The organism is Klebsiella sp. C239 (assembly GCF_048822715.1).
In the GTDB taxonomy this organism is placed as follows: Bacteria; Pseudomonadota; Gammaproteobacteria; order Enterobacterales; family Enterobacteriaceae; genus Klebsiella; species Klebsiella quasipneumoniae.
This window is the reverse complement of the sequence record NZ_JBMEZK010000001.1, coordinates 1-55,695: the sequence shown is the minus strand read 5'-3', so window position 1 is coordinate 55,695 and position 55,695 is coordinate 1. Positions and strand designations below refer to the sequence as shown.

Below are 55,695 nucleotides of genomic sequence, written 5' to 3'. Positions count from 1 at the left end.
CGATGGCGGCATCCAGCAGCTCACGCTGCAGGCGGTTGTCGCTACGGTCGCTGAAGCCCGCCTGCTCGCGCAGGTAGTCCGCCAGCAGATGATCGAAATCATCGCCGCCGAGGGCCGAGTCGCCGCCGGTGGCCAGCACTTCAAACACCCCGCGGCTTAAGCGCAGAATAGAAATATCAAAGGTGCCGCCGCCGAGATCGTAGACCGCAATCACCCCTTCCTGGCCGGAATCAAGGCCATAGGCGATAGCCGCCGCGGTCGGTTCATTAAGCAGTCGCAGCACGTGCAGACCCGCCAGACGCGCCGCGTCTTTGGTCCCCTGACGCTGGGCGTCATCAAAGTAAGCGGGGACGGTGATGACCACGCCGTCGAGCTCGCCGGCCAGCGCTTCAGTGGCCCGGGCGGCCAGCGCTTTCAGGATATCGGCGGAGACGCGAATCGGGTTCAGCAGGCCGCCGGCGGTCTGGATCATCGGCAGGCCGTTTTCACTGGCCTGCAGCTGATACGGCAGATGCGGATAGCGGTGTTGGATATCGGCGAGGGAGCGCCCCATCATCCGTTTCACGGAGCTGATGGTATTGGCGGGATCCTGGGCGGCGTTCACCCGGGCGTCATAGCCGACGGTCAGCCCCGATGCGTGGTAATTCACCACCGACGGCAGCAGATAGCGGCCTTGATGATCGGGCAGAGTCTCGGCCTGGCCGCTACGCACGGTAGCCACCAGAGAATTGGTGGTGCCCAGGTCGATACCGGCCGCCAGACGACGCTGGTGCGGCGCGGCGCTCAGGCCGGGCTCACTAATTTGTAATAAGGCCATAATTGCTTCCGAAAATTAAAAATCGAGCAGTTTTTCTTCGAGTTCTTCAGCACTGCTGCGCAGTTTATCGAGGAAACGGAGCTTACGAACCGTGTCCGCCGCCGCTTCCCAGCTCTCATTATGCAATTGGTCAACCATCAGCTGATGGCGGGTATCAAACAGCGCTTTCACTCGTTTGATAAAGCCTTCCAGCCGCGCTTCGTCTTTCGCCTGGCCGATCTCATCCAGCTCTTCGCGCAGTTCCAGCTGTTCCATCAGGAACGCGGTATCGCGAACGGTATGCTGCTCGCTGGCCAGATCGAAGCCATGCAGCGAGAGGAGGTATTCTGCGCGGGTCAGGGGATGGCGCAGCGTCTGCCAGGCCTGGTTAATGGTGGCGGAATACTGAACCGCCGCAAGCTGTTCCGCAGCGGGCGCGCTGGCAAATTTATCCGGATGGTACTGGCGCTGCAGATCCTGATACCGGACAGCCAGTTGTTCAAGCGAGAGGGTATAGCTGGCTGGTAACCCGAAGAGGGTGAAATAGTCCATAGTAACCTCAGGGTCATGCATCTAAACGAAAACCCCACGCGCGGCGTGACCGCGGTGGGGTTGGGGAGTACCGATTATACGTTAAAGCTTTCGCCGCAGCCGCACTCATCTTTGACGTTAGGGTTAGTGAACTTGAACCCTTCGTTAAGGCCTTCTTTGACGAAGTCCAGCTGCGTGCCGTCGAGGAATTGCAGACTTTTGCCGTCGATCACGACCTTCACGCCTTTGTCTTCAAACACGGTGTCTTCAGCCGCCGGCTCGTCAACAAACTCCAGTACATAGGCCATACCTGAGCAGCCGGAGGTTCTCACGCCCAGGCGCAGGCCAAACCCTTTTCCGCGGTTTGCCAGGAAGGCATTGACTCGCGCTGCTGCACTGTCGCTAAGAGTAATCGACATAACAAAACCTCAACTAATTATTTTGCTTCACGTTTGCTTTTGTAATCCGCAATCGCGGCTTTAATCGCGTCTTCCGCCAGAATAGAGCAGTGAATTTTCACCGGCGGCAGCTCCAGTTCATCGGCGATATCGGTGTTCTTGATCGCCTGCGCTTCGTCCAGGGATTTACCCTTCACCCACTCGGTGACCAGAGAGCTGGAAGCGATAGCGGAACCGCAGCCGTAGGTCTTGAAGCGCGCGTCTTCAATGATACCTTCATTGTTGACTTTAATCTGCAACTTCATCACGTCGCCGCAGGCCGGCGCGCCGACCATGCCGCTGCCGACGTTCTCGTCGCTGTTGTCAAAAGAGCCGACGTTGCGCGGGTTCTCGTAATGATCGATAACTTTTTCGCTGTAAGCCATGATGAATTCTCCTTATTGGTGCCGAATTAGTGATGTGACCATTCAATACTGTTCAGATCCACGCCCTGTTTGAACATTTCCCACAGTGGAGAAAGCTCGCGCAGACGGCCAATGGATTTACGAATCAGGTTGATGGCGTAGTCAATCTCTTCTTCGGTAGTGAAACGACCTAAAGAGAAACGAATAGAACTGTGCGCCAGTTCATCAGTCATGCCTAACGCGCGCAGCACGTAGGATGGCTCAAGGCTCGCGGAAGTACAGGCTGAACCGGAGGAAACCGCCAGGTCTTTCAGCGCCATAATCAGCGACTCGCCTTCAACATAGTTGAAGCTGACGTTTAGAATGTTCGGCGCGCCCTGCTCGAGGTCGCCGTTGAGGTACACTTCTTCCATATCCTTCACGCCGTTCCACAGACGGTTGCGCAGCGTGCGCAGACGCGCCATCTCGCTTTCCATCTCTTCTTTGGCGATACGGTAAGCTTCACCCATGCCGACGATCTGGTGAACAGGCAGAGTACCGGAACGCATACCGCGCTCGTGGCCGCCGCCGTGGATTTGCGCTTCGATACGAATACGCGGCTTACGACGCACGTACAGCGCGCCGATGCCTTTCGGACCGTAGATTTTGTGACCGGAGAAGGACATCAGGTCAACTTTCAGCTGGCTCAGATCGATAGGCAGCTTGCCCACGCTCTGGGTGGCGTCTACGTGGTAAATGATACCGCGGGCGCGACACATCTCGCCGATGGTAGCGATATCCTGCACCACGCCGATTTCGTTATTCACATGCATGATGGATACCAGGATGGTGTCGTCACGCATCGCCGCTTCCAGCTCTTTCAGATCGATAATCCCGTTGCTCTGCGGCGCCAGGTAGGTCACTTCGAAGCCTTCGCGCTCCAGCTGACGGCAGGTATCCAGAACCGCTTTATGCTCGGTTTTGCTGGTGATGATGTGCTTGCCTTTTTTCTGATAAAAGTTGGCTGCACCCTTGATCGCCAGGTTGTCGGATTCAGTCGCACCAGAGGTAAAGACGATTTCGCGCGGGTCGGCACCGACCAACTCGGCAATCTGATTGCGGGCGATATCAACCGCCTCTTCAGCCTGCCAGCCAAAACGGTGGGAACGGGAGGCCGGGTTACCAAAGGTCCCGTCCATGGTCAGGAACTGCATCATTTTCTCGGCAACACGCGGGTCCACCGGCGTGGTTGCGGAGTAATCGAGGTAAATCGGTAATTTCATTGCTCTTAAACTCCGTACATCACTCAATGCAAGGAATCAGGCAACCGGCTTGATGTACGACCGAGTACACGGAATGTCGGAGCATCCCGGCCTGATTCTGAAAGCTCTTTATAATCGTTGTCCCGCCGTTTCGCGCTGCCTCGCCCTGTCAGCCGCAGCCCGAAACGGGACGGGTCACTCAGGCGCGCAGTTTAACGTCGATCGCGTCCTGGGTGCGCGCATTGCGCTGGGTTTCGTGCTGATGCTGACGACCGGAAACATCGAGGATCTCCTGGTTATTCACCAGTTCCCCGAGGGTAATATTGTTCAGGAAGCCAGTCAGGCGTTCGCTCAGATCGCGCCACAGCGCGTGAGTCAGGCATTTATCGCCGCCCTGACAGCCGCCCTTGCCCTGGCAACGGGTGGCGTCAACGGATTCGTCCACGGCGCTAATGACTTCGCCGACGGCGATACTGCCGGCATCTTTACCTAACAGATAACCGCCGCCTGGGCCACGAACGCTGGAAACCAGGCCATTTTTACGCAGGCGAGAGAACAGCTGTTCCAGATAGGAAAGCGAAATTCCCTGACGCTCTGAAATATCTGCCAACGGCACCGGGCCCGTTTCAGAGTTGAGCGCAACGTCAAGCATCGCGGTCACGGCATAACGCCCTTTAGATGTCAGTCTCATGTCTTACTTAACCTCAAACTCGCCCCTGGCCGGGCTTTTTATTAATATGGGTATTGCATAGCAGGGCCAAGTCTGACATTCCCGAGTAATTTGGTCAACTATTTACTTGACTGTTTTAGTCAGGTATTTGGCTTTCCGTGCCGTTTTCCTTCCGCGTTGCCGGGCGCCCTCACCCCGCCCTCTCCCACCAGGAGATAGCAAGGCCCGCGTGATTTGCATGCCGGATAAGCGCAGCGCCATCCGGCATCAACGCGGTTACTTGCCTTTATTCTGCTGGTCAATCGAGGCCAGCATGCCGCGCAGGATGTTCAGCTCCTGGCTTTCCGGGCGCGCACGAGTGAACAGACGACGCAGTTTGTTCATCACCTGCCCCGGATGATTCGGGCGAATAAAGCCCGTCGCCAGCAGCGTCTGCTCAAGATGACCGTAGAAACGCTCCAGGTCATCCACCAGCGGGTACGGCGCTTCTTCGTGCTCAACCGCCGACTGCGCTTGCTCCTGCGCTGCCAGCCAGGCCATCCGCACTTCGTAGGCGATAACCTGCACCGCCATCGCCAGGTTCAGCGAGCTGTACTCCGGGTTGGCGGCGATGGCCACATGGTAGTGACACTTCTGCAGTTCGTCGTTGGTCAGGCCAACTCGCTCGCGGCCAAACACCAGCGCCACCGGCGCATGCTGGCCTTCGGCGATGCTTTTCAGGCCGCATTCGCGGGGATCGAGCATCGGCCACGGCAGCGTGCGGGAGCGCGCGCTGGTGCCAACCACCAGACTACAGCCCGCCAGCGCTTCATCAAGGGTATCGACGATCTGCGCGTTGCCAATGACGTCGCTGGCGCCCGCGGCCAGCGCAATGGCCTGGGAATCAGGTTTCACCAGCGGATTGACCAGCCACAGGTTGGTTAAGCCCATGGTTTTCATCGCGCGGGCAACGGAGCCCATATTGCCGGTGTGGGAGGTTTCTACCAGTACGATTCGAATATTTTGCAGCATTATGGTTCTTCGGCTAAAGATTATTCGGGCATGCTACCATAAAACGGAGACATAAGCAGAATTCGCTGTTATTATATGCGCCGTTTTTTCCCGTTCTTTAACATCCAGTGAGAGAGACCGATGCATCCGATGCTGAACATCGCCGTGCGCGCCGCGCGCAAGGCGGGTAATTTAATTGCCAAACACTACGAAACGCCAGACACCGTAGAAACCAGCCAGAAAGGCAGCAATGATTTTGTGACCAACGTCGATAAAGCCGCCGAAGCGATTATTATCGAAACCATTCGCAAATCTTACCCGCAGCACACCATTATCACCGAAGAAAGCGGTGAACACGCTGGTGAAGAGCAGGATGTTCAATGGGTTATCGATCCACTGGATGGCACCACCAACTTCGTTAAACGTCTGCCGCACTTTTCTGTTTCCATCGCCGTACGCATCAAAGGCCGTACTGAAGTCGCGGTGGTTTACGATCCGATGCGTAACGAACTGTTCACCGCGACCCGCGGCCAGGGCGCGCAGCTGAACGGCTACCGTCTGCGCGGCAGCAACGCTCGCGACCTCGACGGCACCATCATCGCGACCGGTTTCCCGTTCAAGGCGAAGCAGCACGCCACCACTTACATGAATATTCTCGGCAACATGTTCACCGAATGCGCCGATTTCCGCCGCACCGGTTCCGCCGCGCTGGATCTGGCCTACGTTGCCGCCGGCCGCGTTGACGGTTACTTTGAAATTGCCCTGAAACCATGGGATTTCGCCGCAGGCGAGCTGATCGCCCGTGAAGCAGGCGCTATCGTTTGCGACTTCACCGGCGGTCATAACTATATGCTGACGGGCAACATCGTTGCCGGTAACCCGCGTGTGGTGAAAGCGATGCTGGCGAATATGCGCGAGCAGCTGAGCGACGCGCTGAAGCGTTAATCTCTTGCAGATGTAAAAAGGAAGCCGCGGCTTCCTTTTTTTATGTTCTAAAACGGCCGCAAACCGCCGCCTGGCGCGATCGCGCTACTCCACATCACGACAGCGGCCACCAGCAGCGCCACGCCGCCGGCCAGCGCCAGCGTCAGCCAGCCCACCTGGCGCCACAGCGGCGGCGCCTGATGCCGACCCAGCTTCACCGCCAGCTGGCGAAAACTGTGCACCAGCAGCGCCAGCGCCGTGATAGTCAATGAGGTCCCTGCCGCCATCGCCAGCGCCGCCGCCATCCCCCAGTTGAACACCCCGATCACCTTGCTGAACAGCAGGACCATGATCGCCCCCGAGCAGGGACGCATGCCCATCGACAGGACAATCACGGTGCGAGCCCGCCAGTCGTCGCCGGCCTGCAGCTGCTCCGGGGCCGGGAGATGCTGATGCCCGCAGCCGCAATGTTCGTTATGAACATGATGCGGGGTAAACGCGGTAAACGTTGGCCGGCTCAGCAGCAGACGCAGCTTTTTCAGCGCCCGCCAGCAGAGCAGCAGACCTAACGCGCCCACCAGCAAATAGCTCCCCTTCTCCAGCCAGAAACTACTGAGATGCAGCTGGCGCGCCGGCAGCTGCAGCAGCGCCAGCACCACGACCACCAGCGCGATAGCCACCAGCCCCTGCAATAAAGAGGCGGCCAGCGTCAGGTTAATACTCGATTTCAACTTCGAAGGATGGGTGGCAAGCCAGGTGGTAATGACAATTTTGCCGTGGCCGGGCCCTAAGGCATGGAGCACCCCGTAAACGAAGCTGAACCCAAGCAGCGACAGCCCCGCCGCCGCCGGGTTCTCCGCCACCGCCTGCAGCAGGCGGCTGAGTTCCAGATTGAGCGCGCGCTGCCAGACCGCGCTCTGCATCAGCACCTGCGGCCAGGCCTGCCACAGCCAGAAGCCGCCCGTGACGCTCACGGCCAGCAGTAGCGCCAACGGCCACAGCGCTTTCCAGCGCGACGCGCGCGTGCGCGGGGTAAAAATTACTGACATGTCAGGGTCACCTTCTGGGCAAAATAGCTGCCCAGCGCCATATCCTCCGGCGGCGCATCCGCTTTATCCAGCGACTGGGCGTATGAGAGCATTTTGTCATTCGGTTTTGGCGTCATTACCGTTGCCTTACAGTCGGCCTGCAGCGCTGCGGGCAGGGAAAAATCGCTATCTTTGTCATAAAACATGTCGACATAGTAGGTCGGGTCGAAAGTGGAAAAGGTAAATGACTGTCCGGCAACGGGCTGCGGCGTCGCCAGCGGCAGGGTGAAGGTCAGTACCGCCTGCAGGCCGTCGCGCTCAAGACCGTAGCTGTCGGGGCGATTTTCAAATTTCACCCGCTGGCCGTTGTGCCACAGCTCGCTGAAATAGTGCTGGCCGAGCACGTTGGCCATCACCTCCGCCGCCAGTTTTTTCCATACTTCGCTGCCTGGTTTAGCGTTTCCGGCGTCGTAGAGCAGATCCGATGAGGTAATTTCATCCATCGTCCAGCGCATTTTAAACCCGCTAAGCAGGCCGTCTTTGACCACCGGCTCGCTCTGCAAACTGATGAAGCTATGCGGATGCGCGGCGGCTGTCCATGATAAAACCATGAAAAACGCCGCGCTGGTGCATTGTTTCACTCTGTTCATCTGTTCCTCACGTGAAAAATTCTGTGAACTTCGCCAGCAATCCTGAGCTAAAGCGGGCGCACTTCCCTGCCCCCGCCGCTGTCATTGTCTATTCTTAGCGGAAACCCTAACTGGAACTTACCAGATGATGACCGTCATTGAACCACCATCTGCGCTTTCCAGTCCACAGCGCCGTAGCCAGGTGCTCCTGATGTTTTATCTGCCCGGACAGTCGGTAACGACTGAACGGCTTGGCAGAATCAACCTCGTTGATGAGACCACGGCCCGGCAGGATATTGAGGAGACCGGACGCGAAATTCAGCGTTACCACCGCCTGACCCTTCGGTCACAGGTGGACGGCAGCTATCGGATTGAAGGCGCCGCGCTCGACCAACGTTTATGCCTGCTGCATGCGCTGCGGCGGGGCCTGCGCCTGTGCCCGCAATTCGTTAACCATCATTTTACCCCGGCGCTGAAAACGCAGCTTAAACAGGAAGGCATCGCCCGTACCCTGTACGACGATACTAACCTGCAGGCGCTGGTGAACCGCTGCGCGCGAGCGCTCAATCGCCAGTTCGACTGCCGGGACGTTCAGTTTCTGCGCCTGTACCTGCAGTACTGTCTGCTTGAGCATCACCGGGGATATTCACCCGACTTCAATGATGAACAGCAACGCTGGGCGCAGACCGCCGCCGAGTTCACCCTGGCGCAGGAGATTGTCCGCCACTGGCAGCGTCGGGTCGGCGCGACGCCGCATGTCGGAGAGCCTTTTTTCCTCTCGCTGCTGTTTATGATGCTCAAAACCCCCGATCCGCTTCGCGATGGTCACCCGCAGGATCGACGCCTGCGGCTGGCTATTTCCGGCCTGATCCACCGCTTCCAGATGCTCGCCGGCAGGTCGTTCAGTGACGAGCAGGGGCTGAGCGATCAGCTTTATATTCACTTGTCGCAGGCGTTGATCCGCAGCGTGTTTGCTATCGGCATCGATAACACGCTCACAGAGGAAGTGAGCCGGCTCTATCCTCGCTTACTGCGCACCACCCAGGCGGCATTGAGCGAATTCGAGGAGGCCTGGCATGTCCGTTTTAATGAGGAAGAGACCGGCTTAATCGCAGTGATCTTTGGCGCCTGGCTGATGCAGAAAAGCGACCTGCATGAGAAGCAGGTTCTGCTGCTGACCGATGATAATCCGGATATGGAGGCGGCCCTGGAGCAGCAGTTGCGCGAACTGACGCTGCTGCCGCTGAACATTAAATACCAGAGCGTAGAGCGCTTTCAGAAAGAGGGGGCGCCCAAAGGGGTGACGCTTATCGTCACCCCCTATGCGACGGCGCTGCCGCTGTTTTCACCGCCGCTGATCCACGCGGAGAACTGCTTCACTGAACGCCAGCAGCAGCATATCTGCGCGATGCTCGAAGACTAGGCCGCCACCGTTTTTGGCCGGATAGCCAGCGCCGGGATGGTCAGCAGCGCCATCACCCAGAACACGCCCTGGTGCAGGTGCTGGTAGAGGAAGCCGGCGAAGACGGTCATGATGGCAATACTGCCGCCCATCGCCACCGCGGAGTAGACGGCCTGCAGGCGGATCACTTCGCTGCCCTGGCGGGCGGCGATATAGCGCATCGCCGCCAGATGACACACCGTAAAGGTACCGCAGTGAAGGATCTGCGCGAGGATAAGCCCCGGCAGCGCCGTGGTCCAGCCCATCAGCGTCCAGCGGACCAGCCCGCACAGGGCAGAGAGCAGCAGCAGATCCCGCGCGCTGAAGCGGCGGAACACCTTTTTACTCAGCGCGAAGATCACCACTTCCGCCACCACGCCTAGCGACCACAAATAGCCCACCGCCGAGGCCGAATAGCCTGCCTGCTGCCAGTAAATGGCGCTAAAGCCGTAGTAGGCGGCGTGCGCCCCCTGCAGCAGGCAAACGCAGGCGAGAAAGCGCCAGCTCTGGCGCACCAGCGTCAGCCAGGCCGTCAGCCCGGCCCCCTGCTGCTGGCGCGACGCCCCCTCGGGCATCACCGACGGTTTCAGCAGCATGCCGAGCAGCATCGAGGCGACGCCCAGGCTGAGCATCAGCAGGATCGCCCGGTAATCAAACAGGCTCACCAGCTTGCCGGTCAGCGCCGAACCAATCACAAAGGCGATGGAGCCCCATAGCCGCACCCGGCCATAGTCCATGGTGATTTGCTTTTGCCAGGTATTGGCCAGGGCATCCGTCAGCGGCACCAGCGGCGAAAAGAACAGGTTGAAGCCCACAATGATCGCCAGCAGCCATGCGACGTGGCTGCCGGCCCAGAAGGCCAGCGCGAAGAGCAAGGTTAACAGCGCCAGCACGCGCAGCGCGGCGATCAGCCGGGAGGGGTCGCTCACCCGCGGGGCGATCAGCAGGCTGCCGAGAAAACGGGCTACCAGACCGGCGCCGAGCAAGATGCCGATGGTTTCCGGGGTCAGTCCGTTACCGGCCAGCCAGACGCTCCAGAAGGGCAGAAAAATACCGTAGCTAAAAAAGTAGGTGAAGTAACTGAGCGCCAGCCAGCGCGTGGAGTGCAAGACCATGATTCCCTCCCGAATGGAGGCGACAGTCTGGCGATAAACCCCGGCGGACGCAAGTCAGGCAGAAAGCGGAAAAAGGCGGTTTATTCACCCTGGTGCCTCGTTCTCCGGGCGACGCCCCTGGCGGAAAAAATGGCATTCCGGCGGATACCGCGGCTGAAACGCAGTGCCCGAGGCATTGGAGGTAGCCATGGCGTAGGATGACAGACCAGACAGTCTGACAGACATAACCCTGAAAGTTTGCGTTAAAATCGTGAAGTTCATCACAGCTCACGACCGACGTTCAGGCGCCGCCGCCCGTCAGCGGTCCGCTACAGGCAGGAGATTATCCCGCAGCCGCATGCTCTCTGGCCGTGGCGATAAAATCGGCCAGCGCCGGCTTGATGGTGCCTTTTTTCCATGCCATCAGCAGCGCAATGGTCGGGGCATTGCCGGCGATAGGACGAAAAACCACCCGGCCAGTATTAAAATGATTCATATAACCGGGTATCAAAGTCACCCCGAGCCCCATCCCCACCAGATTCATGGTCACCAGAATATTGGTCGCCACCTGGACAATACGCGGCTGGCTTTTTTGCTGTTCGAACCACGCCTGGACGATCGGCGCCAGCGCCCCAGAGTACGCCGGGTCAGTGCTGACAAAATCAACGCCGTCCAGCTGGCTGGCGCTCACCTTCTCTGCTTTCGCCAGCGGATGATCTACCGGCAGCACCACCACCAGCGGTTCATGGAGCAACTCAAGATAGTCAATTTCCGGACTGTAGATCGGGTGGCGCATCAGTCCGATATCCAGTTCACCGCTGCGAATTTTATCTTCCTGCTCGGTGGTGATAAGACTGACCAGCTCAACCCGGGTATTCGGTTGTTTGCGGCGAAACAAGGGCAGAACGCCGGGCAGCAAATTGACTTCGGCCGACGGCACAAAACCAATCGCCAGGTGGTTATCGTGCTGGACGATTTTTCGCGCGCGCATTTTGGCACTCTCTGCCTGGTCGAGTATCGCCTTCGCATCCTGCAGAAAACACTCCCCCGCCGCCGTCAGCGTCACCTTGCGTTTGTCGCGCTCAAGCAACGACACGCCGACGCACTGTTCCAGATCGCGAATTTGACTGCTCAGCGAAGGCTGCGAGGTATGCAGTTTTTCTGCCGCGCGGGTGAAGTTTAGTTCCTGCGCCACCGCGACGAAATAGCGCAGGTGCCTCAATTCCATCAACCCCTCCTTGTTATCGATAAAACATCTCAGCTGGTAGAAATTAACTATTTCACACATTGATAACCCACAAGCAACATAAGGATGACACAAAAAAGAGAAGGTCAATACCTCTTACCCCACAGGATGAAAAAAATGACCATCAAAATGAAAACCGATGTCTACCAACTGGTCGACCCGCAAAACGGTCGCGTCACCCCACGGATCTATACCGACCCTGAGATCTATCAGCTTGAGCTGGAGCGGATCTTTGGCCGCTGCTGGCTGTTTCTGGCCCATGAAAGCCAGATCCCGCGGGCAGGGGATTTCTTTAACACGTACATGGGTGAAGATGCCGTGGTGGTGGTCCGCCAAAAGGACGGCAGCATTAAAGCTTTTTTAAATCAATGTCGTCACCGCGCGATGCGCGTGAGCTACGCCGACTGCGGCAATACCCGGGCCTTCACCTGCCCCTATCACGGCTGGTCTTATGGCATCGACGGCGAGCTGATCGACGTCCCGCTCGAGCCGCGCGCCTACCCGCAGGGGCTGTGCAAGTCCCACTGGGGGCTTAATGAAGTCCCGTGTGTGGAAAGTTACAAAGGCCTTATTTTCGCCAACTGGGATCCTACAGCCCCCACGCTGCGTGACTATCTGGGCGATATGGCCTGGTATCTTGACGGCGTCCTCGACCGTCGTGAAGGCGGGACCGAGATCGTTGGCGGCGTACAGAAGTGGACCATCGACTGCAACTGGAAATTCCCCGCCGAGCAGTTCGCCAGCGACCAGTATCACGCGCTGTTCAGCCACGCCTCGGCGGTGCAGGTGCTGGGCGCGAAAGATGATGGCAGTGAAAAGCGCCTGGGCGAAGGACAGACCGCCCGCCCGGTGTGGGAGACTGCCAAAGACGCGCTGCAGTTTGGTCAGGAGGGGCACGGCAGCGGCTTTTTCTTCACCGAACAGCCGGACGCTAACGTCTGGGTCGACGGCGAGGTCTCCCGCTATTACCGCGATACCTTTGCCGAAGCCGAGCAGCGGCTGGGCACCGTCCGCGCCCTGCGCCTCGCAGGTCACAATAACATCTTCCCGACCCTCTCGTGGCTAAACGGTACCGCCACGCTGCGCGTCTGGCACCCGCGAGGACCGGATCGGGTCGAGGTCTGGGCATTCTGTCTCACCGATAAAGCCGCCTCCGATGAGGTCAAAGCGGCGTTCGAAAACAGCGCCACGCGCGCCTTTGGTCCGGCTGGTTTCCTCGAGCAGGATGACTCGGAAAACTGGTGTGAAATTCAAAAACTGCTGAAAGGACACCGGGCGCGTCACACCAGCCTGTGCCTGGAGATGGGATTAGGCGAGGAAAAACGCCGCACAGACGGCATTCCGGGGATAACCAACTATATCTTTTCCGAAACTGCCGCCCGCGGTATGTACCAGCGCTGGGCCGATCTGTTAAGCAGCGAAACGTGGCAGGAAGTGCAGGAAAAAACCGCCGCTTACCAGCAGGAGGTGATGAAATGAGCGCCTTAGTCTCTGCTGAACTGCACTACCGCATCAGCCAGTTCCTCTACGAAGAGGCGCGTCTGCTGGACGACTGGCAGTTTCGCGACTGGCTGACGCAGCTGGACGACGAGATCCGCTACACCATGCGCACGACCGTCAACGCCCAGACCCGCGACCGTCGCAAAGGGGTCCAGCCGCCGACCACCTGGATCTTTAATGACAACAAAGACCAGCTTGAGCGCCGGATTGCTCGCCTGGAGACCGGCATGGCATGGGCAGAGGAGCCGCCATCCCGCACCCGCCATCTGATTAACAACCTGCAGATCAGCGAAACCGGACAACCGGATCGCTTCGCCGTGCGCCTTAACTATCTGCTATATCGCGCGCAAAAGGAGCGTGACGAGACCTGCTACGTCGGCACGCGGAGGGACACCGTCCGCCGTCTGCCTGGCGGCGAGTGGCGCCTGACGGCTCGAGAGATCGTGCTCGATCAGGCAGTGATCGCGTCCCACAACCTGAGCGTACTCTTCTGATGAATCGAATATTCGCCTGCTCCACCGTGGAGCTGCCGGAGGGGGAAGCCCTCCGCCTGGAGACCTCTCCCGTTATTGCCCTGTTCCATATTGGCGGAGCGTTTTATGCCGTTAACGATCGCTGCAGCCATGGCAACGCGTCGATGTCCGAAGGCTACCTGGAAGACGACGCGACGGTGGAATGTCCACTACACGCCGCCAGTTTCTGCCTGAAAACCGGCAAAGCGCTGTGTCTGCCCGCCACCGAGCCGCTGACCACCTATACCGTGCACGTGGAAGGCGGTGAGGTGTTTATTGATATTCCTGAGGAGGCCTGATGAGCGATTTACGCGATAACGTGGTGTTGATTACCGGCGGCGGTTCCGGCCTGGGTCTGGCGCTGATTGAGCGCTTTATTGACGAGGGGGCGAAGGTCGCGACCCTCGAACTGTCCGGCGCGAAAGTCGCCAGCCTGCGCCAGCGCTTTGGCGATCGGGTGCTGGCGGTGGAAGGCAGCGTAACCCGCTACGGTGATTATCAGCGCGCAGTGGATCAGATCCTCACCACCTATGGCCGTCTGGACTGTTTTATCGGCAACGCCGGCATCTGGGATCATAACGCCTCCCTGATGGACACCCCGGCGGAGGCGCTGGAGAATGGCTTCCATGAACTGTTCAACGTCAACGTGCTGGGCTATCTGCTCGGCGCTAAGGCCTGCGCCCCGGCATTAATCGCCAGCGAAGGCAGCATTATTCTGACCCTCTCCAACGCGGCCTGGTATCCGGGCGGCGGCGGCCCGCTCTACACCGCCACCAAACATGCGGCGACCGGCTTAATTCGCCAGCTGGCCTACGAGCTGGCGCCAAAGGTGCGGGTCAACGGCGTTGGTCCCTGCGGGATGGCGACCGATCTGCGCGGCCCGCAGGCGCTGGGGCAAAGCGACACCACGATAATGCACTCCCTGACGGCGGAGAAGATCGCCGCCATCCTGCCACTGCAGTTTTTCCCCGAACCGGTCGATTTCACCGGCCCGTACGTCATGCTGGCTTCCCGACGTAATAATCGGACGCTGAGCGGGGTGATGATCAATGCCGATGGCGGGCTGGGGATCCGCGGGATCCGCCATGTCGCCGCCGGACTAAACCTTTAAGGAGTGATGATGAGCGAACCGATGATTGCCATTATCGGCGGTGGACAGGCCGGGGCGATGGCCGCCGCGGCCCTCCGCCAGCAGGGTTACCAGGGTCCCCTGCACCTGTTTTCTGATGAACCCCATTTACCGTATGAGCGCCCGCCGCTGTCGAAAGCGATGCTGCTGGATGCAGATCCGCAGCGACAGCCGGTGCTCCCCGCCAGCTGGTGGCAGGACAACAACGTCCAGCTGCATCTCGGTGTGACGCTGCGCGATATCGATCGTCAGGCGCAGAGCCTGACGCTGGCAGACAATCGCGTCTTTCATTGGCGACAACTGCTGCTGGCGACCGGAGCCGCCGCCAGGCCGCTGCCGCTGCTCGACGCGCTGGGGGAACGTTGCCTGACCCTGCGACACGCCGGCGATGCTGCGCGTCTGCGCGCGGCGCTGCAGCCAGGGAGCGAGGTGGTTATCGTCGGCGCAGGCACCATCGGCCTAGAGTTGGCCGCCAGCGCTATTCAGCGCGGCTGTCGCGTCACGGTGGTGGAGCAGGCGTCGACGGTGATGGGTCGCAACGCCCCGCCGCCGGTCCGCGATTACCTGCTGGCCCGCCATCGCCAGGCCGGGGTACGGGTGCTGTTGAACCGCGCCATCGAACAGGCGGAACAGGGAACCCACCTCACCCTCACTTTACAGAGTGGCGAAACCCTGCGCGCCGGGACGGTCGTATATGGCATTGGCATCGTGGCTAACGATGCTCTCGCGCGCCGCGCCGGGCTGGAGACCGACAATGGCATCGTCGTGGATGCCGACGGCAGGACCTCGGACCCGGCTATTTTTGCCGCCGGCGACGTCACGCTGACGCGGCAATCAGATGGTTCGCTGTCGCGCGTCGAGAGCTGGGAAAATGCCAATATCCAGGCGCAGATTGCCGCTGCGGCCATGCTTGGCAAACCACGCCCCGCCAGGGCGCCAGGCTGGTTCTGGACCGATCAGTACGAAGATAACCTGCAGTTTATTGGCGATATGCAGGGCGAAAAGTGGTGGTGTCGGGGAGCGCCCGCCGATCGCAAAGCGATCTGGTTCCAGCTGCGTGACGGCGTGTTAACCGGCGCGGTCACCCTCAATCACGGTCGCGAGATCCGCACGCTGCGCAAGCTCATCCAGAGTGGTCAAGCGTTGAACGCCGAAACGCTATGCGATGAAAGCGTCCCGTTAAAAACGCGGTAATTTCGTTGTTCTGCGGACCGGGGATGTTGCCAGAACTAACGTGGCGGGAAGCAAAAACGTGTATTACGTTTAAAGGACACTTCTCTCATAACGAGCTGATTATGAACACACTCCGCTATTTTGATTTTGGCGCGTCCCGCTCTCTGCTACTGCTTATCGCCCGCATCGCCGTGGTAGTTCTGTTTATTCTTTTTGGCTATCCCAAACTGCTGGGCTTTGACGGTACGGTGCAGTACATGGCCGCCTCCGGCGCGCCGATGCCGACCCTGGCGGCGATTATCGCCGTCATTATGGAAGTGCCTGCCGCCATTTTAATTGTGCTGGGCTTTTTCACCCGCCCGCTGGCGGTCATCTTTATCTTCTACACCCTGGGCACCGCGGTGATTGGCCATCACTACTGGGATATGACTGGCGATGCGGTATTGCCGAACATGATTAACTTCTGGAAAAACGTCAGCATCGCCGGCGCTTTCCTGCTGCTGGCGGTAACCGGCCCCGGAGCGATTTCGCTCGACCGCCGCTAATCCCCAGACGCAAAAAAGGCCGCAAACGCGGCCTTTTTGATGTCAACGCTATCGCTTACGCATAAACCGGGAAGCGGGCGCAGATATCCAGGACTTTGCCTTTCACGCGCTCAATGACCGCGTCGTCATTGATATTGTCCAGCACGTCACACATCCAGCCAGCCAGCTCTTTGACTTCCGCTTCTTTAAAGCCGCGGCGAGTCACCGCCGGAGAACCGATACGGATACCGGAGGTTACGAACGGGCTCTTCGGATCGTTCGGCACGCTGTTTTTGTTGACGGTGATGTTGGCGCGCCCCAGGGCAGCGTCAGCTTCTTTACCGGTCAGGTTTTTATCCACCAGGTCCAGCAGGAACAGATGGTTCTCAGTACCGCCAGACACCACTTTGTAGCCGCGGTTCAGGAACACTTCCACCATTGCTTTGGCGTTTTTCGCAACCTGCTGCTGGTAAACTTTAAACTCTGGCTCCATCGCTTCTTTCAGCGCCACCGCTTTCGCCGCGATAACGTGCATCAGCGGGCCGCCCTGCGCGCTTGGGAATACCGCAGAGTTCAGTTTCTTGTACAGCTCTTCACTACCGCCTTTCGCCAGGATCAGGCCGCCGCGCGGACCCGCCAGGGTTTTGTGGGTGGTGGTGGTCACGACGTGAGCATGCGGAACCGGGTTCGGATACACGCCAGCGGCAATCAGGCCTGCCACGTGCGCCATATCGACAAACAGGTATGCGCCGATGCTGTCAGCGATTTCACGCATTTTTGCCCAGTCAACGATACCGGAGTAAGCGGAGAAACCACCGATGATCATCTTCGGTTTATGTTCCTGAGCCTGCTTCGCCATGTCGTCATAGTCAATTTTGCCGGACTCATCAATACCGTAAGGGATGATGTTGTACAGTTTGCCGGAGAAGTTAACCGGGGAGCCGTGAGTCAGGTGGCCGCCCTGCGCCAGGTTCATCCCCAGCACGGTATCGCCCGGCTGCAGCAGCGCGGTGTAGACGGCAAAGTTAGCCTGGGAGCCGGAGTGCGGCTGGACGTTAGCATAGTCAGCGCCGAACAGCTCTTTCGCGCGGTCGATAGCCAGCTGCTCAACCACGTCGACATATTCGCAGCCGCCGTAGTAACGCTTGCCCGGATATCCTTCAGCATATTTGTTGGTCAGCTGAGAGCCCTGCGCCTGCATCACGCGCGGACTGGTGTAGTTTTCGGAGGCGATCAGTTCGATGTGCTCTTCCTGACGTACTTTTTCCTGCTCCATAGCCTGCCACAGTTCGGCATCATAATCGGCAATGTTCATTTCACGCTTTAACATCCGCATCTCCTGACTCAGCTAACAATAAAATTTCGGCCTAAAAAGGCGGTCCGATTGGACAACGGCCCACAGTATAACCGAATCATTCTGTGATAACAGGTCTTGACAAAGGATTTTACGCAAACGTTTGGCTCCGCATGACACAAGGCTTTGAGCAATAACGCCTCTCTCAGTATCAACGGATTTCTTTTCAGGATTGTGATGCAAATTCTTCATGTTGTAACTGCAACGGCGGAAAGTGTTAAAGAACCATTTACAACGCAGGGTTATTTCCTTAAGATGCATTTAAAATACATCATTAAGGTAACACACAAGGAAGCACGCTATGCTCGACGCTCAAACCATCGCTACGGTCAAAGCCACCATCCCCCTGCTGGTAGAGACTGGACCAAAATTAACCGCCCATTTCTACGATCGTATGTTTGCGCATAACCCGGAGCTCAAAGAGATCTTCAATATGAGCAACCAGCGCAACGGCGACCAGCGAGAAGCGTTGTTCAACGCCATTGCCGCCTACGCCAGCAATATCGATAACCTGCCCGCCCTGCTGCCGGCGGTGGAAAAAATCGCCCAGAAACACACCAGTTTCCAGATCAAACCGGAGCAGTACAACATCGTGGGCAGCCATCTGCTGGCGACCCTCGATGAAATGTTCAGCCCGGGTCAGGAAGTCCTTGATGCCTGGGGGAAAGCTTACGGCGTGCTGGCGAACGTCTTTATCGGCCGCGAAGCCGAGATCTATCAGCAAAACGCCAGTAAAACCGGCGGCTGGGAAGGGACCCGCGCGTTCCGCATCGTGAAGAAAACCCCGCGCAGCCAGCTTATCACCAGCTTTGAGCTCGAGCCGGTCGACGGCCAGCCGGTCGCCGATTACCAGCCTGGCCAGTATCTGGCCATCTGGCTGAAGCCGGAAGATTTCGAATATCAGGAAATTCGCCAGTACTCCCTGACCCGCAAAGCGGACGGCAAGGGCTACCGCATCGCGGTTAAACGCGAAGAAGGCGGCCAGGTTTCCAGCTGGCTGCATAACCATGCCAACGAAGGCGATGTGGTCTATCTCGCGGCGCCGGCCGGGGACTTCTTCCTTAACGTTGAGCCGCAGACGCCGGTCACTCTGCTCTCCGGCGGCGTCGGGCAAACGCCGATGCTGGCGATGCTGGATGCGCTGGCGAAGAGCCGCCATCAGGGTCAGGTGAACTGGTTCCATGCGGCAGAGAACGGCGACGTGCACGCCTTCGCGGACGAAGTTAAAACGCTGGGTGAAACCCTGCCGAAGTTTACATCTCACGTCTGGTACCGCAGCCCGAGCGAAGCGGACCGTGAATCCGGCGCGTTTGATAGCGAAGGTTTGATGGATTTAACGGCCCTGGCCGGCAAGATCGGCGACCCGCAAATGCAGTTCTATCTCTGCGGCCCGGTGGCGTTTATGCAGTTTGCCGCGAAGCAGTTGGTAGATCTGGGCGTGAGCAGCGGCAACATTCATTACGAATGCTTCGGGCCGCATAAGGTGCTGTAAGCCCCGACGACGCGGGGATTTGTAGGCCGGGTAAGCGCAGCGCCACCCGGCAATACTGCAGCGAGCGGCGAGCGTTAAATCGCCGCGTCGTCTTCTTCGCCGGTACGGATACGAATCACGCGCGCGACATCAAAGACAAAGATTTTACCGTCACCGATTTTGCCGGTCTGCGCGGTACGGATGATGGTATCCACACAGGTATCGACGATATCGTCGGTCACCACGATTTCAATTTTCACTTTCGGCAGAAAATCCACCATATACTCCGCGCCGCGGTAGAGTTCGGTGTGCCCTTTCTGGCGGCCAAAGCCTTTCACTTCCGTTACCGTCATCCCGGTGATGCCGACTTCGGCCAGCGCTTCACGCACGTCATCCAGTTTGAAAGGTTTAATAATCGCATCAATCTTTTTCATGGTGTTCCTGTCTTAGTCGCGTAACCGGTTGCTTACCGTATCATAACTTGCGCTATGTTGCGGAGCTACTCTTTAAAGTCGTTGGCGTCGAGCTCATGGCGCGACAGCAGCTTATAGAATTCAGTGCGGTTGCGTCCAGCCATCCGCGCGGCATGGGTGACGTTGCCCCTGGTAATCTGCAGCAGCTTGCGCAGGTAGTTCAGCTCAAACTGATTGCGCGCCTCCACGAAGGTCGGCAGGGCGGTGTTCTCGCCCTCCAGCGCCTGCTCCACCAGCGCATCGCCGATCACCGGCGACGAGGTCAGGGCCACGCACTGCTCTATCACGTTCACCAGCTGGCGCACATTGCCCGGCCAGTTGGCGGCCATCAGCCGCTTCATCGCATCGCTGGAAAACGCCCGCACGAACGGCTTATGGCGATCGGCGGACTGACGCAGCAGATGGTTGGCCAACAGCGGAATATCTTCCGTGCGTTCGGAGAGCGGCGGGATCTTCAGGTTAACCACATTGAGGCGATAGAACAGATCTTCGCGAAACTCGCCGCGAGCCATCGCCTTCGGCAGGTCGCGGTGGGTGGCGGAGATGATCCGCACGTTGATCTCGATATCGCGGTTGCTGCCGAGCGGGCGTACCTTACGCTCCTGCAGGACGCGCAGCAGCTTCACCTGCAGGGCGACCGGCATATCGCCAATCTCATCGAGAAACAGCGTACCGCCTTCGGCGGCCTGGAATAACCCTTCGCGGTTGCTGACCGCGCCGGTAAAGGCGCCCCGCGCATGGCCGAACAGTTCGGACTCGAGCAGCTGTTCCGGCAGCGCGCCGCAGTTAATCGCCACGAACGGCTTGTCATGACGCGGGCTGGCGTTGTGAATCGCCTGGGCGACTATCTCCTTCCCGGTCCCGCTCTGGCCGTTAATCAGCACGCTAACGTCGGACTGCGCCACCATCCCGGCCTGCTCGAGCAGGCGCAGCATCAGCGGGCTGCGGGTGACAATGGCCTGACGCCAGGCTTCGTCGGTGGCTGGCGAGCGCTGCTCCAGCGCCTCATCAATGGCTTGATACAAGGCGTCTTTATCAACCGGCTTAGTCAGGAAGCTGAAGACGCCCTGCTGGGTGGCCGCCACCGCGTCGGGGATCGAGCCATGGGCGGTGAGAATGATCACCGGCATGCCGGGCTGCCCCTTCTGGATCTCACTGAACAGCTGCAGACCGTCCATTTCATCCATCCGCAGATCGCTAATCACCAGATCCACCTTCTCACGCCCCAGCACGCGCAGCGCTTCCGGGCCGCTCTCGGCGGTGACCACGCTATAGCCTTCGCTGATCAGGCGCATGCCCAGCAGCTTCAGCAGCCCCGGATCGTCATCCACCAGCAGCAAACGCGCCGGTTTACGGATCGTCATGGATCACCTCCGGCACTTTTTCGCTGCCGAAATTGCCGCCCGGCTTGCGGCTGGAGAGCTGGCGTTCAATATCGGTCAGATTCTCCAGCTTACGGGTGGTCAGCTCCAGCTGTTCGCGCAGCGACTGCTCCTGCTGGCGCAACGTCTCCAGCTCGCTATCGCTGGACTGCTGAAGCTTCGCGTAGCGGGCTCGCTCCTCCACCAGCTGCAGCTGACGGGTCTGCCCGTCGCGCCAGAGCTGATACAGCGGGCGGACCTGAACGGCGATTTGCGGGCTGAAGGTGTCGAGACGCGCCACCAGCTCGCGGCGCTCGTCAGGGGTAATTTTGGCATCGGCAAGCAGAATGCCGCGGCGGAACGCGTCCTGCCAGCTGTCGTCGGTATGGCGTTTCGCCTCCGCTCGCGCCTGCGCCGGCGCGAGACGATCGGCGCAGTCAATGCCCCGCAGCCAGTAGAGGGGGTTTTTGTCGCTGGCATCGCTGCTGTGCGCCCAGATATCGGCGCAGTCCACCGCGACAAAATCGGCCACCTGATGCTGCGCCTGCCCGGGGGCGGCGGCACCTTCCGCACTATGCGGCGAGAAGCCGGCGGAACACCCCGCCAGCGTCAGACAAGCAATGCCTGAGAGCAGCCATCCGCTAAGGGAACGGCGCCAGGCCAGGAATTGGGACATAGTTCCCCGATATCGATTCATTAGTTGGATTATTCCGGCGCTGAGGGAAGCGTAATGCGAAAACAGACCTGCCCGGCGGGGGCGTCAACCAGACTGAGCTCCCCTTGCATCTGACGGACGCAGTCGCGGGCGATGCTTAACCCCAGCCCACTGCCTTTCACGGCCCCTTTACGCTGGTGACTCCCCTGGTAAAAAGGCTCAAAAATCATATTCTTTTCCGCGGCCGGGATCGGTTCGCCGCTGTTGGCGACATCAATACGCACCTGCTCTCCGTGCCGGTAGCTATGGATACGAATGTTACCGGATTCAGCGCCATAGTGCACCGCATTGGAGTAGAGATTATCCATTACGCTTATCAATAGCGCAGGCTCTGCCAGACAATGCCGCGCCCGCAGCGCCAGCTCGGTATGCATCAGTTTAGCCCGCGCGGGCAAACTGTGCGCCGCCACGACGTTTTCCACCAGCTCCACCAGGTCCACTTCTTCCCGGGCTACCGGGCCGTCGGCCTGTTTGCGGTTGTAGTCCAGCAGCTGTTCAATCAGCTTTTGCAGGTTGCGGCTGCTGCTGTCGAGGATCTCGACGATCTCCTGCTGCTCCGGCGTCAGCGGCCCGGCGACACGGTCGGCCAACAGCTCGGTGCCTTCACGCATACTGGCCAGCGGGGTTTTCAGCTCATGCGACAGATGGCGAAGAAACTGATGCCGCTGCGACTCCAGCCATGCCAGGCGCTCGCTGAGCCAGATAATGCGCTTGCCCACCGAGCGCAGCTCGCGCGGGCCGGTAAACAATGCCGCGTCGTCCAGCGACTTCCCAGCCCCCAGCTGGTTGATCATTCTTTCGATGCCTTTCACCGGGCCGATGATCATGCGGGTAAAAAGCAGCACCAGCGCCAGGCTCAGCAGAAACAGCACCAGCGCCTGCCAGCCGAAAAACTGGCCGCGCTCGGCAATCTCCTGCTGCAGCTGCTGGCCGCGGGAATAGACCACCGCCCGGGTCGCCTGGACCATGTCGCTGTTATTACTGGCGAACACTTCCAGTCTGGCGGCTGCCTGGGCGTCGGGGCCGCTGTTGTTACACTGCAGCTGCGCCAGATCGCTGACATCCTGGCGCAGCGCCTGCCAGAGCTTCTCGTCCGGCAGCACGCCGGCGTGCGCGTCCAGCATCTGGCTGTAGCGCTGCCGCTGGTTTTGATAGACGCGCGCCAGCGTCGGATCGTCCAGCACGCAGTACTGGCGATAGCTGCGCTCCATCTCCAGCGCGGCATTGATCATCGCCTCGCTGCGGCGGGCATCGACCAGCGTAGTGCGGTTGATATGCGCCGCCTGGGCGCTGAGGGCATTGAGGCTCTGCCAGGCCTGCCAGGCCAGCACCAGCAACGGCAGCAGGATCAGCACAAAGGAGAGCGTCACCAGTTGACGCAGCGAACGGGGAAAAAGAGAGAGTCGCTTCAAGGGTGTGGTCTCAATCATTAGCTCTGGTCGATGCTAACTGAGGAGCGCGGCGGAGAAAAGCGATACCCGTCGCCACGGCGCCGCAGAAACAACAAAGCCAGGCGCAAGGCCTGGCTTTGTTGAGAAATGAGGCGGTGCCTTACTCGACGTTTCGCCCGATGTCTGATAAAGCCAGGCTGTTATCAGGAGTTGGACGGCAGGCACCTGTTTGTGCGTCATTCGAAGTTTATGTAGCGCGTCCCGAAGGGGCTGACATAAGAAGGTGAATGAGCCACTGGTTAATATTATGCATGAACTATGCCATCTTTCAAAACATTTTATTAACACGTTGATATATATGACTTTCAGCATAAAATCCAACCATTCCAGCGCTGTATACTTTTCATCCATGATGTCGCCGATTAGCGACACTAAATATGCCCCAGGTTACTCATCATTTAAATCAATAACTTAAGTGTCGCCTTTTGACGACACCGCAATATGCCAGTTGTCGGTGATTCCCGACACCCTGGCGTGCCGACCGTCACAGATAAAAAAAGCCCCCTGCCTGAGCAGGGGGCTGATACGTTCGCGTGGCACGCTTCGGGAAGATTAACCCAGCTGTTTACGCGCGTTGCGGAAGATACGCATCCACGGGCTGTCTTCGCCCCAGTTTTCCGGGTGCCAGGAGTTGCTTACGGTGCGGAAGACGCGTTCCGGGTGCGGCATCATGATGGTCGCGCGCCCGCTTTCGCTGGTCACCGCGGTGATACCGTTCGGGGAACCGTTCGGGTTCGCCGGATAGGTTTCGGTCACTTTGCCGAAGTTGTCCACGAAGCGCAGCGCCACCAGACCTTTGCTCTCCAGCTGGGCCAGATGCGCGCTGTCGCGCACTTCCACCTGCCCTTCGCCGTGGGAGACCGCAATCGGCATCTGTGAGCCAACCATGCCTTCCAGCAGCAGAGACGGGCTTTGCGTCACTTCCACCAGGCTGAAGCGCGCTTCAAAGCGGTCAGACTGGTTGCGCACAAAGCGCGGCCACAGGTCGCTGCCCGGGATCAGCTCGCGCAGGTTGGACATCATCTGACAGCCGTTGCACACGCCGAGCGCCAGGGTCTGCGGACGATGGAAGAAGGTCGCGAACTCATCGCGCACGCGCTCGTTGAACAGAATCGACTTCGCCCAGCCTTCGCCTGCCCCCAGCACGTCGCCGTAGGAGAAGCCGCCGCAGGCCACCAGGGCATGGAAATCGCCCAGACCGGTGCGGCCCGCCAGCAGGTCGCTCATATGCACGTCGATGGCGTCAAAGCCGGCGCGATGGAAGGCTGCCGCCATTTCAACGTGAGAGTTCACCCCCTGCTCGCGCAGGACGGCCACTTTCGGACGCGCGCCGGTGGCAATGTACGGCGCGGCGACGTCGTCATTAATATCAAACGAGAGCTTCACATTGAGGCCCGGATCGGCGTCGTTGGCTTTCGCCTCGTGCTCCTGATCGGCGCAGGCCGGGTTGTCGCGCAGACGCTGCATCTGCCAGGTGGTTTCCGCCCACCACATGCGCAGGGTGGTGCGGCTTTCGCTAAACACCGTCTGACCGCTGGCGGTCAGCACGAAGCGATCGCCCTCGACCGCTTTACCGAGGTAATGCACGCAGTCCGCCAGGCCGTTAACCGCCAGAATGGCTTCCACTGCCTCACGGTCTGCGGCGCGGACCTGAATCACCGCCCCCAGCTCTTCGTTGAACAGCGCCGCCAGACGGTCGTCGCCCAGCGCGGCGATATCCGCTTCCAGTCCACAGTGGCCGGTAAAGGCCATTTCCGCCAGGGTGACCAGCAGGCCGCCGTCGGAGCGGTCGTGGTAGGCCAGCAGTTTACGCTGCGCCACCAGGGCCTGCATCGCATCCCAGAAGCCTTTCAGCTGCGCGACATCGCGCACGTCAGCCGGCTTGTCGCCGAGCTGGCGATAGACCTGCGCCAGCGCCGTCGCGCCCAGCGCGTTGTGCCCTTTACCGAGGTCGATCAGCAGCAGGGCGTTATCTTCCGTCGAGAGCTGCGGCGTGACGGTATGACGAACATCTTCGACACGGGCGAAGGCGGAGATCACCAGCGACAGCGGAGAGGTCATCTCACGCTGCTCGCTGCCTTCCTGCCAGCGGGTTTTCATCGACATTGAGTCTTTGCCGACCGGAATGGTCAGGCCCAGTGCCGGGCACAGCTCTTCGCCCACCGCTTTCACCGCCTCATACAGACCCGCGTCTTCGCCCGGGTGGCCGGCGGCGGCCATCCAGTTAGCCGACAGCTTCACCCGATTCAGCTCGCCAATCTGCGTGGCGGCGATATTGGTCAGCGCTTCGCCAACCGCCAGACGGCCGGAGGCGGCGAAGTCCAGCAGAGCAACCGGGGCGCGCTCGCCCATCGCCATCGCTTCGCCGTAGTAGCTGTCGAGGCTGGCGGTGGTGACCGCGCAGTTGGCCACCGGGATCTGCCACGGGCCGACCATCTGGTCGCGGGCGACCATGCCGGTCACGGTGCGGTCGCCGATGGTCACGAGGAAGGTTTTCTCGGCCACCGTCGGCAGGTGCAGAACGCGATTAACCGCATCGGCGATGGTAATCGGTTGGCGATCCAGCGCGCTGCCCTGGGCTTTCAGGGTCTGCACGTCGCGGGTCATTTTCGGCGTTTTGCCAAGCAGGACGTCCAGCGGCAGATCGATCGGCTGATCGTTAAAGTGGCTGTCGCTCAGGCTCAGGTGCTGCTCGGCGGCGGCTTCGCCGATAACCGCATAAGGCGCGCGCTCGCGGCGGCACAGCTCGTCGAACAGCGGCAGTTGCTCCGGGGCGACCGCCAGGACATAACGTTCCTGCGATTCGTTACACCAGATCTCCAGCGGGCTCATGCCTGGCTCATCGCTCAGGATATCGCGCAGCTGGAATTTACCGCCGCGGCCGCCGTCGCTGACCAGCTCCGGCATGGCGTTGGAGAGACCGCCGGCGCCGACGTCGTGGATAAACAGGATCGGGTTGGCGTCGCCCAGCTGCCAGCAGCGGTCGATCACTTCCTGACAGCGACGCTCCATTTCCGGGTTGTCACGCTGGACGGAGGCGAAATCGAGGTCGGCATCGGACTGGCCGGAGGCCATGGAAGACGCCGCGCCGCCGCCGAGGCCGATGTTCATCGCCGGACCGCCGAGAACGATCAGCTTCGCGCCGACGGTAATCTCGCCCTTCTGCACGTGCTCGCCGCGGATGTTGCCGATACCGCCGGCCAGCATGATTGGTTTGTGGTAGCCGCGCAGCTCTTCACCGTTATGGCTGGTGACTTTCTCTTCATAGGTGCGGAAGTAGCCGTTCAGCGCCGGGCGACCAAATTCGTTGTTAAACGCCGCGCCGCCCAGCGGGCCTTCGGTCATGATGTCCAGGGCGGTGACGATGCGATCCGGCTTGCCGAAATCTTCCTCCCACGGCTGTTCGAAGCCCGGGATGCGCAGGTTGGAAACCGAGAAGCCCACCAGGCCCGCTTTCGGCTTCGCGCCGCGGCCGGTGGCGCCTTCATCGCGGATTTCGCCGCCGGAGCCGGTTGCCGCGCCCGGCCATGGGGAGATGGCCGTCGGGTGGTTATGGGTTTCCACCTTCATCAGAATGTGCGCCGGCTCCTGATGGAAGTCATAGCGTCCGGTCTGGTGGTCGGCAAAATAGCGCCCCACTTCAGACCCTTCCATCACCGCGGCGTTGTCTTTATAGGCCGACAGGACGTAGTCCGGCGTTTTTTCGAAGGTGTTTTTGATCATTTTGAACAGCGACTTCGGCTGCTGTTCGCCGTCGATGATCCAGTCGGCGTTGAAAATTTTGTGACGACAGTGCTCTGAGTTCGCCTGGGCGAACATATACAGCTCGATATCGTTCGGATTGCGTCCCAGACGGGTAAAGGCGTCCTGCAGGTAGTCAATTTCGTCATCTGCCAGCGCCAGCCCCAAACGGAGGTTGGCGTCAATCAGCGCCTGACGCCCTTCGCCCAACAGGTCAACGCTGGTCACCGGCGTCGGCTGATGGTGTGCGAACAGCTTTTCGCCCGCTTCCAGCGCGTCGAAGACGCTCTCCATCATGCGGTCGTGCAGTTCCGCCGCCACCGCGGCCCACTGCGCTTCGGTCAGGGTCGAGGCTTCAACATAATACGCCACGCCGCGCTCCAGACGCACAACCTGAGCCAGGCCGCAGTTATGGGCGATATCGGTAGCTTTAGAAGACCAGGGAGAGATGGTGCCAGGGCGAGGGGTCACGAGCAGTAATTTACCGGTCGGGGTATGGCTGTTTAAGCTCGGGCCATACTTAAGCAGTCGCGCCAGGCGCTCGCGATCGTCAGCGCTCAGCGGGGCGTTCAGATCGGCAAAATGAATATACTCGGCATATATGGCGCTTACCGGAAGGTTGGCCGCCTGAAATCGTGCCAGCAGTTTATTAATACGGAATGCCGACAGTGCAGGTGAACCACGCAAAATTTCCATCATAAGTCTCTCGTCTTCGAAGCTTTCAGGGTGAGCCAGGGGGGGAAACGGGCGTCATTATAGTGAATCCTGCGCCACGACGAAACCGTTTGCGTAGAAATAAAATCATTGATGCTGTTTATCAATAAATGTGACGTCCATCGCGAATAAGTTGCCAACTGGCGCATTCTTAAGCAGAATGCCGCTCATTCGACGACAACCTTGCGTTTTTTCCGGACATCGCCTGCTGAGGAACCTGAAGCTGCAGAAGATTAACGCGCTGAAAAAATTAAAGATTAATTATCTGCTCATCGGCATTGTCACCCTTTTGCTGGCGGCTGCCCTGTGGCCGTCGATCCCCTGGTCCGGTAAACCGGAGAACCGGGTGGCGGGCATTATCGCTCGCGGCGAGCTACGCATCAGCACCATCAACTCGCCGATGACCTTCGCCACCATGAACAATAAAACCTTCGGCCTGGACTACGAACTGGCGAAGCAGTTTGCCGACTACCTCGGCGTGACGCTTAAGATAACCGTCCGCCAGAACATCAGCCAGCTGTTTGACGACCTCGACGACGGTCAGGCCGATATGCTGGCCGCCGGGCTGGTCTATAACCAGGAGCGGGTGAAAAACTACCAGGCCGGCCCTGGCTACTACTCCGTTTCCCAACAGCTGGTCTATCGCGTCGGCAATACCCGGCCGCGCAGCCTCGCGGCGCTGACCGCCGAGCAGCTCGCCATCGCCCCGGGTCACGTGGCGATCAACGATCTCCAGGTACTGAAAGCGGAGAAATACCCGGATCTTGCCTGGCGCGTTGACGAAAAGCGCGGCACTACGGCGCTGATGCAGGCGGTGATTGACGGCAAACTCGATTACACCATCGCCGACTCGGTGGCCGTCAGCCTGTTCCAGCGCGTCCATCCGGAGCTGGCGGTAGCCCTCGATATCACCGACGAACAGCCGGTCACCTGGTTCAGCGCCCGGGACGACGATAATTCGCTGTCGGCGGCGATGCTTGATTTCTTCAACAATATTAATGAAGACGGCACCCTGGCGCGCCTGGAAGAGAAGTACCTCGGCCACGGCAACGATTTCGATTATGTCGATACCCGCACCTTCCTGCGCGCGGTGGAAAACATTCTTCCGGAGGTGCAGCCGCTGTTTGAAAAGTACGCCCGCGAGATCGACTGGCGCCTGCTGGCCGCCATCGCCTGGCAGGAATCCCACTGGGATCCGCAGGCCACCTCGCCTACCGGCGTGCGCGGCATGATGATGCTTACGCGTAATACGGCGCAGAGTCTGGGGCTGACTGACCGGACCGATGCGGCGCAGAGTATCGAGGGCGGTATGCGCTATCTACAGGATATGATGGATAAAGTGCCGGATTCGATCCCGAAAGATGAACGCATCTGGTTTGCGCTGGCCGCTTACAATATGGGCTATGCCCATATGCTGGACGCCATGGCGCTCACCCGCAAACAGAAAGGCGATCCCAACAGCTGGGCAGACGTTAAGCTGCGTTTACCCCTGCTGAGCCAGAAACCCTATTACAGCAAACTTAAATACGGCTATGCCCGCGGCCATGAGGCCTACGCCTATGTGGAAAACATCCGCAAATATCAGATAAGCCTTGTCGGCTATTTGTCAGAAAAGGAGCGCCAGCAGCAGCAAACGCTGGCCCTGGCGGAGGATTACCCGGCGGTGCTCCCCAATGAGCTCGAACAGCCGCAGGAGACCACCCTGCCCTTTTTCAAGTTTCGCGCCGATAAACAGATGGATAATGCCCGGATGAAACTCCCCGGCCACCTGTATTAACTTTCCCCGTTCTGCTCCCGGGCTTTCTTCAGCGCTTTTTTCTCTTCCCGCCGCCAGCGGAAGAAGTCGCTCAGCATGGCAGAGCAGGATCCCGCCAGCACGCCTTCGCTAATCTCAACCCGATGGTTCATTCCCGGGTGGTGCAGAACATCCATCAGCGAGCCGGCGGCGCCGGTCTTGGCATCCCTGGCGCCAAACACCAGGCGGGCGATACGGCTGTGCACCATCGCGCCCGCGCACATCACGCAGGGCTCGAGGGTCACGTACAGCGTGGCGTCGATCAGGCGATAGTTTTGCAGCACCAGCCCGCCCTGGCGTAAGGCCATAATTTCCGCATGGGCGGTGGGGTCGTGACGGCCTATCGGCCGGTTCCAGCCCTCGCCAATGACCTGATTGTTATGCACCAGCACCGCGCCCACCGGCACCTCGCCCTCTTCCCAGGCGCGCTTCGCCAGCGTCAGGGCATGACGCATCCAGTATTCATCATTGAGTTCGAGGTCAGACACAGCGGCCACTCCAGCAGAAAAAGCGGGGCGCATTATACATGGGAGCTATCAATTACACACTATTACTCCAGTTGCTGCAGCTCTCCCTGCGGGGTGACCCGCCAGCGATGCTGGCAAAAGCCGAGCAATGGGTTATCCTGCTCGCTATCGCTATAGCCGCTATACAGCTGCAGCGGAGCGCCAATCTTTTTCTCCAGCTGCACCACCTTTTCATGGCCCAGGCAGCGCAGGGTCAATACCCAGCCGCCCCAGCGGCGCGCGGTGCGGCTGGCTATCAGATTCACCCTCGGCAGCCAGAGGGTATCGCGATAGACCTGTTCCACCAGCGACTGCGGCGAGCCGGTGATCAACCAGACGTCGGCATCGGTACTGGTCAGGTAGGCCGTCAGCCGCGCATGAACCACCGGAAACGCCGTCACATGATGACGAAACCAGCCGACAAACTCCGCTTCCAGCCGCTTCAGTACCGCCTCGCGACGGCCAAAGGTTGACGCCCACAGCAGCAGGCTCATCGGCCAGCGCGCCGCCCGCCCGCACACCGCCAGCCCGGCAAGGATCGCCGGCCCCATCGCCACCACCAGCAGCAGGTTCAGCGGCAGATGGCGCAGCAGGTAGCGCAGAAAACTGCCGAACATATCCTGTTGATGCAAGGTTCCGTCCAGATCGAAAAACACCACTCTCCGTTCACTGTGCTGCAAACTGCCTCCTTCTCTCAGGATTCGCTTCTCGTTAGGGTAAGCTTAACAGTCTTATGCCAAGAAGAGGGAAAACATCCCTGCCGTTAAGGAAGAATTAAATTAGCAGGCGAAGGAAAAATTGTGGCTTATGAATTTTTAATTCGTGGTATACCCCTTATAATCGAATAAAAATTCTGTCAGACACGAGCCGGACGGCTCCAGCGGAGCTCCAATGAACTGTTTAACGCGTATTCGTCAGCGCTATCCCACCCTGGCGGCGAGCGACAAAAAGTTGGCCGATTTTATTCTGAGCCAACCCGATGACACCCGGCACCTCAGCTCGCAACAGCTGGCGGTGGAAGCCGGTGTGAGTCAGTCCAGCGTGGTTAAATTTGCCCAGAAACTGGGGTTCAAAGGCTTTCCGGCGCTGAAGCTGGCGCTGAGTGAAGCGCTGGCCAGCAGCCCGGATCCGCACTCCGTTCCGGTACATAACCACATTCGCGGTGACGACCCGCTGCGTCTGGTGGGCGAGAAACTCATTAAAGACAATGTCGCCGCCATGCATGCCTCGCTGGACGTCAACACTGAAGAGACGCTGCGGGAAGCCGTCACGCTGCTGCGCAACGCCCGGCGGGTGATCGTCACCGGGATTGGCGCGTCCGGCCTGGTAGCGCGTAACTTTAGCTGGAAGCTGATGAAGATCGGCGTTAATGCTGTTTCGGAGCAGGATATGCACGCCCTGCTGGCGACGGTGCAGGCCATGTCCAGCGACGATCTGCTGCTGGCGATCTCTTACTCCGGCGAGCGTCGGGAGATCAATATGGCGGCCGGTGAAGCGCTGCGCGTGGGCTCCAGGATCCTGGCGATCACCGGCTTTAGCCCTAACGCTCTGCAGCAGCAGGCGACCCACTGCCTGTACACCATCGCCGAAGAGCAGGCGACGCGCAGCGCGGCCATCTCTTCCACCAGCGCGCAAATGATGCTCACCGACCTGCTGTTTATGGGGCTGGTGCAGCAGGATCTGGAGCGGGCGCCGGAGCGCATTCGCCATAGCGAAGCGCTGGTGAAAAAGCTGGTCTGAGCAGAAAATGGGCGTATAATGCCCGCCCTGTTTGTGTTGTTTCTGAGATTTTCCTGATGGCGCTGTTAATTACCAAAAAATGCATCAACTGCGATATGTGCGAGCCGGAGTGCCCTAATGAGGCCATTTCGATGGGTGACAGCATTTATGAAATTAACAGCGACCGCTGCACCGAATGCGTGGGCCATTACGACACGCCCACCTGCCAGAAGGTGTGCCCGATCCCAAATACCATTCTGAAAGATCCGGCACACGTCGAGAATGAAGAACAGCTGTGGGATAAATTCGTCCTGATGCACCACGCGGATAAAATTTAACCGCTTCCCGGCTTAGCTTTCGACAATCACCGTGGCGCAGGCGTAATGGCGCTCATCGGCGAGCGTGACATGAATATGGCTCACCCCCAGTCGTTCCGCCAGCCGTTGCGCCTCACCCCATAGCCGCAGCTTCGGCTTGCCCAGCTCATCGTTGTAAACTTCGAACTGATTAAAGGCCAACCCGTTGCGGATCCCGGTCCCCAGCGCTTTCGCCGCCGCTTCCTTGACCGCAAAGCGTTTCGCCAGGAAACGCACCGGCTGCTGGTGCTGCTCCCAGATGCTCCATTCATGGTCGCTCAGCACCCGGCGGGCAAGGCGATCGCCGCTGCGGGCGATCACCGCCTCGATGCGGGCGATCTCGACGATGTCGGTACCCAGCCCGAGGATGGCCATTAGCCGCGCGCTTCCAGCATCAGACGTTTCATTTCCGCCACCGCCTCTTTCAGGCCGCTCATTACCGCCCGGCCAATAATCGCGTGGCCGATATTCAGCTCATGCATTTCCGGCAGCGCAGCAATCGCTTTCACGTTGTGATAGGTCAGACCGTGACCCGCATTGACCTTCAGGCCGAGGCTGGCGGCGTAAGTGGCCGCTTTGGCAATACGTTCCAGCTCCTTCGCCTGCTCGGCGTCGGTTTTAGCATCGGCATAGCAGCCGGTGTGGATTTCGATATAGGGCGCGCCAACGTCAGCTGCCGCTTTGATCTGCGCTTCATCCGCATCGATAAACAGGGAGACCTGGATGCCAGCATCCGCCAGGCGTTGACAGGCATCACGCATCTTGTCGCGCTGGCCGGCCACGTCCAGTCCGCCTTCGGTGGTCACTTCCTGACGCTTCTCCGGCACCAGGCAGCAGAAATGCGGTTTGGTTTCGCAGGCGATCGTCAGCATCTCTTCGGTGACCGCCATTTCAAGGTTCATGCGGGTGTGCAGCGTCTGGCGCAGGATACGCACATCGCGATCGGTGATATGGCGGCGGTCTTCGCGCAGATGCACGGTTATGCCGTCGGCGCCGGCCTGTTCGGCAATGAAAGCCGCCTGAACCGGATCCGGGTAAGCGGTGCCGCGGGCGTTACGCAAGGTCGCGATATGGTCAATATTGACCCCTAACAGTAATTCAGCCATGACAATCCTCGTTAATCATTATTCGTATTATCCGCTCGCGCCTTTCGCGCGGGCATAAACTGGCGAAACAATTCCCGGCTCTTGAGCGGTTTGCCGCCGAGATAGGGCTTCAGGGCGATACGGGTAAAGCGCTTTGCGGCGCGCAACGTATCAACATCAGGAAACTCGCGACTCGCCAACGCTTTCAAATGGTGCCCGGTAAACGTGTTGTTATCAATCACCAGGCTGGCAATAAAGCCTTTTTCTTCGCGATAGCGGTAGGTCATGGTGTCGTCCACCGGCTCGCCGCTCCCGGCACAGTGGAGAAAATCCACGCCATAGCCCAGGTGTCCGAGCAGCGCCAGCTCAAAGCGCCGCAGCGCAGGCTCCGGCGAGCCGCTGGCCCCGGCGAGCGCCTGAATGCAGTGCAGATAGTCAAAAAAGAGTTCGGAGAAGCGCGTTTCGTGCTCAAGCACACGGGAGATAAGCTCGTTAACGTAAAGACCGCTGTAGAGGGTGATGCCGCTGAGCGGCAGCGCCAGCGAGACAGCTTCCGCGCTGCGCAGGGTTTTGACTTCGCCGCGGCCGCCGAAGCGAACCAGCAAGGGGGTAAAGGGCTGTAAAGCGCCTTTAAGATTCGAGCGTTTGGAGCGTGCGCCTTTGGCAACCAGGCGCACGCGACCGGATTCTTCCGTGAAGACGTCCAGCATCAGGCTGGTTTCGCTCCACGGTCGGCTATGCAGGACAAAGGCGCGCTGCCATCCATCCACGTTGCGTTAACTCAGAGGTCGTCAACATAACCGAGACTGCGCAGGGCGCGCTCGTCATCGGCCCAGCCGGATTTCACTTTGACCCACAGCTCGAGGTGGACCGGCGCTTCAAACATCTCCTGCATGTCCTTACGCGCTTCGATGCCGATGGTTTTGATTTTGGCGCCTTTGTTGCCAATCACCATCTTCTTCTGCCCTTCACGCTCGACAAGGATCAGGCCGTTGATGTCGTAACCGCCGCGCTCGTTGGTCACGAAACGTTCGATTTCCACGGTGACGGAGTACGGTAGCTCAGCGCCGAGGAAACGCATCAGTTTTTCACGGATGATTTCGGAAGCCATAAAGCGCTGAGAACGATCGGTAATATAATCTTCCGGGAAGTGGTGGATCGCTTCCGGCAGATGCTTACGCACGATCGACGCGATGGTGTCGACGTTGGTCCCCGTTTCCGCCGACATCGGCACGATATCGAGGAAGTTCATCTGGCTGGCGAGGAACTGCAGATGCGGTAACAGATCCGCTTTTTCCTGCACGTTATCCACTTTGTTGACCGCGAGGATCACCGGCGCTTTCGCGTCGCGCAGCTTGTTGAGCACCATCTCGTCGTCCTGCGTCCAGCGAGTGCCTTCCACCACGAAGATGACCAGCTCAACATCGCCAATAGAGCTGCTGGCCGCTTTGTTCATTAAGCGGTTAATGGCGCGCTTTTCTTCCATATGCAGGCCCGGAGTATCGACGTAAATCGCCTGATACGGCCCTTCGGTATGGATGCCGACGATGCGGTGACGGGTAGTCTGCGCTTTACGGGAGGTGATCGAGATCTTCTGCCCAAGCAGCTTATTCAACAGCGTGGATTTGCCAACGTTTGGACGACCCACGATGGCGACAAACCCACAATAACTTTTTTCTTCGCTCATTCCAGCTCCAGCTTTTTCAGCGCCTGTTCGGCGGCAGCCTGCTCCGCCTTACGACGGCTGGAACCTGTGCCAACCACCGGTTCACTCAGGCCACTGACCTGGCAGTGGATAGTAAATTCCTGATCGTGCGCTTCGCCGCGCACCTGGACTACCAGGTAGGACGGCAGCGGCAGATGACGACCCTGCAGATACTCCTGCAGACGCGTCTTCGGATCCTTTTGCTTATCGCCCGGGCTGATTTCGTCCAGACGAGTCTGGTACCAGGAGAGGATTAAGCGTTCAACGTTCTGAATATCGCTGTCGAGGAAAACCCCGCCAATTAACGCTTCAACGGTGTCCGCGAGAATCGATTCACGACGGAAACCGCCGCTTTTCAGTTCGCCCGGCCCGAGGCGCAAGCATTCGCCCAGTTCAAACTCGCGGGCGATTTCCGCCAGCGTGTTGCCGCGCACCAGCGTCGCGCGCATACGGCTCATGTCGCCTTCATCCACGCGAGGAAAGCGATGATACAGCGCATTAGCGATCACGAAACTTAAAATGGAGTCGCCTAAAAATTCCAGGCGCTCATTATGTTTGCTGCTGGCACTGCGGTGAGTTAATGCCTGTTGCAACAGCTCCTGATGATGAAAAGTGTAGCCCAGCTTTCGTTGAAGCCGATTAATTACGATGGGGTTCATGCGTTACCAATAAATGAATGCGTCAAACATGCAGCACACGAAACCGACCTGAGCATACGCTTCAAACAGTAAGTTGAAACAGACCAATACGCTTTCGTGTGCAGTGTCACCCGGCAGAGCGACAACCAAAAACTTCGGGGGGATATTCTATACGCAACGACACGGGATGTCGTTAGTTTGAATGGATTTAAATACTAAATAATTCGCGCCGCTGCGATAACAGCAGCGGCGTGAATTCAGCAGATGAAATTAATGAATTCCACCAATGCGCGATAACCGCACGCCGGTCGGCCATTCACCTTCCTGCTTTTCAAAACTCATCCAGATAGCGGTGGCCTTCCCGACCAGGTTTGCTTCCGGCACAAAGCCCCAGTAACGGCTGTCGGCGCTGTTATCCCGGTTGTCGCCCATCATGAAGTACTGACCCGGCGGCACAATCCAGGTGGCCAGCGGCAGACCGCTCTGATGGTAATACATGCCAGCCTGATCCTGAGCAATCGGCACCATCAGAATACGATGCGTGACGTCGCCCAGCGTCTCCTGACGCTCGGTGAGGCGAATGCCGTCGGCTTTGGTTTCGCCCTTCGGCAGCTGCCAGAAACCGCTGCTCGCTTCGCCGCCGTTGCTGCGGGAGAAGGTCTGAACGAAATCGCTCGGCTCCACGTTGGAGTAAGTCACCGGCAGCGCGTTGCCGCAGGCCTGTCCGGAGCTGCAGCCCGGCTGAATAGTGACCTGCTTGGCAATCGGATCGTAGGTGACTTTATCCCCCGGGAGCCCCACCGCGCGCTTGATGTAGTCCAGGCGCGGGTCTTCCGGATATTTAAACACCACGATGTCGCCGCGCTTCGGATGACCCGTCTCGATCAGCGTTTTCTGGTAGATAGGATCTTTAATGCCGTAGGCAAATTTCTCCACCAGGATGAAATCGCCAATCAGCAGAGTCGGCATCATCGAACCTGACGGGATCTGGAACGGCTCATAAATGAATGAACGTACCACCAGAACGATCGCCAGCACCGGGAAAACCGATGCGCCGGTTTCCAGCCAGCCCGGTTTCGGGCCGACTTTCTTCAACGTCTTTTTGTCCAGCTGCTCGCCGGTCGCTGCCTGAGCAGCGGCCTGACGCTCACGACGTTTCGGTGCAAAAATGAACTTGTCCAGGCACCATAAAACGCCCGTCACCAGGGTTGCAATCACCAGGATCAGGGCAAACATGTTCGCCATGCCAACTCCTTAGGGTTATTTGCCGTCTTTACCAACGTGCAGAATGGCGAGGAACGCTTCCTGCGGCAGTTCAACGTTACCGACCTGCTTCATACGCTTCTTACCTTCTTTCTGCTTCTGCAGCAGCTTTTTCTTACGGCTGACGTCACCGCCGTAGCATTTCGCCAGCACGTTTTTACGCAGCTGTTTCACGGTAGAGCGCGCGATGATGTGGTTGCCGATGGCCGCCTGAATCGCGATGTCGAACTGTTGACGCGGAATAAGATCTTTCATCTTTTCCACCAGCTCGCGGCCGCGATACGGCGCGTTATCATTGTGGGTGATCAGCGCCAGCGCATCGACGCGCTCGCCGTTGATCAGCACATCGACGCGTACCATGTTCGACGCCTGGAAGCGTTTGAAGTTGTAGTCCAGCGACGCATAGCCGCGGGAGGTAGACTTCAGACGGTCGAAGAAGTCGAGCACCACTTCCGCCATCGGGATTTCGTAGGTCAGCGCCACCTGTTTACCGTGGTAAACCATGTTGGTCTGCACGCCGCGCTTCTCCACGCACAGGGTGATCACGTTGCCGAGGAACTCCTGCGGCAGCAGCATGTGACACTCGGCGATCGGCTCACGCAGCTCCTGAATATTATTCAGCGGCGGCAGCTTGGACGGGCTGTCGACGTAGATAACTTCTTTGGAGGTGGTCTCCACTTCGTAAACTACCGTCGGCGCGGTGGTGATCAGGTCAAGATCGTATTCACGCTCCAGACGCTCCTGAATGATCTCCATGTGCAGCAGGCCGAGGAAGCCGCAGCGGAAGCCGAAGCCCAGCGCGGTAGAACTTTCCGGCTCGTAGAATAGAGAGGCGTCGTTGAGGCTCAGTTTGCCCAGCGCGTCGCGGAAAGCTTCATAATCATCGGAGCTCACCGGGAACAGGCCGGCATACACCTGCGGTTTCACCTTCTTAAAGCCAGGCAGCGCTTTGTCTGCCGGGTTGCGGGCGGCGGTCAGGGTATCGCCCACCGGCGCGCCAAGGATGTCTTTGATCGCGCAGACCAGCCAGCCTACCTCGCCGCATTTCAGCTCGGTACGGTCAACCTGTTTCGGGGTGAAGATGCCCAGACGGTCGGCGTTATAGACCTGGCCGGTGCTCATGACCTTGATCTTGTCGCCCTTGCGCATGGTGCCGTTTTTAATTCGTACCAGCGACACCACGCCGAGGTAGTTATCGAACCAGGAGTCGATAATCAGCGCCTGCAGCGGCGCGTCCGGATCGCCTTCCGGCGGCGGAATATCGCGCACCAGACGCTCCAGCACCTCGGTCACGCCGACGCCGGTTTTCGCCGAGCAGCGCACCGCGTCGTGGGCGTCGATCCCGACGATATCTTCAATTTCGTCCGCTACGCGCTCAGGGTCGGCCGCAGGCAGGTCGATCTTGTTGAGTACCGGAACGACCTCCAGGTCCATCTCCATCGCGGTGTAGCAGTTGGCCAGGGTCTGGGCTTCTACGCCCTGCCCGGCGTCAACCACCAGCAGCGCGCCTTCGCACGCGGCGAGGGAACGGGAAACTTCATAAGAGAAGTCCACGTGGCCCGGGGTGTCGATAAAGTTCAGCTGATAGGTCTCACCGTCGTTGGCCTTATAGTCCAGGGTGACGCTCTGCGCCTTGATGGTGATCCCGCGTTCGCGCTCAAGATCCATGGAGTCCAGAACCTGGGCTTCCATTTCACGATCAGAAAGGCCACCGCAAATCTGGATGATACGGTCAGACAGCGTCGACTTACCGTGGTCGATGTGAGCGATGATCGAAAAGTTACGTATATTCTTCATATTTAGAGTTAATTATGCCTTACGAGTATCATGAGGCCGCTGTACTGTGCCTGACGTTTTTTAATCCGAAAACGCCGCATTCTACACTACATCCTTGAAACCAGGAAATGCTGTTAGATCCAGCATAACCGCAGAAATTGTGGCGTTGTAACAGGAAGGGTAAATAAAGATAAGGGCCAGTGAAATCACTGACCCATGTCGGAGGAAGGCGTTTCGATACGCACCAGATCCGGCGGCAACGCGACGCTCAGAATCACCGGCTGCCACGACTGGCGCGCTGCCAGCTGCGGCGACAGACCGCGCGCCACCAGAAACCCGCCGACGCCGCCCAGCAGCGCGCCGCACAGCGAAGCGATATCGCTGGCAAACAGCACCTGGAAGATCGACGCCATCACAAACAGACCCACCAGCGGCGCCATGTAGACCAACAGCGCCGAACCCAGCAGACTGCTCTCGGCGATCCCCAGCTCCACTTTTTGCCCCGCCGTCAACGGCTGCTCGCAGGGCACGCTGATGGTATGGCTGGTCTGCGGCCCCAGCTTGTTTAATACCCGGCTGCCGCAGCCGGCGCGGGAGGCGCAACTGCTGCAGGAGGCTTTAACGTCGCAGTGCACCTGCGCCACGCCGTTATGCCAGGAAACCACGGTGGCCCACTCTTTGATCATTGTACTGCCTTGAATTTAATGCTGTCTGAGATACGCTTCGCCGTCTGCGGCGGCAGTTCGCCCACCACGGTGATCTCCGCGTTATCGCGTACCGTCGTGCTGACGGTGCGTCGGCCGGTGCGCAACAGCTGGTCGCTGCTGGCCGCGGTGGCGCGGTTGATATTGATCGAGAAGCTGAACAAGCCGTCGGAATAGAGACGTGATTCTACCGGACCATCAAAGGTGGGCAGACGACGCTGGCTGCTGGAGACCTCAGTCATGCCCTGAGGGAGCCACGTTGGCGCCCAGTTGAAGTTGGCTTTGTCGCCCCCTTCAGGCACCGACAGCTGCGGCGGCAAATTCGCTTTCGCCAGCGTCTCCATGCTGGCGCTGACGTTATCGCCAACGTTGAAAGAGACGACCCGGAACTGCTCCAGCGTTTCACCGTCGCGGTCGAGCAAATCGACGCGCAGCGGCAGCTTGGTCTCAGCGTCCAGCCAGGCGATAAAGCTATAGCGCGTGCCGTCGCGAGCCACGACGCGGATCACGTCGCAGAGGCGGTCGGCGATACGGGTACGGCCCACGGAGATAAAATCATAGGCTGCGCTGAGACGTTTGAAATCGCTGTAAACCAACGACGGCAGTGAATCGACGATATAGTCGCCGTTCAGGGTGAACGGATCGAGGCCGGGTTCAAAATAGCTGATTTCCGTACCGCGCAGGACCACTTCCCGGCGCGGACCGTCCAGCTGCAGAAGCTGCGCCAGCGGTTGATTGTTCAGTCGCGCGTGACGATAGCGCAGCGACTCAACGCCTTGTTTGCTGATGCTGACGAAAGACAGCTCATAATTGAGGGACTGGCTGGCCAGGTTCATCTGCTGCAACAACGCCCCGGACGATGTATCAGCCGAGGCGTTGACAGAGAACAACAGACTGCCTGCCATGAGCGACATGGCACACCAAAGTTGCTTCATTACTGCGATTGCGTTCCTAAAGTTTGATAACCCGGCACCTGGACTGCGGCCTGCTGAGTCTGGGCCTGGCCAAACTGAAGCTGCTCAGCGTGCAGGCGGCGCTGCAGTTCGTAGTCCTGCAGCATGGCGTTAATCCGCCGACGCTGTTCCTGGACCTGAGCCTGCTGGCCGCTACCTGCTGATACGTCAGCCGGTACGCCAAGGCTTACCGGGCTCGCTTTACCCATCATCGGCAGCGTATTGAACACCGGCGCCTCTGGCTGCTGAGCGGCATCAGACTGCCCATTATAGTGCTGGACGCCGACGATAACCGCAAGCGATACGCAGGCGGCAACGCCCATCTGGGTCAGTGAGCTGGCCCACGGACGCACTTTGTTCCAGAACGGCATCTGCCGCCACTGGTGCGGTGCGGGCTGAGATTCAGGAATAAGCGGCGCCGTCTGACGAACGGGCTCATTTTCAATGGCGGCCATCACCCGGGCGGAGATATCAAATTGCAGCACCTCTGCGGTATCGCCACGCAGCGTATCGCGGATAAGGTGATAACTCTCCCAGGTTTTTTGCATCTCAGAAGAACGACTCAGCTCGTTGAGCAGTTCGTTATCCAGCGTTTCACCATCCATTAAAGCCGAAAGTTTTTCTTTCTGCATGCCTGATACCCTTTTCCAGTATTCCGCTATCGTCAACGCCTGATAAGCGGTTGAACTTTATTATCAATAGCTTCTCGCGCCCGGAAGATACGCGAACGCACCGTCCCAACCGGACAATCCATGATAGCGGCTATCTCTTCATAGCTTAGGCCATCCAGCTCCCGTAACGTAATTGCCATGCGTAAATCTTCCGGAAGCGATTCAATGGTACGAAAAACTATTTGTCTCAGTTCTTCTGACAACATTAAGTTCTCAGGGTTCGAAATTTCTTTCAACGCCCCGCCGCTTTCGAAGTTTTCCGCCTCGTTAGCGTCAACATCGCTGGACGGCGGACGGCGTCCCTGAGCAACCAGATAATTCTTCGCCGTATTGACGGCGATACGGTATAACCAGGTGTAAAAAGCGCTATCTCCCCGGAAAGAGTCCAGCGCACGCCATGCCTTAACGAACGATTCCTGAACGACGTCAGCGATATCGCCCGGCGGTACATAGCGGGAAACCAGGCTCGCGACCTTATGCTGATAGCGCACTACCAGCAAATTAAACGCTTTCTGATCTCCTTTCTGGACCCGTTCAACAAGGACCTGATCCGTTAACTGCTCGCTCATCCGAGGTAATGTCTCCCCAAACCCAATTCCCATGCGTCTTCAAAACACCACCCAAAATCTGCATTATGAGCAAGCTGACTCTTGGAGTGTATGAAAACAATAAAGTTCCGTTACGCTTTTGTTTTTTGTCTGGCAACGGCGGCAGATCGTTATCAATCATTATATGCCCAGGTTGCTAAACGATAGGTTAGTCAATAAGAAAAAGCGCAGGCCCGTCTGAAGGGTATCGTAACACGGCGTTTATTTCACTATAAAATCCAATGCTATCAACCTGCCACGCGTCTCATTTTCGCCGTGCTCCAGACCGTTTCTGCTCGTCTGCTGTTTAGCCGTCACAACGCCAGTTAAAAAAAATTGTACGATTCCTCACGAGCTGGTGCTATTGTGAGCTAAATGTGTTTAGTAAATTAAACAAAGACGATGAATACCACTCCTGACTTCTCTTGTGATGTGTTGATTATCGGCAGCGGCGCTGCCGGCCTCTCTCTTGCGCTGCGCCTTGCAGAGCACAGTTCGGTGACGGTGTTGAGCAAAGGGCCGATCAGCGAAGGTTCGACGTTCTATGCGCAGGGCGGGATTGCCGCCGTCTTCGACGAGACCGACAGTATTGAATCCCATGTCGAAGATACCCTGATCGCCGGCGCAGGGTTATGCGATCGCCATGCGGTCACCTTCGTCGCCAGCAACGCCAGGCCATGCGTCCAGTGGCTTATCGATCAGGGCGTATTGTTTGATACCCAGGTCCAGGCCAATGGCGAAGAGAGCTATCATCTCACGCGCGAAGGGGGCCACAGCCATCGGCGCATTCTTCACGCCGCCGACGCTACCGGCAAAGCGGTGGAGACGACGCTGGTCGATAAAGCCCTCGCCCATCCCAATATCCGCATCCTTGAGCGCAGCAATGCCGTCGACTTGATCGTATCGGATAAGATTGGCCTGCCGGGCACGCGCCGGGTGGTCGGGGCATGGATCTGGAACCGCAATAAAGAGCGCGTGGAAACCTGCAGCGCGAAGGCGGTGGTGCTCGCCACCGGCGGAGCCGCCAAGGTTTATCAATACACCACTAACCCCGACGTCTCTTCCGGAGACGGTATCGCGATGGCCTGGCGGGCGGGCTGCCGGGTGGCGAATCTGGAATTCAACCAATTTCACCCCACCGCGCTGTATCATCCGCAGGCGCGCAATTTCCTGCTGACCGAAGCGCTGCGCGGCGAAGGCGCCCACCTTAAACGCCCGGACGGCACCCGCTTTATGCCGGACTTTGACGAACGCGGCGAGCTGGCCCCACGCGATATCGTCGCCCGCGCCATCGATCATGAGATGAAGCGCCTTGGCGTTGACTGTATGTTCCTTGATATCAGCCATAAACCCGAGGCGTTTGTTCGCCAGCACTTCCCGATGATTTACGAAAAGCTGCTCGGTCTGGGAATTGATTTAACCAAAGATCCGGTACCGGTCGTCCCTGCCGCGCATTACACCTGCGGCGGCGTGATGGTGGATGATAATGGCCGCACCGACGTCGATGGGTTATACGCCATCGGCGAAGTCAGCTATACCGGGCTGCACGGCGCGAACCGTATGGCCTCGAACTCGCTGCTGGAGTGTCTGGTTTACGGCTGGTCCGCCGCAGAAGATATTGCCCGTCGCCTGCCGCTGGCCCAGAAGGTCAGCACCCTGCCGGCGTGGGATGAAAGTCAGGTGGAGATCCCGGATGAACTGGTGGTTATCCAACATAACTGGCACGAGCTGCGCCTGCTGATGTGGGATTACGTGGGGATTGTGCGCACCACCCGCAGGCTGGAGCGCGCCCTGCGGCGCATTACCATGCTGCAGCAGGAGCTGGATGAGTATTACGCCCGCTTCCGCGTCTCGAATAATCTGCTGGAGCTGCGCAATCTGGTGCAGGTGGCGGAACTTATCGTACGCTGCGCGATGTTGCGCAAAGAGAGCCGGGGACTGCATTACACCCTTGACTATCCGCAGCCGCTGCCGAACAGCGGTCCGTCGATATTGTCGCCCCTGGCTCACATAAAGAGATAAAAATCCTCGGTCAGAGCGGTAAAGCCTTCTGAATACTGCTGCTCTGGCCCGCGGATCGCCAGCCTGTCGCTGAAACACTCCCCCGCCGTCGGGGAGAAAGCCAGCAGCACCCGATGCGGCGGCCGCAGCTCGGTCTCCGCCACGTCAGTGCGCAGTCGCAGGTGCCAGCCCATCGCGGTTGCCCGTTCGATAAACGCATTACCGATATCGACCGGCAGCACCACGCAAAAAAAGCCTTCTTCGGTGATATGCTCAGCGGCACAGGTCAGCAGAGAAGCGTGATCGAGCGTCGTGGTATACCGCGCCTGCTCCCGCTGCGAGGTGGCGCAAGGCACCCCTTCCGCAAAAAAGGGCGGGTTACTGATTATCAGTTGATAGCGTCGGGTCTGCGGCGGCTGCCACTGATGGATATCGGCCTGACAGACCTCAACCCGCGAAGCCCATGGCGACGCAAGGGCATTTTCCTGCGCCTGGGCGGCGGCCTCCTCATCCAGTTCGACCGCATCGACACGCACATCATCGCCGGTACGCTGCGCGAGCATTAGCGCCAGCAGGCCGCTGCCGGCGCCAATATCCAGCACATGTTTCACCCCGGCAATCGGCGCCCAGGCGCCGAGCAAAATGCCGTCGGTACCCACCTTCATCGCGCAACGATCGTGGGCGACAAAAAACTGTTTGAAGGTAAAACCATTGCGCGGCAGCGCAAACTTCGACTGAGACATCCTCAATAACCTTGCCGACAAAAAACTCCTGAACGTAAGGCTATGCACAATACCGGAGAACAGATAGCCTTACAAACAGATGAACATTACGTCAGTAACGTCTATAATCGGCGGCCCACTCAGAGGTAGAACATGACTGTAACGACTTTTTCCGAACTTGAACTCGACGAAAACCTGCTGGAAGCCCTCCAGGATAAAGGTTTCACTCGCCCGACAGCCATTCAGGCCGCCGCTATTCCGCCTGCGCTCGATGGCCGTGACATTCTCGGTTCAGCGCCGACCGGCACCGGTAAAACGGCGGCGTATCTGCTGCCAGCGTTGCAGCACCTGCTCGATTTCCCGCGTAAGAAATCCGGCCCGCCGCGTATTCTTATCCTGACGCCGACCCGTGAGCTGGCGATGCAGGTGGCTGACCACGCCCGCGAGCTGGCGAAGCATACCCATCTGGATATCGCCACCATTACCGGCGGCGTAGCCTACATGAACCACGCGGAAGTGTTCAGCGAAAACCAGGACATCGTGGTCGCCACCACTGGTCGCCTGCTGCAGTATATAAAAGAAGAGAACTTCGACTGCCGCGCCGTCGAGACCCTGATCCTCGATGAAGCCGACCGCATGCTGGACATGGGCTTTGCGCAGGATATCGAAACCATCGCTGGTGAAACCCGCTGGCGCAAGCAGACCATGCTGTTCTCCGCGACGCTGGAAGGCGATGCGATCAAAGACTTCGCTGAGCGCCTGCTGGAAGAGCCGGTTGAAGTTTCCGCTACCCCGTCGACTCGCGAGCGTAAGAAAATCCATCAATGGTACTATCGCGCGGACGATATCGAACATAAGACCAGGCTGCTGGTGAATCTGCTGCAACAGCCGGAAGCTACCCGCGCTATCGTCTTTGTGCGCAAGCGCGAGCGCGTGCATGAGTTGGCCAACTGGCTGCGTGAAGCGGGGATTAACACCTGCTGGCTGGAAGGCGAGATGGTGCAGGCCAAGCGTAACGAAGCCATTAAGCGTCTGACCGACGGCCGCGTAAACGTGCTGATCGCCACCGACGTCGCCGCCCGCGGTATCGATATTCCGGACGTCAGCCACGTCTTTAACTTCGATATGCCGCGCACCGCCGACATCTATCTGCACCGTATCGGTCGTACCGGCCGTGCAGGTAAGAAAGGCACCGCGATTTCGCTGGTTGAAGCGCACGATCACCTGCTGCTGGGCAAGATCGGCCGCTACGTTGAAGAACCGCTGAAAGCTCGCGTGATTGATGAATTGCGACCCAAAACCCGCGCGCCAAGCGAGAAGTTGACCGGTAAGCCATCGAAGAAAGTGCTGGCGAAACGCGCCGAGAAAAAAGAGAAAGAAAAAGAGAAGCCGCGGGTGAAGAAGCGCCACCGCGATACGAAAAATATCGGTAAGCGCCGGAAGCCAAGCGCGACCGGGACGCCATCAGCGTCCAGCGAAGAGTAAAAAAAACGCCGGGATATCCCGGCGTTTTCACATCTGGCGTTAGCCTTACAGGCTTTCGGTAAAGGTACGAGCGATAACGTCGCGCTGCTGTTCCGGAGTCAGGGAGTTGAAGCGTACCGCGTAGCCGGAAACACGAATGGTCAGCTGCGGGTATTTTTCCGGATGCTCAACCGCGTCCAGCAGGGTTTCGCGACGCAGCACGTTAACGTTCAGGTGCTGACCGCCTTCCACGCGAACTTCTGGTTTCACGTCTACCGGGATTTCACGGTATTCGATTTCACCCAGTTTGCTGACCGCCACCACGTCATCTTCCGCAAAACCACCTTTGGCGCACAGGCAACGCGCTTCGCCTTTTTCGCTATCCAGCAGCCAGAAAGAGTTCAGCAGGTCGTCGTTTGCCGCTTTAGTAATTTGGATACCAGTAATCATTTGATGCCTCCCAGGCAGTGTTTATTCGATTTTGGCCTCTTCGCGGCCAATTGGTAAAACCATTGTTGTATGAGTGTATATATATCAGCCGCACCCTCGGCATTCTTTGATGTAAATCAATAAAAACCACTCACTCTAAGTGGGTATGCAAGGATTTTATTGTTTTACATCAAGTTACGCCATAAGCCGCTATAAATAATTTTGTAAATTTTCAATTTTTTTTGCATAAAGGCCCGCGTCAAGCCGTGCCGATTTTGTTCTGTAGAAAGAAGCCGTTAAGCTATAGCGATGACCCTTTGCAGGAGAGCAAGATGACCACCCCTTTAACCTGGCATGACGTGCTGGCGGATGAAAAGCAACAACCCTATTTTCTCAATACTCTGAAGACCGTCGCCGAAGAGCGCCAGTCCGGGATCACCATCTATCCACCGCAAAAAGATGTCTTTAATGCGTTTCGCTTTACCGAACTGGGCGATGTCAAAGTCGTCATTCTCGGTCAGGACCCCTATCACGGCCCGGGGCAAGCCCACGGTCTGGCGTTCTCGGTTCGCCCGGGCGTCGCAATCCCGCCCTCGCTGCTGAATATGTACAAAGAGCTGGAGGCCACTATCCCTGGCTTTACCCGCCCTACCCATGGTTACCTGGAAAGCTGGGCGCGCCAGGGGGTGCTCCTGCTTAATACGGTCCTGACCGTCCGCGCCGGGCAGGCGCACTCGCACGCCAGCCTCGGCTGGGAGACGTTTACCGATAAGGTAATCGCCTTAATCAATGAGCACTGCGAGGGGGTGGTCTTTCTGCTGTGGGGCTCCCATGCGCAGAAGAAAGGCGCGATTATCGATCGCCAGCGCCACTGCGTACTGAAGGCGCCGCACCCTTCACCGCTCTCCGCGCATCGCGGCTTCTTTGGCAGCAACCATTTCGTGCAAACCAATCAGTGGCTGGCCGATCGCGGCGAAGCGCCGATTGACTGGATGCCGGTCCTTCCCGCCGAAAGCGAGTGATCGACAGCCATAAAAAAAGCCAGCATCAGCTGGCTTTTGTATTCAGGGACAGGTATTACGCCTTGTTCTGACGCCACCATTCCGCCAGCAGGACGCCGGTCGCCACAGAGACGTTCAGGCTTTCGACATTGCCGGTACCATCGATGGCGACGCTGAGGTCCGCGCTGGAGATGGCTGCATCCGACAGGCCATCGCGCTCCTGGCCTAACACCAGCACCATTTTCTTCGGCAGCTCGGCTTTAAACAGCGGGGTACCATTATGGCTGGAGGTCGAGACAATCGCGTAGCCCGCCTGACGGAACTGATCCAGAGTATCGATGAAGCTGTCGCCGGTGATCGGTTCAACATGTTCCGCACCGCCTTCCGCCGTACGGATCGCCGCGCCGGACTCCAGCACGCCGGCATCCTGAACCACAACACCCTTCACGCCGAAGTGCGCGCAGCTGCGCATGATCGCCCCGAGGTTGTGCGGGTTACCCACGTCCTCCAGCGCCAGAACGCAATCTTCTTCTGCGGCCTTCGCGACCCACTGGGCAACAGAGGTACCGTGGCGTTTTTTGATCAGGAAGCAGACGCCGCCGTGGTGATCGGTCCCGGAGGCTTTCGCCAGCTCGGCTTCATCAACCACATGATAGGCTTTACGGTTAGCCGCCATCCAGCGCAGCGCCTCTTTAAAGCGCGGCGTCACGCTCTGGATAAACCAGGCGCGGACAATGGCTTCCGGGCGGCTCAGGAACAGGGCCTGACAGGCGTTTTCACCATACACGCGGGTCTCTTCCGCACGCTGGCGACGCAGTACTTCCGGATCGATAAAGCTCTTCCCGCTGATCCCGCCATGATCCTCTTTTACCGGCGTCTCATCGCCAGGAGCGCGAGAAACGGTACGCCACGGGGACGCATCGTCACGATTAAAATCATCGCGCTTGCGCTCATCACGCTTGCGGTCATCGCGTTTACGATCGTCACCGCGGCTGTTTCGTTCGTCACGCGCAGGGCGGCTGCGGCCGTCAACACGAGATTTTCCTGGACGACCTCCCCCTTTCCCGGTACGTGGGTTATGGGTGCGTTTGTCAGAATCATCATCACTGCGGACATACATCACTTTGACCTTGCCGCTTTTATTTTTCAGTTCGTCGCTCATCAATTTTCTCCACCTGCGCTGCGCGAAGCGCGCAGATTACCCGATGTGTCATCGCTTCGCCATGATTTCGTTTAAAAGACGGCCTCTATTGCACTCATCGAACAAAACGCATTGTCCTTAAATAACACTTAATCGATAATATGTAACATCACAGAAACATATCGGCCACGTGCCACGTTGCAACCCATAACCAGAGGTTAGTTATGAATACCGTTTGTGCCAGTTGTCAGGCTCTGAACCGCCTCCCGGACGATCGTAGCGCGGATGGCGCAAAGTGCGGACGCTGCGGTCACGATCTTTTTGATGGCGACGTCATCAACGCGACCGGGGCAACGCTGGATAAACTCTTAAAGGACGATCTGCCGGTCGTTGTCGATTTCTGGGCGCCATGGTGCGGTCCCTGCCGCAGCTTCGCGCCGATCTTTGAAGACGTCGCGGAAGAGCGTAGCGGGAAGATGCGTTTTGTAAAAGTTAACACCGAAGCGGAACGTGAGCTTAGCGCACGGTTTCGTATCCGCAGCATCCCGACCATTATGATGTTCAAAAATGGCGAAGTGATCGACATGCTCAATGGCGCGGTGCCAAAAGCGCCATTTGATAGCTGGCTAAACGAAGCCGGACAGCAGTAATCCTTCCGGGGCACCGCTTGTGCCCCGTTTTCGCCTCTGCGACAATAGCGTTTTTCACTAACGACTCCCATGACTGATAACGCTGTCCTTCGCCTGCGCGCCGAACGTCTCGCGCGAGCCACCCGCCCTTTCCTTGCTCGCGGCAACCGCATCCGCCGCTGCCAGCGCTGTCTGCTGCCGCTCAAGCAGTGCCTGTGCGCCACGTTAACGCCGGCGCAGGCTACCAGCCGTTTCTGCCTGGTGATGTTTGATACGGAGCCGATGAAGCCCAGCAACACCGGCCGGCTCATCGCCGATATTCTGCCGAATACCGAGGCTTATCAATGGTCGAGAACCGAGCCGCCGCAGGGGCTGCTCGATCTGGTCGCCCATCCCGATTACCAGCCGGTGGTGGTGTTCCCCGCCTCCTACGCCGCACCGGAGCGCCAGGTCCTGAGCGCGCCACCGTCCGGCAAACCGCCGCTGTTTATCATGCTCGATGGCACCTGGACCGAAGCGCGTAAAATGTTCCGTAAGAGCCCTTATCTGGACGCGCTGCCGATCATCTCCGTCGATCTGTCGCGCATCTCAGCCTACCATCTGCGCGAGGCGCACGCCGACGGACAATATTGTACCGCGGAAGTGGCCATCGCCCTGCTGGATCTGGCGGGCGATGCGCCGGCCGCCGCAGCGCTTGGCGAACACTTCACCCGCTTCCGGACCCGCTACCTGGCGGGAAAAACCCAGCATAAGGGCAGTATCACAGCGGGCCAGGCGGAAAACGTTTAAAATCATTCGGTCACTGGGATGAAAGGAGACCGGTATGAGCCAACGAGGCCTGGAAGCGCTGCTGCGACCAAAATCCATCGCCGTTATTGGCGCATCAATGAAGCCGCAGCGCGCTGGCTATCTCATGATGCGCAACCTGCTAGCCGGCGGCTTCAATGGCCCGGTACTGCCGGTGACCCCCGCCTGGAAGGCGGTGCTTGGGGTGCTGGCGTGGCCCACCATTGAGAAGCTGCCGTTTACGCCGGATCTGGCGGTGCTTTGTACCAACGCGCGACGTAATCTCGAGTTGCTCGAAGCCCTGGGGCAGAAAGGCTGCAAGACCTGCATCATCCTCTCTTCGCAGCCGGAACAGTATCCGGCGCTGCTCGAATGCGCTGCGCGCTATCAGATGCGCCTGCTCGGCCCAAACAGCCTGGGGCTGCTGGCGCCGTGGCAAGGCCTGAACGCCAGCTTTTCGCCGGTCGCGATCCACCGCGGTAAACTGGCCTTTATCTCGCAGTCGGCCGCCGTCTCCAACACCATCCTTGACTGGGCGCAACAGCGCGAGATGGGGTTTTCCTACTTCATCGCGCTGGGCGATAGCCTGGATATAGATGTCGATGACCTGTTGGACTTTCTGGCCCGCGACAGCAAAACCAGCGCCATTTTGCTTTACCTTGAGCATCTCAGCGACGCGCGCCGGTTTGTCTCCGCCGCGCGCAGCGCCTCGCGAAACAAGCCAATCCTGGTGATCAAAAGCGGCCGTAGTCCCGCGGCGCAGAAACTGTTGCACGTCAATTCAGGGATGGATCCGGCATGGGATGCGGCCATCCAGCGTGCTGGTCTGCTGCGGGTCCAGGATACCCATGAGCTGTTCTCCGCCGTAGAAACCCTGAGCCATATGCGCCCGCTGCGCGGTGAAAAACTGATGATCGTCAGCAACGGCGCGGCGCCGGCGGCGCTGGCGCTGGATGAGCTTTGGTTGCGTAACGGTAAGCTGGCGACCCTCAGCGAGGAGACGCGCGGCGCCCTGCGCCAGGCGCTGCCGGGCGGCGTTGAGATCGCCAACCCACTGGATCTACGCGATGACGCCAGCAGCGAACACTATCAGCGGGCGGTGAACATTCTGCTTAACAGTCAGGACTACGACGCGCTGCTGGTGATCCACTCGCCCAGCGCCGCCGCGCCGGGCACCGAGAGCGCCCTGGCGCTGATAGACGCCCTGAAGCACCATCCGCGTGGCAAATATGTCACCGTGCTGACCAACTGGTGCGGCGAATTCTCTTCCCAGGAGGCGCGACGGCTGTTCAGCGATGCCGGCCTTCCCACCTACCGTACGCCGGAGGGCACCATCACCGCCTTTATGCATATGGTCGAGTACCGCCGTAACCAGAAACAGCTGCGCGAGACTCCAGTGCTGCCGGACTCGTTAACCGCCAATACCAGCGAAGCGCATGCTCTGCTCCAGCAAGCGATAGATGACGGCGCCACCACGCTGGATACCCACGAGGTCAGCCCGGTGCTCCGGGCCTACGGTATCCACACACTGCCAACCTGGATCGCCGCTGACAGCGCGGAAGCGGTGCATATCGCTGAGCAGATAGGCTATCCGGTTGCGTTGAAGCTGCGTTCCCCGGATATTCCGCACAAATCAGAAGTACAGGGGGTCATGTTGTATCTGCGTACCGCGGCAGAAGTACAGCAGGCAGCGGATGCGATGATCGATCGCGTCAGGCTGGCCTGGCCCCAGGCGCGCATTCATGGCCTGCTGGTGCAGAGTATGGCCAATCGCGCCGGCGCCCAGGAACTGAGAGTGGTGGTTGAGCACGATCCCCTCTTCGGCCCGTTGATTATGTTGGGCGAAGGCGGCGTGGAGTGGCGGGCCGAGGACCAGGCCGCTGTGGCGCTGCCGCCGCTGAATATGAACCTGGCGCGTTATCTGGTGATCCAGGCGATCAAAAATAAGAAGATCCGCGGCCGCAGCGCATTGCGACCGCTGGATATCGCAGGCTTAAGCCAGCTGCTGGTTCAAGTCTCGAACCTGATCGTCGACTGCCCGGAGATCCAGCGGCTGGATATTCATCCCTTGCTCGCCTCCGGCAACGAGTTTACGGCGCTGGACGTTACCCTGGGGCTTGCTCCCTTTAGCGGCGACAGTGAAAGCCGTCTCGCTATTCGTCCCTATCCGCACCAGCTGGAGGAGTGGGTGGTGATGAAAAATGGCGATCGCTGTCTGTTCCGGCCGATCCTTCCGGAAGATGAACCGCAGTTGCTCGCGTTTATCGCTCAGGTCACCAAAGAAGATCTCTATTATCGCTATTTTAGTGAGATCAACGAATTTACCCATGACGACTTAGCCAATATGACCCAGATCGACTACGATCGTGAAATGGCGTTCGTCGCCGTCAGGACCACCGCGGAACAGAGCGAGATCCTCGGCGTGACGCGGGCGATCTCCGACCCTGACAATATTGATGCCGAGTTTGCTGTGCTGGTCCGTTCAGATTTGAAAGGGTTAGGCCTGGGGCGAAGGCTGCTGGAAAAGCTGATCGCCTATACGCAAAGCCATGGCCTGCAACGGCTGAATGGGATTACGATGCCGAATAACCGAGGCATGATCGGCCTCGCCAGAAAGCTGGGATTCACCGTTGATATTCAGCTGGAAGATGGGATTGTCAGTCTGTCGCTGCCCCTGAATCAGGGATAATCGCGCGACGCTGACCGCAATTGTTGACCACATTAGCGGGTAGTAATGGTATTATTGCCCGCTTACGTCGTCTGCATGGTACAGAAGACCCTTCAATAAACAGAGAAGAAACGCACTGTGATGTTGTCAAAATTTAAGCGTAATAAACATCAACAACACCTTGCCCAACTCCCTAAGCTTTCTCAGTCAGTTGATGATGTAGAGTTCTTTTACGCCCCTGCGGATTTCAGGGAAGCGTTACTGACCCGGATTGCCAACGCCACTCAGCGTATATGCATTATTGCGCTCTACCTGGAGCAAGATGATGGCGGAAAAGGAATTTTGCAGGCCCTTTATGACGCCAAACGTCAGCGTCCGCAACTGGATGTTCGCGTCCTCGTTGACTGGCACCGCGCTCAACGTGGCCGTATCGGCGCCGCCGCCTCCAACACCAATGCTGACTGGTATTGTCGGATGGCCAATGAAAATCCGGGCGTAGAGATCCCCGTTTACGGCGTGCCGATTAACACCCGGGAGGCGCTCGGCGTTCTCCATTTCAAAGGCTTTATTATCGATGACTGCGTCCTCTACAGCGGCGCCAGCCTGAACGATGTTTATCTGCATCAGCATGATAAGTACCGCTATGACCGCTATCAGTGCATCCGTAACGGCAAAATGGCGGACGTCATGTTCGACTGGGTCGACAATAATCTGGTTCAGGGACGCGGCGTGAATCGTCTCGACAGACCGGATCGGCCAAAAAGTCCGGAAATCAAAAACGATATTCGCCAGTACCGTCAGGAGCTGCGCGACCGCAGCTACCATTTTGTCGGCACCGCCGGTGACGAAGAACTCTCCGTCACCCCGCTGGTAGGCCTGGGGAAATCCAGCCTGCTGAACAAAACTATCTTTCACCTGATGCCCTGTGCCGAGCACAAGTTAACGATCTGCACCCCCTACTTCAACCTTCCTGCCGTGCTGGTAAGAAATATCATCCAGCTGCTGCGCGACGGTAAACAGGTGGAGATTATTGTCGGCGATAAAACCGCTAACGATTTCTATATTCCGGAAGATCAGCCGTTTAAAATCATCGGCGCGCTTCCTTATCTGTATGAGATCAACCTGCGGCGTTTCCTCAGCCGGCTGCAGTATTATGTGAATACCGATCAGCTGATCGTCCGCCTGTGGAAGGATGACGATAACAGCTACCACCTGAAGGGCATGTGGGTTGACGACGAGTGGATGCTGCTCACCGGCAACAACCTTAACCCGCGCGCCTGGCGACTCGATCTGGAAAATGCCATTTTGATCCACGATCCAAAGCAGCAGCTGGGAGCCATGCGGGAGAAAGAGCTGAAGCTCATCCGCACCCACACCACGGTGGTGAAACATTATCGGGATCTGCAAAGTATTGCCGACTATCCGGTGAAAGTGCGTAAACTGATCCGCCGACTGCGGCGGATCCGCATTGACCGGCTGATCAGCCGTATTCTCTGACAATCAGCCCCGCCTCGACGGGGCTTTTTTCTGGAAGCGCTATGCGTACGATAATCGTGATTGCTTCGCTGATGTTAACGGGCTGCAGCCACATGGCAAATGATGCATGGTCCGGTCAGGACAAAGCCCAGCATTTTCTGGCCTCGGCGATGCTGTCTGCCGCCGGCAATGAATATGCGCAACATCAGGGTTACAGCTGGGACCGCAGCGCTGCTATCGGCCTGATGTTTTCCGTCAGCCTCGGCGCCTCAAAAGAGCTTTGGGACAGCCGCCCGGCAGGCAGCGGCTGGAGCTGGAAGGATTTCGCCTGGGATGTAGCCGGCGCGACCACCGGCTACGCTGTTTGGCAACTGGCGCACCAGTAACGGCTAAAGACGCAGGCCTTTGCCTTTGCGATGCAGCATCAGGGAGACCAGGAAGGCGATGGCCGCCATCACCGTCACGTACCAGTAGAACGCGTGCTCTATCCCCGCCGATTTCAGCGACAGCGCGACATATTCCGCCGAGCCGCCAAACAGGGCATTCGCGACGGCATAGGACAGCCCTACCCCAAGCGCGCGAACCTGCGCCGGGAACATCTCGGCCTTCAGGATGCCGCTGATCGAGGTATAGAAACTGACAATCAGCAAGGCGCAGATCACCAGGCCGAAGGCAGCATAGGGTGAGCTCACTTTTTGCAAGGCGCTCAGGATAGGCACGGTAAATAATGTCGCCAGCACGCCAAAGCACAGCATGGAGGTACGGCGGCCAACTTTATCCGAAAAGGCGCCGAACAGCGGTTGAACCAGCATATAAACGAACAGCGCCGCGGTCATGATCACGCTGGCGGTGCTGGCCGTCATGCCCGCCGTGTTGACCAGATACTTTTGCATATAGGTAGTAAAGGTATAGAAGGTCAGCGATCCGGCGGCAGTAAAGCCCAACACCATCACGAAAGCCCGGCGATTACGCCACAACCCTTTAAATGAGCCAGCCTCTTTCAGCGCCCGGGTCTCCTGCTTCGAGGTTTCGTCCAGCTGGCGACGCAGCCACAGCGCGACGATAGCCAGTACTGCCCCGAGAGCAAAAGGAATACGCCATCCCCAGGCATGCAAATCTTCGTCGCTCAGCACCTGCTGGAGCGCCACGACCACTAATACCGCCAGCAGTTGACCGCCAATTAACGTGACGTACTGGAAAGAGGCATAGAAGCCTTTCTTTCCTTCAATCGCCACTTCACTCATATAGGTCGCGCTGGTGCCATATTCTCCACCGACCGACAGCCCCTGAAACAGACGGGCCAACAGCAGCAGCGCCGGAGCCCAGGTGCCGATGACCGCGTAGCCCGGCAGGCAGGCAATCACCAGTGAACCAAAGCACATCATACAGACCGAAATAAGCATGGAAGCTTTACGTCCGCGGCGGTCGGCGATCCGACCAAACAGCCACCCACCGATAGGACGCATCAGAAATCCGGCGGCGAATACGCCTGCCGTTTGTAAAAGTTGAGTGGTGGTATTTCCGGAGGGAAAGAAGATATGGGCAAAATAGAGCGAGCAGAATGAGTAGACATAAAAATCAAACCACTCAACCAGATTTCCCGAGGAAGCGCCAACAATTGCCCAAATACGACGACGGGTATCGGCCTGCTCCGGCGCGGCCCGTTCGGTAATGCTACTCTCTGTCATTGTTATATTGCTCCAGCAAAGACTGCAGTCTGTCTTGTCGGGCGTACCACGTCACGCAGACAAATTAGTTAGTAAACTAAATGTTATATAATTGTTATATCTTTATATGTGATTGCATTCACATTTTTTTTCGCAAGCACGGTTTTCGCGATCAACGCCAGCGCAGAGGCAAGGAAAAAGTGGATTATGGCGAAGGGTTTGCCATGACGGGGTTTTATGTTGCTTTGAATGAAGATAATGGTGCGGGTATGGCGGGATTTTCCCCGGAGGCGGTGCTGCGCACCTTGTCCGGGCTACGGATCCGTAGCCCCGGTAAGCGCAGCGCCACCGGGGAGATATACCCCACACAGCAAAAAACCCCGCACCTTTCGGGACGGGGTTCTTTTTAAACGCAAAAACAAAAAGCCCGGTCTTTCGACCGG

The 55,695-nt window shown here is 58.5% G+C and carries 56 protein-coding genes (1 of these 56 only partly in view); 21 read left to right on the top strand and 35 right to left on the bottom strand.

Translation table 11 applies throughout. The annotated features are described in order from the left end of the window. The 7 genes from hscA to trmJ all read right to left on the bottom strand — a co-directional run. Positions 1-817, bottom strand: the beginning of a protein-coding gene (hscA, locus tag ACOI6Z_RS00280) for a Fe-S protein assembly chaperone HscA (RefSeq protein ID WP_064155251.1). It extends 1,034 nt beyond the left edge of the window; the window shows 817 of its 1,851 coding nt (coding positions 1-817); the start codon lies at positions 815-817; its stop codon lies beyond the left edge, outside the window. Positions 818-832: 15 nt separating this feature from the next. Then, positions 833-1,348, bottom strand: a complete 516-nt coding sequence (hscB, locus tag ACOI6Z_RS00275; RefSeq protein WP_023290644.1) for a co-chaperone HscB — start codon at positions 1,346-1,348, stop codon at positions 833-835. Between the two features lie 74 nt (positions 1,349-1,422). After that, positions 1,423-1,746 carry an iron-sulfur cluster assembly protein IscA gene (gene iscA, locus ACOI6Z_RS00270; protein WP_002913979.1) on the bottom strand — a complete coding sequence of 108 codons (324 nt, stop codon included), beginning with the start codon at positions 1,744-1,746 and terminating at the stop codon, positions 1,423-1,425. 17 nt (positions 1,747-1,763) lie between these two features. Continuing rightward, positions 1,764-2,150 carry a Fe-S cluster assembly scaffold IscU gene (iscU, locus tag ACOI6Z_RS00265; RefSeq protein ID WP_002913991.1) on the bottom strand — a complete coding sequence of 129 codons (387 nt, stop codon included), beginning with the start codon at positions 2,148-2,150 and terminating at the stop codon, positions 1,764-1,766. A 26-nt stretch (positions 2,151-2,176) separates the two neighbouring features. Next, positions 2,177-3,391, bottom strand: coding sequence for a cysteine desulfurase (gene iscS / locus ACOI6Z_RS00260; protein ID WP_017900428.1), 1,215 nt, complete (start codon positions 3,389-3,391; stop codon positions 2,177-2,179). Positions 3,392-3,569: 178 nt separating this feature from the next. Then, positions 3,570-4,061: a Fe-S cluster assembly transcriptional regulator IscR gene (gene iscR / locus ACOI6Z_RS00255; RefSeq protein WP_002913993.1), complete on the bottom strand. Its 492-nt coding sequence runs from the start codon at positions 4,059-4,061 to the stop codon at positions 3,570-3,572. A gap of 255 nt (positions 4,062-4,316) precedes the next feature. Next, a complete protein-coding gene (trmJ, locus tag ACOI6Z_RS00250) occupies positions 4,317-5,051 on the bottom strand; it encodes a tRNA (cytosine(32)/uridine(32)-2'-O)-methyltransferase TrmJ (RefSeq protein WP_332077135.1) in 735 nt (244 codons plus the stop codon). Between the two features lie 120 nt (positions 5,052-5,171). Here trmJ and suhB point away from each other — a divergent pair, with 120 nt between their 5' ends. Next, entirely contained in the window at positions 5,172-5,975 is an 804-nt protein-coding gene (gene suhB / locus ACOI6Z_RS00245) for an inositol-1-monophosphatase (protein ID WP_002913995.1), read from the top strand. Positions 5,976-6,022: 47 nt separating this feature from the next. Here suhB and ACOI6Z_RS00240 read toward each other — a convergent pair whose 3' ends face one another. Beyond that, entirely contained in the window at positions 6,023-7,003 is a 981-nt protein-coding gene (locus tag ACOI6Z_RS00240) for a nickel/cobalt transporter (protein ID WP_023290646.1), read from the bottom strand. Continuing rightward, entirely contained in the window at positions 6,994-7,632 is a 639-nt protein-coding gene (locus tag ACOI6Z_RS00235; RefSeq protein ID WP_420686772.1) for a DUF1007 family protein, read from the bottom strand. The genes ACOI6Z_RS00240 and ACOI6Z_RS00235 overlap by 10 nt, the downstream gene beginning before the upstream one ends. A gap of 124 nt (positions 7,633-7,756) precedes the next feature. Between ACOI6Z_RS00235 and csiE the strand changes: the two genes are divergently transcribed. Further along, a complete protein-coding gene (csiE, locus tag ACOI6Z_RS00230) occupies positions 7,757-9,034 on the top strand; it encodes a stationary phase inducible protein CsiE (protein WP_023290648.1) in 1,278 nt (425 codons plus the stop codon). Here csiE and ACOI6Z_RS00225 read toward each other — a convergent pair. Then, a complete protein-coding gene (locus ACOI6Z_RS00225) occupies positions 9,031-10,167 on the bottom strand; it encodes a 3-phenylpropionate MFS transporter (protein ID WP_180265398.1) in 1,137 nt (378 codons plus the stop codon). The genes csiE and ACOI6Z_RS00225 overlap by 4 nt on opposite strands. Before the next feature lie 322 nt (positions 10,168-10,489). Continuing rightward, positions 10,490-11,374 carry a DNA-binding transcriptional regulator HcaR gene (gene hcaR / locus ACOI6Z_RS00220; protein WP_044524353.1) on the bottom strand — a complete coding sequence of 295 codons (885 nt, stop codon included), beginning with the start codon at positions 11,372-11,374 and terminating at the stop codon, positions 10,490-10,492. Positions 11,375-11,509: 135 nt separating this feature from the next. Here hcaR and hcaE point away from each other — a divergent pair, with 135 nt between their 5' ends. From hcaE to ACOI6Z_RS00190, 6 genes are all read left to right on the top strand, one after another. After that, on the top strand, positions 11,510-12,871 hold the full coding sequence (gene hcaE / locus ACOI6Z_RS00215; protein WP_048336305.1) for a 3-phenylpropionate/cinnamic acid dioxygenase subunit alpha: 1,362 nt from the start codon (positions 11,510-11,512) through the stop codon (positions 12,869-12,871). Continuing rightward, positions 12,868-13,386 carry a 3-phenylpropionate/cinnamic acid dioxygenase subunit beta gene (gene hcaF, locus ACOI6Z_RS00210; protein ID WP_023290652.1) on the top strand — a complete coding sequence of 173 codons (519 nt, stop codon included), beginning with the start codon at positions 12,868-12,870 and terminating at the stop codon, positions 13,384-13,386. The genes hcaE and hcaF overlap by 4 nt, the downstream gene beginning before the upstream one ends. Next, on the top strand, positions 13,386-13,703 hold the full coding sequence (gene hcaC / locus ACOI6Z_RS00205; protein WP_044524356.1) for a 3-phenylpropionate/cinnamic acid dioxygenase ferredoxin subunit: 318 nt from the start codon (positions 13,386-13,388) through the stop codon (positions 13,701-13,703). The genes hcaF and hcaC overlap by 1 nt, the downstream gene beginning before the upstream one ends. Further along, entirely contained in the window at positions 13,703-14,515 is an 813-nt protein-coding gene (hcaB, locus tag ACOI6Z_RS00200) for a 3-phenylpropionate-dihydrodiol/cinnamic acid-dihydrodiol dehydrogenase (protein WP_332077116.1), read from the top strand. The genes hcaC and hcaB overlap by 1 nt, the downstream gene beginning before the upstream one ends. 9 nt (positions 14,516-14,524) lie before the next feature. Then, on the top strand, positions 14,525-15,727 hold the full coding sequence (gene hcaD, locus ACOI6Z_RS00195) for a phenylpropionate dioxygenase ferredoxin reductase subunit (protein ID WP_332077114.1): 1,203 nt from the start codon (positions 14,525-14,527) through the stop codon (positions 15,725-15,727). A 101-nt stretch (positions 15,728-15,828) separates the two neighbouring features. Next, positions 15,829-16,251 carry a DoxX family protein gene (locus tag ACOI6Z_RS00190; protein WP_023290656.1) on the top strand — a complete coding sequence of 141 codons (423 nt, stop codon included), beginning with the start codon at positions 15,829-15,831 and terminating at the stop codon, positions 16,249-16,251. Positions 16,252-16,306: 55 nt separating this feature from the next. On the opposite strand, the gene glyA is transcribed toward ACOI6Z_RS00190, so the two are convergent. Then, positions 16,307-17,560 (bottom strand): serine hydroxymethyltransferase, encoded by a 1,254-nt coding sequence (gene glyA / locus ACOI6Z_RS00185; RefSeq protein WP_002914027.1) that lies wholly within the window; start codon positions 17,558-17,560, stop codon positions 16,307-16,309. Between the two features lie 325 nt (positions 17,561-17,885). On the opposite strand from glyA, the gene hmpA reads away from it, so the two are divergent. Next, a complete protein-coding gene (gene hmpA, locus ACOI6Z_RS00180) occupies positions 17,886-19,076 on the top strand; it encodes an NO-inducible flavohemoprotein (RefSeq protein ID WP_101996843.1) in 1,191 nt (396 codons plus the stop codon). Positions 19,077-19,150: 74 nt separating this feature from the next. On the opposite strand, the gene glnB is transcribed toward hmpA, so the two are convergent. The 5 genes from glnB to purL form a co-directional block, all read right to left on the bottom strand. Continuing rightward, complete coding sequence (glnB, locus tag ACOI6Z_RS00175) at positions 19,151-19,489, bottom strand: nitrogen regulatory protein P-II (RefSeq protein ID WP_002914032.1); 339 nt, start codon at positions 19,487-19,489, stop codon at positions 19,151-19,153. 65 nt (positions 19,490-19,554) lie between these two features. Then, on the bottom strand, positions 19,555-20,892 hold the full coding sequence (glrR, locus tag ACOI6Z_RS00170; protein WP_050533268.1) for a two-component system response regulator GlrR: 1,338 nt from the start codon (positions 20,890-20,892) through the stop codon (positions 19,555-19,557). Continuing rightward, a complete protein-coding gene (gene qseG, locus ACOI6Z_RS00165; protein WP_049013880.1) occupies positions 20,879-21,565 on the bottom strand; it encodes a two-component system QseEF-associated lipoprotein QseG in 687 nt (228 codons plus the stop codon). The genes glrR and qseG overlap by 14 nt, the downstream gene beginning before the upstream one ends. A 29-nt stretch (positions 21,566-21,594) precedes the next feature. Further along, positions 21,595-23,016, bottom strand: coding sequence for a sensor histidine kinase (locus ACOI6Z_RS00160; protein WP_086075121.1), 1,422 nt, complete (start codon positions 23,014-23,016; stop codon positions 21,595-21,597). Between the two features lie 591 nt (positions 23,017-23,607). Then, positions 23,608-27,495, bottom strand: coding sequence for a phosphoribosylformylglycinamidine synthase (purL, locus tag ACOI6Z_RS00155; RefSeq protein WP_420686768.1), 3,888 nt, complete (start codon positions 27,493-27,495; stop codon positions 23,608-23,610). 175 nt (positions 27,496-27,670) lie between these two features. Here purL and mltF point away from each other — a divergent pair, with 175 nt between their 5' ends. Then, the gene (mltF, locus tag ACOI6Z_RS00150; RefSeq protein ID WP_023290662.1) at positions 27,671-29,287 is read left to right on the top strand and encodes a membrane-bound lytic murein transglycosylase MltF; all 1,617 of its coding nucleotides are present in this window, start codon (positions 27,671-27,673) and stop codon (positions 29,285-29,287) included. Here the strand turns inward: mltF and tadA are convergent. Both tadA and yfhb read right to left on the bottom strand, forming a co-directional pair. Then, entirely contained in the window at positions 29,284-29,793 is a 510-nt protein-coding gene (tadA, locus tag ACOI6Z_RS00145; protein ID WP_023290663.1) for a tRNA adenosine(34) deaminase TadA, read from the bottom strand. The genes mltF and tadA overlap by 4 nt on opposite strands. A 62-nt stretch (positions 29,794-29,855) precedes the next feature. Then, positions 29,856-30,491 (bottom strand): phosphatidylglycerophosphatase C, encoded by a 636-nt coding sequence (yfhb, locus tag ACOI6Z_RS00140; protein ID WP_017900418.1) that lies wholly within the window; start codon positions 30,489-30,491, stop codon positions 29,856-29,858. A gap of 211 nt (positions 30,492-30,702) precedes the next feature. On the opposite strand from yfhb, the gene ACOI6Z_RS00135 reads away from it, so the two are divergent. Beyond that, complete coding sequence (locus ACOI6Z_RS00135) at positions 30,703-31,551, top strand: MurR/RpiR family transcriptional regulator (protein ID WP_023290664.1); 849 nt, start codon at positions 30,703-30,705, stop codon at positions 31,549-31,551. Positions 31,552-31,607: 56 nt separating this feature from the next. Then, positions 31,608-31,868 (top strand): YfhL family 4Fe-4S dicluster ferredoxin, encoded by a 261-nt coding sequence (locus ACOI6Z_RS00130; protein WP_023290665.1) that lies wholly within the window; start codon positions 31,608-31,610, stop codon positions 31,866-31,868. A 12-nt stretch (positions 31,869-31,880) separates the two neighbouring features. Here the strand turns inward: ACOI6Z_RS00130 and acpS are convergent, their stop codons facing one another. The 12 genes from acpS to rseD all read right to left on the bottom strand — a co-directional run bounded on the left by acpS (position 31,881) and on the right by rseD (position 41,342). Continuing rightward, on the bottom strand, positions 31,881-32,261 hold the full coding sequence (acpS, locus tag ACOI6Z_RS00125) for a holo-ACP synthase (RefSeq protein ID WP_004201835.1): 381 nt from the start codon (positions 32,259-32,261) through the stop codon (positions 31,881-31,883). Further along, positions 32,261-32,992 (bottom strand): pyridoxine 5'-phosphate synthase, encoded by a 732-nt coding sequence (gene pdxJ / locus ACOI6Z_RS00120; protein ID WP_023290666.1) that lies wholly within the window; start codon positions 32,990-32,992, stop codon positions 32,261-32,263. The genes acpS and pdxJ overlap by 1 nt, the downstream gene beginning before the upstream one ends. An 11-nt stretch (positions 32,993-33,003) precedes the next feature. Next, positions 33,004-33,741, bottom strand: coding sequence for a DNA repair protein RecO (gene recO, locus ACOI6Z_RS00115; RefSeq protein ID WP_002914062.1), 738 nt, complete (start codon positions 33,739-33,741; stop codon positions 33,004-33,006). Positions 33,742-33,752: 11 nt separating this feature from the next. Next, positions 33,753-34,658, bottom strand: coding sequence for a GTPase Era (gene era / locus ACOI6Z_RS00110; RefSeq protein ID WP_023290667.1), 906 nt, complete (start codon positions 34,656-34,658; stop codon positions 33,753-33,755). Beyond that, positions 34,655-35,335, bottom strand: a complete 681-nt coding sequence (rnc, locus tag ACOI6Z_RS00105; protein WP_002914065.1) for a ribonuclease III — start codon at positions 35,333-35,335, stop codon at positions 34,655-34,657. Before rnc ends, era begins: the two co-directional genes overlap by 4 nt. A gap of 249 nt (positions 35,336-35,584) precedes the next feature. Beyond that, positions 35,585-36,559: a signal peptidase I gene (gene lepB, locus ACOI6Z_RS00100; protein WP_004201827.1), complete on the bottom strand. Its 975-nt coding sequence runs from the start codon at positions 36,557-36,559 to the stop codon at positions 35,585-35,587. Between the two features lie 15 nt (positions 36,560-36,574). After that, a complete protein-coding gene (gene lepA / locus ACOI6Z_RS00095; protein WP_023290668.1) occupies positions 36,575-38,374 on the bottom strand; it encodes a translation elongation factor 4 in 1,800 nt (599 codons plus the stop codon). 185 nt (positions 38,375-38,559) lie between these two features. Beyond that, positions 38,560-39,039: a SoxR-reducing system protein RseC gene (gene rseC / locus ACOI6Z_RS00090; RefSeq protein ID WP_004201822.1), complete on the bottom strand. Its 480-nt coding sequence runs from the start codon at positions 39,037-39,039 to the stop codon at positions 38,560-38,562. Continuing rightward, positions 39,036-39,992 carry a sigma-E factor regulatory protein RseB gene (rseB, locus tag ACOI6Z_RS00085; protein WP_004201821.1) on the bottom strand — a complete coding sequence of 319 codons (957 nt, stop codon included), beginning with the start codon at positions 39,990-39,992 and terminating at the stop codon, positions 39,036-39,038. The genes rseC and rseB overlap by 4 nt, the downstream gene beginning before the upstream one ends. After that, on the bottom strand, positions 39,992-40,642 hold the full coding sequence (rseA, locus tag ACOI6Z_RS00080; protein ID WP_032453736.1) for an anti-sigma-E factor RseA: 651 nt from the start codon (positions 40,640-40,642) through the stop codon (positions 39,992-39,994). Before rseA ends, rseB begins: the two co-directional genes overlap by 1 nt. A gap of 32 nt (positions 40,643-40,674) precedes the next feature. Next, positions 40,675-41,250 carry an RNA polymerase sigma factor RpoE gene (gene rpoE, locus ACOI6Z_RS00075; RefSeq protein ID WP_002914074.1) on the bottom strand — a complete coding sequence of 192 codons (576 nt, stop codon included), beginning with the start codon at positions 41,248-41,250 and terminating at the stop codon, positions 40,675-40,677. Then, a complete protein-coding gene (gene rseD, locus ACOI6Z_RS00070; protein ID WP_223822583.1) occupies positions 41,247-41,342 on the bottom strand; it encodes a rpoE leader peptide RseD in 96 nt (31 codons plus the stop codon). Before rseD ends, rpoE begins: the two co-directional genes overlap by 4 nt. A gap of 328 nt (positions 41,343-41,670) precedes the next feature. Here rseD and nadB point away from each other — a divergent pair, with 328 nt between their 5' ends. Continuing rightward, positions 41,671-43,290, top strand: coding sequence for an L-aspartate oxidase (gene nadB, locus ACOI6Z_RS00065; protein WP_023290670.1), 1,620 nt, complete (start codon positions 41,671-41,673; stop codon positions 43,288-43,290). On the opposite strand, the gene trmN is transcribed toward nadB, so the two are convergent. Continuing rightward, positions 43,275-44,012 carry a tRNA(1)(Val) (adenine(37)-N(6))-methyltransferase TrmN gene (gene trmN, locus ACOI6Z_RS00060; RefSeq protein ID WP_049013876.1) on the bottom strand — a complete coding sequence of 246 codons (738 nt, stop codon included), beginning with the start codon at positions 44,010-44,012 and terminating at the stop codon, positions 43,275-43,277. The genes nadB and trmN overlap by 16 nt on opposite strands. A 132-nt stretch (positions 44,013-44,144) precedes the next feature. Between trmN and srmB the strand changes: the two genes are divergently transcribed. Beyond that, positions 44,145-45,476, top strand: coding sequence for an ATP-dependent RNA helicase SrmB (srmB, locus tag ACOI6Z_RS00055; protein WP_032453738.1), 1,332 nt, complete (start codon positions 44,145-44,147; stop codon positions 45,474-45,476). 45 nt (positions 45,477-45,521) lie between these two features. Here srmB and grcA read toward each other — a convergent pair whose 3' ends face one another. Next, positions 45,522-45,905, bottom strand: coding sequence for an autonomous glycyl radical cofactor GrcA (grcA, locus tag ACOI6Z_RS00050; protein WP_002914084.1), 384 nt, complete (start codon positions 45,903-45,905; stop codon positions 45,522-45,524). Between the two features lie 311 nt (positions 45,906-46,216). Between grcA and ung the strand changes: the two genes are divergently transcribed. Continuing rightward, positions 46,217-46,906 (top strand): uracil-DNA glycosylase, encoded by a 690-nt coding sequence (ung, locus tag ACOI6Z_RS00045; RefSeq protein ID WP_023290673.1) that lies wholly within the window; start codon positions 46,217-46,219, stop codon positions 46,904-46,906. 55 nt (positions 46,907-46,961) lie between these two features. On the opposite strand, the gene ACOI6Z_RS00040 is transcribed toward ung, so the two are convergent. Further along, the gene (locus ACOI6Z_RS00040; protein ID WP_060590192.1) at positions 46,962-48,047 is read right to left on the bottom strand and encodes a tRNA/rRNA methyltransferase; all 1,086 of its coding nucleotides are present in this window, start codon (positions 48,045-48,047) and stop codon (positions 46,962-46,964) included. A gap of 203 nt (positions 48,048-48,250) precedes the next feature. Here ACOI6Z_RS00040 and trxC point away from each other — a divergent pair, with 203 nt between their 5' ends. From trxC to ACOI6Z_RS00015, 5 genes are all read left to right on the top strand, one after another. Further along, positions 48,251-48,676, top strand: coding sequence for a thioredoxin TrxC (trxC, locus tag ACOI6Z_RS00035; RefSeq protein ID WP_002914091.1), 426 nt, complete (start codon positions 48,251-48,253; stop codon positions 48,674-48,676). A 69-nt stretch (positions 48,677-48,745) separates the two neighbouring features. Beyond that, on the top strand, positions 48,746-49,444 hold the full coding sequence (gene tapT, locus ACOI6Z_RS00030; protein WP_050533275.1) for a tRNA-uridine aminocarboxypropyltransferase: 699 nt from the start codon (positions 48,746-48,748) through the stop codon (positions 49,442-49,444). 34 nt (positions 49,445-49,478) lie between these two features. Beyond that, positions 49,479-52,130, top strand: coding sequence for a bifunctional acetate--CoA ligase family protein/GNAT family N-acetyltransferase (locus ACOI6Z_RS00025; protein ID WP_044524371.1), 2,652 nt, complete (start codon positions 49,479-49,481; stop codon positions 52,128-52,130). Positions 52,131-52,250: 120 nt separating this feature from the next. Next, a complete protein-coding gene (gene pssA, locus ACOI6Z_RS00020) occupies positions 52,251-53,606 on the top strand; it encodes a CDP-diacylglycerol--serine O-phosphatidyltransferase (RefSeq protein WP_023290677.1) in 1,356 nt (451 codons plus the stop codon). 41 nt (positions 53,607-53,647) lie between these two features. Continuing rightward, on the top strand, positions 53,648-53,971 hold the full coding sequence (locus ACOI6Z_RS00015; protein ID WP_101991365.1) for a YfiM family lipoprotein: 324 nt from the start codon (positions 53,648-53,650) through the stop codon (positions 53,969-53,971). A 3-nt stretch (positions 53,972-53,974) separates the two neighbouring features. On the opposite strand, the gene ACOI6Z_RS00010 is transcribed toward ACOI6Z_RS00015, so the two are convergent. Beyond that, positions 53,975-55,273, bottom strand: a complete 1,299-nt coding sequence (locus ACOI6Z_RS00010; RefSeq protein WP_023290679.1) for an MFS transporter — start codon at positions 55,271-55,273, stop codon at positions 53,975-53,977. An 80-nt stretch (positions 55,274-55,353) separates the two neighbouring features. Here ACOI6Z_RS00010 and ACOI6Z_RS00005 point away from each other — a divergent pair, with 80 nt between their 5' ends. Beyond that, complete coding sequence (locus ACOI6Z_RS00005) at positions 55,354-55,662, top strand: hypothetical protein (protein ID WP_410039842.1); 309 nt, start codon at positions 55,354-55,356, stop codon at positions 55,660-55,662. The last annotated feature ends 33 nt before the right edge of the window (positions 55,663-55,695 follow it).

What these genes read in the sequence shown, in the direction of transcription:
- hscB (WP_023290644.1), bottom strand. Translation starts at nt 1,348, where the DNA reads ATGGACTATTTCACCCTCTTCGGGTTACCAGCCAGCTATACCCTCTCG.
- iscA (WP_002913979.1), bottom strand. Translation starts at nt 1,746, where the DNA reads ATGTCGATTACTCTTAGCGACAGTGCAGCAGCGCGAGTCAATGCCTTC.
- iscU (WP_002913991.1), bottom strand. Translation starts at nt 2,150, where the DNA reads ATGGCTTACAGCGAAAAAGTTATCGATCATTACGAGAACCCGCGCAAC.
- iscS (WP_017900428.1), bottom strand. Translation starts at nt 3,391, where the DNA reads ATGAAATTACCGATTTACCTCGATTACTCCGCAACCACGCCGGTGGAC.
- iscR (WP_002913993.1), bottom strand. Translation starts at nt 4,061, where the DNA reads ATGAGACTGACATCTAAAGGGCGTTATGCCGTGACCGCGATGCTTGAC.
- trmJ (WP_332077135.1), bottom strand. Translation starts at nt 5,051, where the DNA reads ATGCTGCAAAATATTCGAATCGTACTGGTAGAAACCTCCCACACCGGC.
- suhB (WP_002913995.1), top strand. Translation starts at nt 5,172, where the DNA reads ATGCATCCGATGCTGAACATCGCCGTGCGCGCCGCGCGCAAGGCGGGT.
- ACOI6Z_RS00240 (WP_023290646.1), bottom strand. Translation starts at nt 7,003, where the DNA reads ATGTCAGTAATTTTTACCCCGCGCACGCGCGCGTCGCGCTGGAAAGCG.
- ACOI6Z_RS00235 (WP_420686772.1), bottom strand. Translation starts at nt 7,632, where the DNA reads ATGAACAGAGTGAAACAATGCACCAGCGCGGCGTTTTTCATGGTTTTA.
- csiE (WP_023290648.1), top strand. Translation starts at nt 7,757, where the DNA reads ATGATGACCGTCATTGAACCACCATCTGCGCTTTCCAGTCCACAGCGC.
- ACOI6Z_RS00225 (WP_180265398.1), bottom strand. Translation starts at nt 10,167, where the DNA reads ATGGTCTTGCACTCCACGCGCTGGCTGGCGCTCAGTTACTTCACCTAC.
- hcaR (WP_044524353.1), bottom strand. Translation starts at nt 11,374, where the DNA reads ATGGAATTGAGGCACCTGCGCTATTTCGTCGCGGTGGCGCAGGAACTA.
- hcaE (WP_048336305.1), top strand. Translation starts at nt 11,510, where the DNA reads ATGACCATCAAAATGAAAACCGATGTCTACCAACTGGTCGACCCGCAA.
- hcaF (WP_023290652.1), top strand. Translation starts at nt 12,868, where the DNA reads ATGAGCGCCTTAGTCTCTGCTGAACTGCACTACCGCATCAGCCAGTTC.
- hcaC (WP_044524356.1), top strand. Translation starts at nt 13,386, where the DNA reads ATGAATCGAATATTCGCCTGCTCCACCGTGGAGCTGCCGGAGGGGGAA.
- hcaB (WP_332077116.1), top strand. Translation starts at nt 13,703, where the DNA reads ATGAGCGATTTACGCGATAACGTGGTGTTGATTACCGGCGGCGGTTCC.
- hcaD (WP_332077114.1), top strand. Translation starts at nt 14,525, where the DNA reads ATGAGCGAACCGATGATTGCCATTATCGGCGGTGGACAGGCCGGGGCG.
- ACOI6Z_RS00190 (WP_023290656.1), top strand. Translation starts at nt 15,829, where the DNA reads ATGAACACACTCCGCTATTTTGATTTTGGCGCGTCCCGCTCTCTGCTA.
- glyA (WP_002914027.1), bottom strand. Translation starts at nt 17,560, where the DNA reads ATGTTAAAGCGTGAAATGAACATTGCCGATTATGATGCCGAACTGTGG.
- hmpA (WP_101996843.1), top strand. Translation starts at nt 17,886, where the DNA reads ATGCTCGACGCTCAAACCATCGCTACGGTCAAAGCCACCATCCCCCTG.
- glnB (WP_002914032.1), bottom strand. Translation starts at nt 19,489, where the DNA reads ATGAAAAAGATTGATGCGATTATTAAACCTTTCAAACTGGATGACGTG.
- glrR (WP_050533268.1), bottom strand. Translation starts at nt 20,892, where the DNA reads ATGACGATCCGTAAACCGGCGCGTTTGCTGCTGGTGGATGACGATCCG.
- qseG (WP_049013880.1), bottom strand. Translation starts at nt 21,565, where the DNA reads ATGTCCCAATTCCTGGCCTGGCGCCGTTCCCTTAGCGGATGGCTGCTC.
- purL (WP_420686768.1), bottom strand. Translation starts at nt 27,495, where the DNA reads ATGATGGAAATTTTGCGTGGTTCACCTGCACTGTCGGCATTCCGTATT.
- mltF (WP_023290662.1), top strand. Translation starts at nt 27,671, where the DNA reads ATGCCGCTCATTCGACGACAACCTTGCGTTTTTTCCGGACATCGCCTG.
- ACOI6Z_RS00135 (WP_023290664.1), top strand. Translation starts at nt 30,703, where the DNA reads ATGAACTGTTTAACGCGTATTCGTCAGCGCTATCCCACCCTGGCGGCG.
- ACOI6Z_RS00130 (WP_023290665.1), top strand. Translation starts at nt 31,608, where the DNA reads ATGGCGCTGTTAATTACCAAAAAATGCATCAACTGCGATATGTGCGAG.
- acpS (WP_004201835.1), bottom strand. Translation starts at nt 32,261, where the DNA reads ATGGCCATCCTCGGGCTGGGTACCGACATCGTCGAGATCGCCCGCATC.
- pdxJ (WP_023290666.1), bottom strand. Translation starts at nt 32,992, where the DNA reads ATGGCTGAATTACTGTTAGGGGTCAATATTGACCATATCGCGACCTTG.
- era (WP_023290667.1), bottom strand. Translation starts at nt 34,658, where the DNA reads ATGAGCGAAGAAAAAAGTTATTGTGGGTTTGTCGCCATCGTGGGTCGT.
- rnc (WP_002914065.1), bottom strand. Translation starts at nt 35,335, where the DNA reads ATGAACCCCATCGTAATTAATCGGCTTCAACGAAAGCTGGGCTACACT.
- lepB (WP_004201827.1), bottom strand. Translation starts at nt 36,559, where the DNA reads ATGGCGAACATGTTTGCCCTGATCCTGGTGATTGCAACCCTGGTGACG.
- lepA (WP_023290668.1), bottom strand. Translation starts at nt 38,374, where the DNA reads ATGAAGAATATACGTAACTTTTCGATCATCGCTCACATCGACCACGGT.
- rseC (WP_004201822.1), bottom strand. Translation starts at nt 39,039, where the DNA reads ATGATCAAAGAGTGGGCCACCGTGGTTTCCTGGCATAACGGCGTGGCG.
- rseB (WP_004201821.1), bottom strand. Translation starts at nt 39,992, where the DNA reads ATGAAGCAACTTTGGTGTGCCATGTCGCTCATGGCAGGCAGTCTGTTG.
- rseA (WP_032453736.1), bottom strand. Translation starts at nt 40,642, where the DNA reads ATGCAGAAAGAAAAACTTTCGGCTTTAATGGATGGTGAAACGCTGGAT.
- rpoE (WP_002914074.1), bottom strand. Translation starts at nt 41,250, where the DNA reads ATGAGCGAGCAGTTAACGGATCAGGTCCTTGTTGAACGGGTCCAGAAA.
- nadB (WP_023290670.1), top strand. Translation starts at nt 41,671, where the DNA reads ATGAATACCACTCCTGACTTCTCTTGTGATGTGTTGATTATCGGCAGC.
- trmN (WP_049013876.1), bottom strand. Translation starts at nt 44,012, where the DNA reads ATGTCTCAGTCGAAGTTTGCGCTGCCGCGCAATGGTTTTACCTTCAAA.
- srmB (WP_032453738.1), top strand. Translation starts at nt 44,145, where the DNA reads ATGACTGTAACGACTTTTTCCGAACTTGAACTCGACGAAAACCTGCTG.
- grcA (WP_002914084.1), bottom strand. Translation starts at nt 45,905, where the DNA reads ATGATTACTGGTATCCAAATTACTAAAGCGGCAAACGACGACCTGCTG.
- ung (WP_023290673.1), top strand. Translation starts at nt 46,217, where the DNA reads ATGACCACCCCTTTAACCTGGCATGACGTGCTGGCGGATGAAAAGCAA.
- ACOI6Z_RS00040 (WP_060590192.1), bottom strand. Translation starts at nt 48,047, where the DNA reads ATGAGCGACGAACTGAAAAATAAAAGCGGCAAGGTCAAAGTGATGTAT.
- trxC (WP_002914091.1), top strand. Translation starts at nt 48,251, where the DNA reads ATGAATACCGTTTGTGCCAGTTGTCAGGCTCTGAACCGCCTCCCGGAC.
- tapT (WP_050533275.1), top strand. Translation starts at nt 48,746, where the DNA reads ATGACTGATAACGCTGTCCTTCGCCTGCGCGCCGAACGTCTCGCGCGA.
- ACOI6Z_RS00025 (WP_044524371.1), top strand. Translation starts at nt 49,479, where the DNA reads ATGAGCCAACGAGGCCTGGAAGCGCTGCTGCGACCAAAATCCATCGCC.
- pssA (WP_023290677.1), top strand. Translation starts at nt 52,251, where the DNA reads ATGTTGTCAAAATTTAAGCGTAATAAACATCAACAACACCTTGCCCAA.
- ACOI6Z_RS00015 (WP_101991365.1), top strand. Translation starts at nt 53,648, where the DNA reads ATGCGTACGATAATCGTGATTGCTTCGCTGATGTTAACGGGCTGCAGC.
- ACOI6Z_RS00010 (WP_023290679.1), bottom strand. Translation starts at nt 55,273, where the DNA reads ATGACAGAGAGTAGCATTACCGAACGGGCCGCGCCGGAGCAGGCCGAT.
- ACOI6Z_RS00005 (WP_410039842.1), top strand. Translation starts at nt 55,354, where the DNA reads ATGTTATATAATTGTTATATCTTTATATGTGATTGCATTCACATTTTT.